Consider the following 54838-nt stretch of genomic DNA (forward strand, 5'->3'; position numbering starts at 1 on the left):
GTGACCGTCCTTCTCGAGCTGCTTGGCGAGCTTGCCGGCGAACGTTGTCTTTCCCGAGCCCTGGAGACCCGCGAGCATGATCACGGTCGGCGGGTTCTTCGCGAACTGCAGGCGGCGCTGCTCGCCGCCGAGGATGCCCACGAGCTCCTCGTTGACGATCTGGACGACCTGCTGCGCCGGGTTCAGCGCGCGATTGACCTCGTCGCCGAGCGCGCGCTCGCGCACCTTGGCGGTGAACTCCTTGACCACCGCCAGAGCGACGTCGGCGTCGAGAAGCGCACGGCGGATCTCACGGACGGTCTGGTCGACGTCAGCCGCCGAGAGCTTTCCCTTGGTGCGGAGATTCCGGAAGGTCTCGGTAAGACGGTCGGAGAGCGTGCCGAAAGTTGCCATGATCCCTCGATTCTATGCGAGAGGGCGACCCGGTCAGCGCCCCCGGACGATGGCGATAGCTCGCCCCATCTCCTGAGCCAGGTCGGCGCGCCCCGCTCCCCCGCGGGCCCACGAGCGGACGGCGCCGAGCACCGCACCGCCCCAGGCCGCGCCGAGGATGTCGGCTTCGAGTGCCGCCATCCCCGAGCGGTGAAGGGCCGCGGCGACGGCACGCGCGACGCGGGCGGCCCGCAACGCGGCATCCCGCGCGAGCTCGTCCGACAGTCCCATCGCGACGTCGTTGACGATCGCCAGCGCCAGGGCGTCGGGGGCGAAGCCTCGGGCGAGGTCGCCGATCGCAGACGCGACCTCGTCGGCACCGCCGGCGCCCCGCAGAGCGAGCTCGAGCGCCCCGATGCGCTCGTCGAGCCCCGACCACAGGACCGCCGACTTCGATGAGAAGTAGTTGAAGAAGCTCGACCGGCTGACACCGGCACGCCGGGTGATGTCGGCGACCGTCGTCGCCTCGTAGCCGCGCTCGAGGAACAGCTCGCAGGCGGCCTCCGCAAGGGTTTCGCGGGACGACACGCGAGGCCGGCCCGCGCGGGTGGATGACGTCACCATCACAGCCTAGGCGTGTCGTATTGTTGGACGCAGTCCAGTATCTGGAGGAGGATCCGTGCTCGATGTCCGCGTCGTGGGGCTCGCCCCCGCCGTCGTCCCCTATGCAGAAGGCTGGGAGCTGCAGCGCCGCGTCCACGACGCCGTGGTCGCCGGCAGCCCGGACACGCTGCTCCTCCTCGAGCACGAAGCGGTGTTCACCGCGGGCGCGCGTACCGAGCCCGCGGAGCGACCGACCGACGGGACCGCCGTCGTCGATGTCGATCGCGGCGGAAAGATCACCTGGCACGGCCCGGGACAGCTGGTGGGGTACCCGATCCTGCGCCTGCCCGAGCCCGTCGACGTCGTCTCGCACGTGCGGAGGCTCGAGCGGGTCCTCATCTCAGCCGTCGCGGACCTGGGCGTCTCAGCCCGGCAGGTGGCGGGCCGAAGCGGCGTGTGGGTGAGCCAGGACGGCCGCGACGCCAAGATCGCGGCGATCGGCGTCCGGGTTCAGCGCGGCGTGACGATGCACGGCTTCGCGCTCAACTGCGACAACGATCTCGCGCCGTTCGAGCAGATCATCCCGTGCGGCATCACCGATGCCGGCGTCGCCTCACTCTCCACGGTCCTGGCCCGGAGGGTCTCGCCCGCCGACGTGGTGGACACCGTCACGAGTCGCTTCCGCGCCGAGTTCGAGACGGCGGTCGCGGCATGAGCGGCGGCTGCGCCGTGCCCGCCGCTCCCGCCGCGGGCGGGCCGGAGGGACGCAAACTCCTTCGCCTGGAGGTCCGCAACGCGCAGACGCCGATCGAGCGCAAGCCGGAGTGGATCAAGACGAAGGCCCGGATGGGCGAGGAGTATCGCGCGCTCCACGACCTCGTGCGCGAGGAAGGCCTGCACACCGTCTGCCAGGAGGCGGGATGTCCCAACATCTACGAATGCTGGGAAGACCGAGAGGCGACCTTCCTCATCGGCGGCTCGCAGTGCACACGACGGTGCGACTTCTGTCAGATCGACACGGGTAAACCGGCCGAGTACGACACCGACGAGCCGCGGCGCGTCGCCGAAAGCGTCAGCCGGATGCAGCTGCGCTACGCCACGGTCACCGGGGTGGCGCGCGACGACCTCGCCGATGGCGGAGCCTGGCTGCACGCGGAGACGGTGCGACGGATCCACGCGGAGAACCCGGGCACGGGCGTCGAGATCCTCGCGACCGACTTCAACGGCGACCCGGCGCAGCTCGACGAGGTCTTCGCGTCGCGACCGGAGGTCTTCGCGCACAACGTGGAGACGGTCCCCCGCATCTTCAAGCGGATCCGACCCGCGTTCCGTTACGAGCGCTCGCTCGGCGTGATCACGCGCGCCCGTGACGCCGGACTCATCACCAAGTCGAACCTCATCCTCGGAATGGGCGAGACCCCCGAGGAGGTCGTGCAGGCGCTCCAGGACCTCCACGACGCCGGCACCGACATCATCACGATCACGCAGTATCTGCGGCCGACGCCTCGTCATCTGCCGGTCGACCGGTGGGTCAAGCCAGAGGAGTTCGTCGGCTTCCGCGAAGAGGCGGAGCGCATCGGCTTCCTCGGGGTTCTCGCCGGACCACTCGTGCGGTCCTCCTACCGGGCCGGGCGGCTGTGGGCGCAATCGATGACCGCCAAGGGCCGGGAGATCCCCCCGCACCTCGCGCACCTCGCCGACTCCGCGCAGTCCGGGTTCGCGCAGGCCGTCTGACGAGTCGCCGACCCGTCCGCGTGCGACTCAGGCCGCGGTCGGGTCCGGCGGCCAGATGTACGGGAGGTCGTCGGGGACATCGCCGAAACGCGGGCGGTAGAACGCGGCATCCTTGCGCACGAGGTTGGAGCGGTGAGACAGGTGGAACGCCTCATCGCCCAGCCACGGCGGCATCTCGAGCTCGCTCTCGGGCATCCCGTCGACATCGGGAGCGAACTGCAGCAGTTGCGGCCGGACCGTGTCCGGGCGACCGGCGGCGATCCACGCGTCCGTCATCGCGAGGCCGTACGCCGTGAGGGCCGGCAGATAGCCGCGCCACATCTTGGCGGCCGGGTGGTTGCGCCATCCGTATCCCGGGACGGTGTTGGCCCGCAGCAGCTGCAGCGTCTCGACGCGCTGCTTGCCCAGTCGAGCCGTGTCGAGCGCAGCCGCCGACTCGGCGAACGACGGGTACGGCAGGAAGGTCTGCACGTCAGTCGGCGCTGGTGACCGACTGGATGCTGCCGTCGCTCGTGAGGTTGACCAGGAGCACCTCTTCGGTCGAGTCGGGGTCGAGCGCGTACTCCAGCACCGCGAACGGGTCCGATCCCCCGTGCTCGTCGGCCAGGATCGTCATGCTGATCAGCTGCAGCGACCGGATGACGTCCATATGGACGTCGCCGGAGATATCCACCAGGTACGACTCGATGTCCTCTCCGAGCTCCTCCTGCTGCTGGAGGATGAACTCGGTCACCTCGCTCGTGCGGTCGTTGAGCTCCGACACCATCGCGTTTCGGGCGGAGAGGTCGATCGACTCGATCGCCGAGATCATCGCGGCAGCGACGTCGAGCGCGGCGGCGGACACGTCGTCCTGATCCGGGGCCGTGAGATCGACGGTGACCGTCTGGTCGCCGATCTCGACGTGATCCGACCAGAAGATCGATCCGTCCGGACCCGACTCGAGGAGTCCGAAGTAGTCGTGCTCGATCGCCATGTGTTTATGAAACCAGCCGTGAGGGTGCGGGGGAAGTGGAGATGCGGCGCGGCGCTCAGTCGACGAGAGCGGATGCGAACACGTGCGGGGTGAAACCGGTGAGGTCGTTGATGCCCTCACCCTGACCGAGCAGCTTGACCGGGATGCCGGTGCGCTCCTGGACCGCGAGCACGAAACCGCCACGCGCGGACCCGTCGAGCTTGGTCAGGACGAGACCCGTCACGCCGGCGTGTTCGAGGAACGCCTCGGCTTGCATCACGCCGTTCTGGCCCGTCGTCGCATCCAGCACCAGCAGCACTTCGCTGATGGGCGCCTGCTTCTCGATGACGCGCCGGATCTTGGTGAGCTCGTCCATCAGGCCGCCCTTGGTGTGCAGGCGGCCCGCGGTGTCGACGAGCACGATCTCCGTGCCCGTCCGCTTGGCGTAATCGATCGTCTGGAACGCGACGGAAGCCGGGTCCTGGCCCTCCTGCTGCGGCCGGACGATCTGTGCACCGCCGCGTTCGGCCCACGTCGCGAGCTGGTCGACGGCCGCGGCACGGAACGTATCGGCGGCACCGACGACGACCGACCGGCCGTATCGCTGCAGGAACTTCGCGAACTTCCCGATCGTCGTGGTCTTCCCCACGCCGTTCACACCGACGACGAGGACGACGGCGGGACGCTCGGTCAGGCGCAGGGTCGAGTCGAAGGCCGCGAACCGCTCCTCGAGCGTCTCCTTCAGCATGCGCTGGAGATCACGGGGGTCGGTGGTGCGGTACCGCTCGACCTTGTCCCGCAGGTCGTCGACGAGACGCTCGGTGATGTCGGGCCCGAAGTCGGCGGTCAGCAGCGCCGTCTCGAGGTCGTCCCACGTGTTCTCGTCGATGGTCGGCTTGACGAAGAGCCCGCGCAGCGCGCGCGAGAGCGACCAGGGATTGTCGGCCATGCCCTCAGCCTACGGCGCCTGCGCGCTCGCGTACGCGCTGACCGACGACCGCCGACACGCCGTCCTGCCGCATCGAGACGCCGTAGAGGGCGTCGGCGATCTCCATCGTGCGCTTCTGGTGCGTGATCACGATGAGCTGGCTCGACTCGCGGAGCTGTTCGAACACGCCGAGCAGGCGACCGAGGTTCGCGTCGTCGAGCGCCGCCTCGACCTCGTCGAGGATGTAGAACGGGCTCGGGCGAGCCTTGAAGATCGCCGTCAGGAGCGCGACGGCGGCGAGGGACCGCTCGCCGCCGGACAGCAGCGACAACCTCTCGATCTTCTTGCCCACGGGTCGCACCGCGACCTCGATGCCGGTCGTCAGCGGATTGTCGGGGTCGGTGAGCGAGATGCTGCCCGTGCCGCCCGGGAACAGGATCGGGAAGACCTCGCCGAACGCGATCTTGGTGTCTTCGAACGCGGCCAGGAAGATCGACTGCATCCGTTCGTCCAGCTCCCCAATGATGGTCAGCAGATCGGCCCGTGTCTGCGTCAGATCCGCAAGCTGTTCGGTGAGGAATGCGTGGCGCTGCTCGAGCGCGGCGTACTCCTCGAGCGCCAGAGGATTGACCCGCCCGAGCTGCGCGAGCTTTCGCTCCGCTTCGGCGAGGCGACGCCGCTGCGCGTTCCGATCGAAAGGCACCGGCTCGCCCGAATCATCGAGGACGGGCTGGTCCGGCCCATATTCCGAAACAAGAATGTCCTCGTCGAACCCGAGTTCCGAGGCGACACGCTCGAGCAGGCTCGTCACGTGCAGCTTCTTCTCGTGCATCTGCATCTCGAGTCCGTGGACCGACTCGGTGAGGGCTGCGAGCCGGCTGCGCGCCGATTGATCCTGACGGCGCAGCTCTGCGAGCTCGCTCGTGATCTCGCTCCGCGCCTGCTCGGCGCGACCCAGCTCCACGCGGGCGGCCGCGACCGACCGGTCGATCGACTCGAGCAGCGGGGGCAGCTGTGCGGCGACGGCGTCCGCGATCGCACGCTGCCGCCTCCGGATGACGGCGCGCCGGGCGGCTTCGGCGGCGGCTGCCCGCTCGCGCTCGCGCTGGCGTTCGAGCTGGACCACACGTGCCTCTCCGGCTCGCACGCGCTCCCGCAGGGTCTCGACGTCGAGCCGGGCGCGCATCTCGCGTTCGCGTGCCTGTTCGAGGGCTTCGAGGAGCCCCTCGCGCGCCGATGCGTCGAGGATCGGCCTCGGTGCCGCAGCCGCTGCCGCGAGCGCTTCCTCAGCCTCGCGAGCCGCCGATTCGGCCTCGGTCACGGCGGACACAGCGGGGGCGATACCCGCTTCGAGCCGATCGCACTCCGCGACGGCCGCCTCGTACCGCACGGTAGCCCGGTTGAACTTCTCCGCGTCGGCCGCGAGCGCCGCATCGTGCGCCCGGAGGGTCTCGAGCGCCGTCCTCGTGCGGGCGCGCGCCTCGGACCACGCCGCCTGCGCTTCGGCCAGCGACTCGCGCAGCGCGTCGGCGACCACCCTCATCTCGCTGAGCCGCTCGGCCGCCGCATCGCGCTCGGCCGCGAGTTCGAGACGCGATCGCCCTTCGCCGGAGCCGGCCCGGACGGTGCGCCACGAGACGAGCTCACCCTGCTTCGTCACGACCACGGCACGCTCGCGCTCGTTCGCGACCCAGCCGTCACGGATGCGCACAGCGGCGTCGAGGTCATCCGCGACGAGCACATTGTCGAGTTGCCCGACGACACCGTCGGGACCGCTGACGATGTCGGTGGCGCGAACAGCACCCGGTGGAGCGGCGACAGCCTCTCCCCGCGCGGCGTCCGCCAGGACGATGTCGACCACGCCGAGGTCATCCGCGAAGGCGGTTGCCGCCGCCCGCAGCGCTGCCGCCACATCGACCGCGAGCACGCCTTCAGCGAGAGCCCCCAGAGCGGCGGCCACCGGGGCCTCGTAGCCCGGCTCGACCTTCAGGGCGTCGGCGACGAGGGATCGCAGCCCCTCGTCACCGCGCGAGAGGAGATCGGCAGCGGCATTGCGGACCTCGAGCGCGCGCCCGAGTGCCGCGGTCTGCGCCGTGAGCGACTCGACCTCGCGCTCGGCCGCGTGCAGCCTCTCGCGGATCCCCGCCAGCTCGGTCTCGGCGTCCGTGGCATCGCGCTGAGCCCGCTCGTAGGCGGCAGTGTGCTCGGCGGAGCTGATCTCGGGAGCCGCATCCGCCTGGACCTGCTCGAGGGCTGCCTCCGCCTCGGCGCGGCGCGCGCGAGCGGCATCGAGGCCCCGCTGCTGCCGTTCCACCGTCGCTCGAAGGGCCTCCAGCCGGGATGCTGCGGCCTCGGCCCGGCCGCGAAGCTTGGTCAGGCGCATGTCGTGCTCGGAGACGAGAGCGCTTTGGGCGGCGATGTCGGCGTCGAGCGCATCGAGTTCGGCGCGTGCCCGGATGACGTCGCGGGATGCCGCAGCAGCCGCATCCTGCGCATCACCGACGCCCGACGCGATGTCGTCGACCTCCTGCCGAGCCTCGTCGATGGCCGACTGCCCGACCGTGGCGACCTCTATCGAGAGCTGGCCGTCGTCTTCGAGGAGCGCTCGGCGCTGCGCTGCGAGCGTGTGCAACCCGCGTACCCGTTCCTGGACCTGTTCGAGCGCGAAAGCGGTGGCGCGTGCACGGTCGACGGCTTCGGACCGCTGCTCGGCCTCGAGCTCGTCGATGCGTCGTTTCACACCGTCGAGCCGGTCCTGCAGCACCAGCCGCTCGGCGTGCCGCTCATGCTCGTCCCGGGCGTGGTCGGCGAGCTGGGCACGCAGGGCGACGAGGTCATCGGCGAACAGCCTCGCCTTCGCGTCGCGGACGACGGCGGCGATCGTCGCCGCTTCGCGGGCGATCTCGGCCTGCTTGCCGAGCGGCTTCAGCTGCCGTCGCAGCTCGCCCGCGAGGTCGCTCAGCCGGGTGAGGTTCGTCTCCATCGCCTCGAGCTTGCGAACCGTCTTCTCCTTGCGGCGCCGGTGCTTGAGGATGCCCGCCGCCTCTTCGATGAAGCCGCGGCGGTCCTCCGCGCTCGCCTGGAGCACGGTGTCGAGACGGCCCTGCCCGACGATGACGTGCATCTCGCGGCCCAGACCGGAGTCGCTCAGCAGCTCCTGCACGTCGAGCAACCGGCACGTCTCGCCGTTGATCGCGTACTCGCTCGACCCGTTCCGGAACAGCGTTCGGCTGATCGTGACCTCGGCGTACTCGATCGGAAGCACGCCGTCGTGGTTGTCGATCGTCAGCTGCACCTCGGCACGACCGAGCGGACCGCGCGTCGCGGTGCCCGCGAAGATGACGTCCTCCATCTTGCCGCCGCGCAGGGTCTTGGCTCCCTGTTCTCCCATGACCCAGGCGAGGGCGTCGACGACGTTCGACTTGCCGGAGCCGTTCGGTCCGACGATGCAGGTGACCCCCGGTTCGAGCACGAACGTGGTCGGTTGGGCGAACGACTTGAAGCCCTTGAGCGTGACGCTCTTCAGGTGCATGTCGAACCCTCCCGGCGCTCGGTCAACGTCCACACGCTACCGGAGGATGACGCGCCGGACTTGACGCCGCACCGGACGGACCGCTAGCGTCACTTCCCGCATCCCTGACGAAAGGAGGTTCCCCGATGTTGATTTCTGTCACCGCGTTTAACGCTGTTGCTGTTCGTTCCGAGCACCGCGACCGTTTCGTCTGCGTTATCGGTGGAGCCGCCGTCGTCGGTGCTCCGCTGAACGTCTGAGTCTGCGAGTCCCTCGCCCCGTTCCGCCTTTCCGCCCCGCGTGATCTCCGCGCGCCGGGCAGCAGCCCCTGGCTGCCCCCGCGACGCACGTCGTCGTCATCGCACATCCGCCCTCTTCGAACGAGGACACCATGAACACCGTCGTACAACGACGTCCCGAGGTCGCGCCTGCGCGGCCTGTCATCCCCGAGCAGACTCTCGTCGGCCGTCCGACCCTCGCCCAGCGCGTTGCGCTGCGGATCGCACTGCGCCTCATCGTGTGGAGCGCGAACCGCGGCGCTAGCTCTGCGCCAGAGGTCGCGTACCGCCGCGAGCAGCTCGCCGCTCGAGAGGCACGCGAGCGCCACTGGGAGCGCGCGTACCTGCTCACTCCCTACCGTTGATCCGCGTGGGGTCTCGGCGACGAGACCCCACGCCATCGAAAGAGAACCATGAACGACATCACCGCGCAGCTCGAGCTGCGCTCTCTCCACGTTCCCGACCGCATCGATGCGCCGGACGCCGCGGACTTCTGCGAGATGGTCCGCGTGCGCAATCTCGTGTACCGCGAGATCACCGGCAGCGATGACGACGCCGCCCGCCCCGACGAGCTGCTCCCCCACTATCGCCCGAGTCCGGACGAGACGCGGTTCAGCTGGCTCGCGGTCTGGGACGGCACAGTCGTCGGGCGCGTGGGGCTCGACGTCCCCCACGAGGCCGGATCCGATACGGCGTACTGGCTCATCGAACTGTTGCGTGACGTCCACGGCCGCGGGATCGGGTCGCACGCGCACGCTCTGATCGAGCGCACGGCCCGCGAGCACGGACGGCACGTTCTGCAGACGTACGCCGAGCATCCCGACCAGCCGGGCGACAGGATGGCCGCACCGACGGGGTACGGCGACATCCCGCGCGACCATGCCGCGCGGTTCCTCCTGCGGCACGGCTACACGCTCGAGCAGATCAACCGGAAGAGCGTGCTGGATCTGCCCGGCTCCGCCGCCGTCGTCGATGAGCACCTGGCGCGAGCCGCAGTCGCGGCCGCCGGGTATCGCGTGGTGCGATGGACTGTGCCGACGCCGCCGGAGTTCGTCGAAGGGTACGCCTGGCTCAAATCGCGCATGTCGACCGACGCCCCCGCCGCCGGCCTCGAGGTGGACGAGGAAGAGTGGGATGCCGCGCGCCTGGCCCGCCACGATGCGCGCTACGTCGAAGCGGACCAGACACTGCTCGTGACCGCTGCCCAGCACATCGAGACCGGTGAGCTCGCAGCCTTCAACGAGCTCATGATCAGCTCGGACCGCACCGGAGCGACCCACCAGCACGACACCCTCGTGGCGGCGACGCACCGCGGCCACCGGCTCGGGATGCTCGTGAAGTGCGCAGGGCTCGTGGCGTGGCGCGAGATCGCCCCCGGCTCGCCCCGCGTCATCACCTACAACGCCGAGGAGAATCGGCCGATGCTCGACATCAACGAGGCCCTCGGCTTCCGGCCGCTCTCGTACGAGGGGGCCTGGAAGAAGCGGCTCAGTAGCGGCGACGCTGGCAGCGCGGACAGTAGTGCGATGACCGATTGGTGAACGCGACCCGGACGATGGCCGAGCCGCATCGCGAGCACTCCGCTCCGGTGCGGCCGTAGGCCTCCAGAGAGTGGGCGAAGTAGCCGGCCTGGCCGTTGACGTTCACATACTGCGCGTCGAAGCTCGTGCCGCCCTCGGCGAGAGCCTTCGTCATGACCGCGACGACCGCTTCCAGGAGGCGTTCGCGCGCGGGGCGCGAGAGGAGAGATGCCGCGGTCTCCGGGTGGATGCGGGCCGCCCACAGCGCCTCGTCGGCGTAGATGTTGCCGATACCGCTGACCACGCCCTGATCGAGCAGAACGCGCTTGATGCCCGACGAACGCCGCGCCAGCTCTCGATGGAAGCGCGCGGCGTCGAACGCGGGGTCGAGGGGATCACGGGCGATGTGCCGCACCTGTCCCGGGATCAGGGCAGCATCCGTTCCGCGCCCACCCGCGGCGCCATCCGCGGTCGGCTCGAGGTCGTCGACGGCTAGCGATCCGAAAGTCCGCTGATCGACGAAGAGCACGGACAGCTCGCCGTGCGCGGGGTGCACGATGTCCCAGCGGATCCGTTCATGACGCTCGGTGGGGGCGCCCGGCTCGCGCAGGAGCATCTGCCCGCTCATCCCCAGGTGGGCGACCACCGCGCGATCCGAGTCGGCCACGGGGAACCACAGGAACTTGCCGCGGCGCGCGGCCGCGGCAAGCGAGCGGCCGATCAGCTCCCGCTCGAAAGACTCCGGCGTCCCGGCGTGGCGCGTGAGCGCGCGCGCATCGAGGACCGTGCAGGCCTCGATGCGCGCGCCGACGACGGCCGGCTCGAGACCGGCACGGACGACCTCGACTTCGGGAAGCTCAGGCACGGGCCGACAGCACGTGCCACACAGCGAGGGCGGCGGCCATCTCGGCCTGCTTCTTGCTGCTTCCCACTCCCTCGCGTGACACGTCGCCGACGGTGACGGTCGCGGTGAAGACGCGGTGGTGGTCCGGCCCCGAGGCCTCGATGCCGTAGACGGGCGGCGCGACGCCCAGATGCGCGGCGAGCTCTTGCAGCGAGGTCTTCGGGTCCATCGCCGCCCCGTACCGAGCGGGGTCGGCCAGAAGCGGCGCCACCAGCCGAAGGACGAGTTCCTGCGCACGGTCCGGGCCCGCCGAGAGGAACGCCGCACCGATCACGGCCTCCATGGCGTCGGCGAGGATCGAGTCTTTGTCGCGACCGCCGGTCTGCGTCTCGCCGCGCCCCAGCATGATGTGGTCGCCCAGCCCGATCGTCCGCGCGACCTCGGCCAGGGCGACGGTCGAGACCACACTCGCCCGCCGCTTCGCCAGGGCGCCCTCGTCGAGATCCGGATGCGTGCGGAAGAGGTGCACGGTGACGGCCTGACCCAGGATCGAGTCGCCGAGGAACTCCAGGCGCTCGTTGTGAGGTGTCCCGCCGTTCTCGTACGCGTACGAGCGATGGGTGAGGGCGAGCGACAGAAGCTCGGGGTCGATATCGACCCCGAGCTTCTCGGTGAGCGCCGAGCGCTCGGTGATGTTCTCAGTCACGCCGCTCGTCGTCAGACGTCAGCGACCTTGCGACCCTTGTACTCGAGGAACAGCTCGGTGCCCTGCGAGTCGGTGACGACCTTCGCCTGGTGGGGACGGCTGTAGACGACCTTGCCGTTCTCGATGGTCTTGACGAGGGCGGGAGCCTCGGCCTTCCACTGCGCGCGACGCGAACGCGTGTTGGAGCGGGAGACCTTCCGCTTCGGGGGGTTACCTGCCATGGCTAGCTCTTCTCTGTGTCGGGCGCGACGCGATGGTCTGCGTCGTCGTGGTCTGGGGTGTAGGCCGTCAGCGCGGCCCAGCGCGGGTCGATCTGCACCTGCTCCGCAGGCTCCGCTCCGGGCGTCAGCTTCTCACCCGTGACCGGGTCGAGCCCGGGGCAATCCGGCTGACACACCGGCTGGAACGGAAGCGCCAGGACGATCGAATCCCTGACCGGAGTTTCAAGATCCACGTGGTCGTCTTGAACCTCGAAGTCGGACGCTTCGTCCCCAGAATACCCGAAGAGCTCCTGAAACTCGATTCGGAGGGGGCGTGTCAGCTCCATGAGGCACCGACCGCAGACCCCTTCGTAGACAGTGTCCGCCTCCGCGGTCGCCAGGATGCCCTCGTGGACCGACTCGAGGCGCACCTCGAGTTCGATAGGCTGACCCGACGGGACGAACACGAGGCCCTCACCCCATTTGTCGGGCGCGGGCACGCTGAACGCGAACTCCCGCATCTCCCCCGGCTGGCGCACGATGTCGTGCACGGGGATGACGAATGGTCCGGTGACGTGCTTTCTACCCACGATCGACCATGGTAGTCGCCGTGGCGACGAGCGGACTCAGATGCCGCGGGATCCGGTGTCGAGGAAGCGCGCGACGGGCCCCGGGACGAACGGCGACACGTCGCCACCGAGCGAGGCGACCTGCCGCACGAGCGAGCTCGAGACGAGCGCGTGCGCGGGGTCGGGAAGGAGGAACACGGTCTCGATCTGTGCGAGGTGCCGGTTGACGATCGCCATCGGCGTCTCGTAGGCGACGTCGACCTGCGAACGGATCCCCTTGACGAGAATTCCGGCGCCGACGTCGGTCGCGTAATCGACGAGCAGCCCCATGCTCCACGCGGCGACCACGATCTCGCCCTCGATCCCGGCGTCGTCGATCGACTGCTCGAGCAGCGCCTGCCGCTGCGCGATGGGGAGCATCGCTTCTTTGCCCGGGTTGTGCACGACCAGGACGTGAAGCTGGTCGTAGAGGGCCGCGGCACGACGGATGACGTCGAGATGGCCGAGGGTCGGCGGATCGAAGGAGCCGGGCACGACCGCGATCCGGTTGCTCATGCTCCGAGCCTAGTTCCTATGGAGCGCGCCGCGCTCGTCCTCGCCGAGCCGCCGCGCGATCGCAGCAGCCAGTCCCGGATGGCGGGAGAGGTCGGGGTCGTCGCCCAGCACCTCGGCTGCTTCCTCGCGCGCCTGCGCGATCAAGTCGGCATCGGCGACGACGCGGAGCAGGCGGAGCGAAGACCGGGCGCCCGACTGCGCATCGCCGAGAACGTCTCCCTCGCCGCGGAGCTCGAGGTCGACCTCGGCGAGGGAGAAGCCGTCGGTCGTCGCCGCGACGGCCTCGACCCGCGAACGCGCCGCCGTGTCGGGATCGGCCTCGGTGACCAGGAGGCAGAGACCGGGAACGCTTCCGCGACCGACCCGGCCGCGAAGCTGGTGCAGCTGCGAGACGCCGAACCGCTCGGCTTCGAGGATCACCATCGTCGAGGCGTTGGGCACATCGACGCCGACCTCGACGACCGTCGTGGCCACCAGCACGTCGATCTCACCACGGGCGAAGGCCTGCATCACGGCATCCTTCTCGTCCGCAGGCATCTTGCCGTGCAGCGTGGCCACCGTCAGATCGGCGAAGGAGGGATGCTGGGCGAGCATCGCGCTCGCCTGCACGACACCCCACCGCGTGCGCGCGCGCGTACCGTCTTCGAGCATGCCCGCGTCGTCGGTGTCGTCGACGACGGCCTTCTCGGCGTCGATCGCCGCACAGACGACGAAGGCCTGGCGCCCGGCGGCCACCTCTTCGGCCACACGCTCCCACACACGACCGAACCACCCGGGCTTCTCGGCCAGGGGCGCGACGAAGGTCGAGATGCCCGCACGCCCCGTCGGCATCGTGCGGATGGTCGACACGTCGAGGTCTCCGAAGACGGTCATCGCCACGGTGCGCGGAATCGGCGTCGCCGTGAGCACGAGCACGTGGGGCGAGGTTCCCTTGGCGCGCAGGGCCTCGCGCTGCTCGACCCCGAATCGGTGCTGCTCGTCGACGACGACGAGGCCGAGGTCGGCGAACGTCGTCGAGGCGCTCAGCAGGGCGTGGGTGCCGACGACGATCCGTGCCTGGCCGGATGCCGCGCGCAGCGCTGCCTTGCGCCGCTCGGCGGCCGGCTGCGCCCCCGTGAGCAGAGTGGGCATCAGCTCGGGTGCCAGCCGCGGCCCGAGCATCTTCGCGATGGATCGCACGTGCTGCGCAGCGAGCACCTCGGTCGGCGCGATCAGCGCGGCCTGCCCGCCCGATTGCGCGACCTGCAGCATCGCGCGCAGGGCGACGAGGGTCTTGCCCGACCCCACTTCCCCCTGCACGAGACGATTCATCGGCCATTCGTTCACGAGGTCTGCGGCGATCGCGTCGCCTACCGTGATCTGGTCCGGCGTGCGCTCGAAGGGCAGGGAAGCGTCGAACTGCTCGAGCAGGTCGCCCGCGGGCCGGGAGGTCGCGGCGAGCTGGCGGACCTGGATGCGGTGCTGGAGGAGTGCTGCTTGCAGTACGAATGCTTCGTGCATCCGCAGGGCCGCGAACCCCGGCCGCACCTGTTCGGGAACCGTGGGCGTGTGGACCTGGACGAGCGCGGTGCGAGCGTCGAGGAGCTGATGACGTGCGCGCACCTCATCGGGGAGCGGATCGGGTACCTCGCCGAGCCGGGCGATGACGTCGGCGATGATCTTGCGCAGCTGCCAGCTGGTGATCGTACTCGTGGCGGAGTAGATGGGGATCGGTTCGAGGCTGCGCGCGACCGCCGTCACGCGCGCCTCGACCTCGTCGTCGAAAAGCTCGTAGTCGGGATGCGCGAACTGCTGCTTCCCCTTGAACACGCCGACCTTGCCCGAGAAGATGCCCTGCCGCCCGACCCGGAGCTCTTGGAGACGCCACTTCTGCCCGAAGAAGGTCAGCGTCGCCTCGCCGACGCCGTCGCTGATCACGACTTCGAGGAGCGAGCCGCGACGCTGACGCATCGGGCGCTCGGAGACCGACTTCACCTCGGCGACGATCGTCGCCATCTCGCCGACGGGCAGTGAGGAGATGGGCGTCAGCTCGCCACGACGGGCATAACGACGCGGATAGTGTGCGAGGAGGTCGCCGACGGTGGACATCCCGAAAGCACGCGAGAGGGTCGCCGCGACCTTCTCGCCCACGGCCTGCGGCAGCGGTGTATCGAGGTCGACCTGCGGCATGGACACGAGTCTAGGCAGGAGGTCGGACACGGTGCCGCCAGGCTCTACGGTAAGAGGATGCTCCGACGCGCGATCGCCCGCCTCTTCTGGACGTTCAGCCGCTGGCGCCTCGTCAGCACACCCGCCCCGACGAGGCCCACGATCCTCATCGGGGCGCCCCACACCTCCAACTGGGACTTCGTGCTCATGCTCGCCATCGCGTGGCGCCTGCAGATCCCCATCCGCTGGCTCGGGAAGAAGAGCCTCTTCCACGGGTGGCGGAGCGGTCCGATGCGGCGGCTGGGCGGCATCCCCGTCGACCGGGACGACCCGTCGCGCGTCGTGGACGACGTCCTCGCGCAGATCGCGGCGGGCGACGTCTTCGGGCTCGTCATCACCCCCGACGGAACCCGGACCTCGCGCACCGGATGGAAGTCGGGCTTCTACCGCATCGCACGCGCGTCGGGTCTGCCCGTCACGCTGGGCTACGTCGACCGCACCACGATGACCACGGGCCTGGGACCGACCATCGAGCTCACCGGCGACGTCGCCGCCGACATGTCGGTCATCCGCGCCTTCTACGCCGACAAGGCCGGCTTCCGCCCCGAGCTCCGCAGCGAGCCACGGCTGCGTGACGAAGAGGGCGGCGGCTTCCCGAAGGGTGATGCCGGAAAGGCGGGACCCGCATGACACGCATCATCGCCGGCGCCGCAGGATCTCTCGCGCTGCGTGTACCCGATCGCGGCACGCGTCCGACGAGCGATCGCGTCCGCGAGTCCCTCTTCGGCGGACTCGACGCATCGGGCATCCTCGACGGCGCGCGTGTGCTCGACCTGTACGCGGGCTCGGGCGCGCTCGGCCTGGAGGCGCTCAGCCGAGGGGCCGCATCCGTCGACCTCGTGGAGAAGTCGGCCCCGGCCGCCGCCGTGACCGAACAGAACGCACGGACAGTCGCGCGAGCAGTCGCCTCGTCGCCGGTCAGGGTCCACCGCAGCAGCGCCGACACGTTCCTCGGGTCGGCGACCGGTCCGTTCGACCTCGTCTTCCTGGATCCGCCCTACGACCTCGACGACGACGCGCTCGCCGTCACGCTCGCGTTGCTCGCAGACCTCTGCGCGCCCGGAGCGGTCGTCATCGTCGAACGCGCCAGCCGCTCCCCCGAGCCGCGTGTTCCGGCGCGACTCGAGCCGTTGCGCACCAAGCGCTACGGCGACACGACCCTGTGGTGGTTCGAACGCGCGGTCGACGCGGATCAGCCCCCGGCACCGTCCCAGTCGCGGTAGGGGTCCCACCCGCCGGCCGAACGCTCCGGCAGCCCGTCGACGGTGAGCGGGTCGGGGCCCGCCGCGCCGACCGAGCCGATCGCACGGAAGCCCGCCGGGAGGATGGTGTTGGCCGGGAAGGTCGCGAGGAGCGCATGATCCTCCCCGCCGCGGAGCGCACGATCGCTGTCCGGGCCCAGCGCGAGACGTGCGATGTCGAGCGTGACCCCCGAGGCGCGCGCGAGCCGACGGGCATCGCGCACCAGGCCGTCCGAGACGTCCATCATCGCTGTCGCGCCCGCTCTCGCCGCCGCCGCGCCGGAGCCGATCGGCGGGCGGGGACGCAGCTGCCCCGCCACAGCAGTGCGCTCGGGCGCGGTGAGGATTTCGGCGTCCACCGCGACCGCCTGACCGTCCTCGTCGCGGAACCGCTCGAACAGGATGTCGAGCCCGGCCGCCGCAAGCCCGACCTCGCCGCAGATCGCCAGGATGTCGCCGGGCCGGGCGCCTGAGCGGAGCACCGGAGAGTGCCCCGGCTCCATCTCGCCGATCGCGGTCACCGCGATCGTCAGAGTGTCCGAGCTCGTGAGGTCGCCGCCCGCGACACGGCAGCCCGGTGCGAGCTCGTCGCAGGCCTCGCGCAGACCGGTCGCCAGCTCCCGGACGAACCCGATGGTCGTCTCGGGAGGCATCGCGAGAGCGACGAACAGGGCCACGGGCCGGGCGCCCATCGCGGCGACGTCCGCCAGGTTGACCGCCGCGGCCTTCGCGCCGAGGTCCCTGCCGGACGACCATGCGAGACGGAAGTCGGGCCCGTGGATGAGGGTGTCGGTCGTCACGACGACGCGCGCATCGGCGAGCTGGAGCACCGCCGCGTCATCACCGGGTCCGACGAGCGAATCGGAAGGACCGAGGCGCTCGAGGATCGCGGCGAGCACCGCCTCCTCCGAGAGCGAGCCGACGGGGGTGGCGGGGGCGGCGTCGGGCATGGCTCCACGCTACCGCCGCGGTCGACCGGCTCGCGGCGCAGTACCCTGGAGAGGTGCTCCGCCGCCGATCCATCCCCGCTCTCGTCCTGGCCTCGGCGACCCTCGTTCTCGCCGGCTGCGCGGGAACCGTGAACGTTCCGGCGGCGCCGCAGGCGAACGCTCCCGAGTGCGCGGACGTGATGGTCCGCCTCCCGCAGACGGTCGCCGGAGCGGAGCGTCGCTGGACCGACAGTCAGGCCACCGCTGCCTGGGGCGACCCCGCCACCATCATCTTCTCGTGCGGCGTAGCCTCGCCCGGCCCGACGACGCTGCGCTGCGAGTCCGTCGCGGGAGTCGACTGGGTGATCGACGAATCCGAGGCTCCCCGGTTCCGCGTCGTCACCTTCGGGCGCACTCCCGCCGTCGAGCTCTTCTTCGACACCGAGAGCTCCGAGGACGTCCAGGGCGTGTCGAGCCGAGAGGTTCTCGACGAGCTCTCGCGAGTCGTCTCTCGGCTTCCCCGCGACGGCGGCGAATGCGTCGAACGCTCGGAGGCTACCCCGGTCCCGTCGCCCGTCGAACCCTGAGCGCGGGTCGCATCTCCGCCGTCGGAACCCGTCAGACGCGGTCGGCGACGCGGGAGAGCGCGATCTCGATCAGCTCGGAGATCAGATCGCCGTAGCTGAGGCCGGAGGCGATCCAGCACTTGGGGAACATCGAGATGGGCGTGAACCCCGGCATGGTGTTCAGCTCGTTGACGTACAGCCCGTCGGGCGTCCGGAAGAAGTCGACGCGCGCGAGACCGCGGCCGTCGACAGCGGCGAAGGCCGCCACCGCCATCCGCTTGAGCGCGTCGATCTCATCCTCGGTGACGTCGGCGGGGCAGACGACCTCCGCGCCGTCACCGCCGAGGTACTTCCCCTCGAAGTCGTAGAACTCACGCGTCGTCAGCACGATCTCCCCCGGCAGCGACGCACGGGCGGGCCCGCCGCCGCGTCCCTCCAGGACCGCGACTTCGACCTCACGGCCGACGATCGCGGGCTCGATCAGCACCTTGCCGTCTTCCGCGAAAGCGAGTTCGAGGGCGGCGTCGAGCTCACCGGGTTCGTGGACCTTCGACACGCCGACGCTCGAGCCGGCGCGCGCCGGCTTGACGAAGCTCGGGATGCCGAGAGCCGCGGCATCGGAGCGGACGCCTTCGGGATCCCGACGCCACCGGGCCTCGTCGACGGTGACCCAGGGCGCGACGGGGATACCGGCCGCCTGCAGCACGATCTTCATGAAGTGCTTGTCCATGCACAGCGCCGAGTCGAGGACGCCACCACCGGCGTAGGGCAGCTGCAGGGTGTCGAAGAAGCCCTGTATCGTGCCGTCCTCACCGTGCGGGCCGTGCAGGATCGGCAGCACGACGTCGACCTCGCCGAGGACATCGATGTCGCCGTCGACGCGGCGGACACGCAGCTCGCGCGGTCCGCCCGGCTCCGGCCACAGCACGCGAGTGCCGTTGTCGACGACCTCCGGCATCCGCTCCGGGTTCAGCGCGAACTTATCGGCGTCGTCGTCCTCGAGGACGAAGGCCCCCTCGCGCGTGATCCCGACGGGGATCACGCGGTAACGCTCACGATCGATCGCGCGCAGGACCCCGGCCGCCGTTGCGGAACTGATCGAATGCTCGCTGGAACGCCCGCCGAAGAGCACCGCTACTGTTGTCGTCGCCATGGGGGGTCCTCTCGCCGGTCGGCTTATCGTCGTCGGTGGTCAGGTGGGGCGCGATGTCGCGCGGGTTCATGGTGCCGTCCAGGACCATCTTGACCTGTTCGACGATGGGCATCTGCACTCCCGCGGCGCGCGCCAGCGTCAGGACGGGCGCCACGGACGCCAGGCCTTCGGCGGTCTGGTCCATCTGCTTCACGACGTCCTGGAACGAGAAGCCCTGTCCGAGCAGGCGCCCGGCCGTGTTGTTCCGGCTCAGGGGCGACTGGCAGGTCGCGATGAGGTCGCCGAGGCCCGCAAGGCCCTGGAGCGTCTCGGGGTGAGCTCCCTGTGCCACGGCGAAGTCCGTCATCTCGACCAGACCGCGCGTGATGATCGAGGCCTTCGTGTTCTCGCCGTACCCGACACCGTCCACGATGCCGATCGCGACGGCGATCAGGTTCTTCAGCACACCGCCGAACTCGGTCCCGATGACGTCGGTGTTGACGAACGAGCGGAAGTACCCGTTGCGGGCACGCAGAGCGACCGCCTCGGCGGTGTCCTGACTCGCCGAGGCGATGACGGCGGCGGTCGGCTGCTCTCGCGCGATCTCGAGCGCGAGGTTGGGGCCCGATGCCACCGCGATGCGGTTGGGGTCGCAGTCCAGTCCCTGCTCGATCACCTGGCTCATCCGCAGGCCGGTGCGCTTCTCGACGCCTTTCATGAGCGACACCACCGGCATGGTTCCGCCGGCGATGAGCGGGCGGATGGCGGTGAGGTTCTCGCGCAGCGCCTGGCTCGAGACCGCGAGGTACACCTGCTCAGCACCGTCGAGCGCCTCGGAGAGATGATGGGTGGCCGTCATCGAGCGCGGGAGGTTGATGCCCGGCAGATAGCGGCTGTTGCGCTTGCCTTCGCGGATCTCGTGCGCAAGCTCGGTGCGGCGCGCCCACATCGTGACCTGGGCCCCGCCGTCGGCGAGAACCTTTCCGAACGTCGTTCCCCAGCTGCCCGAACCGATGACGGTGACGCGGGGTCCGGTGGTCTCGGTCCTACGGCTCAAGGCGACCCGTCTCCTTCTGGCCGTGCTGTCCCGGATTCCAGCGCTCGGCGGGCGGCTCCTCGCCGCGGAGCTGCCCCAGCAGGCCCGCGATACGCGCCATGACGGTATCCGTGGCCGCCACCAGCTGGGCCGGCGACGGCGTGACGCCCGGCTCCAGCGCGAGATCCACCCGCGGCCCGAACCGCACGCGGATGCGCTTGCGGAGCGGCCAGGCGCTGAACTTGCCGTAGCGGGGCAGGATCGAGTGCACGCCCCACGTCGCGACCGGGATGATCGGGATGTCGCCGGCCGTTGCGACACGCACCGCGCCCGACTTGCCGCGCATCGGCCACAGATCGGGCTCGCGGGTCAGCGATCCCTCGGGATACACGATGACGCCGCGGCCGTCGGCCACGAGCTCGGCGGCCTGGGCGATCGCCTGGCCGGCGGCGGAGGCCGACGTCGTCCGGGAGACCGGGATCATGCCGAGGCCCTTCAGGACCGCGCCCACGACCGGTACCCGGAAGAGGCTCTCCTTCGCCATGAAGCGCGGTGCCCGCCCGAGCCGCCAGGTCGCGACCGCGATCACGATCGGGTCGAACTCGCTGTAGTGGTTCGGGGCGAGGACGTACGGCCCCTCCTCGGGGAGATGCTCACCGCCCTCGATCTCGATCCGGGCGAGCAGTCCGACGGCGGGCACGACCACGGCTGCCGCCAGCCAGAACGGTGTCGGCTTGGTCTTCTCCGCTGACGCGCGACGGCGGTTCTCGGACATCGGTCAGCCGATGACGTCGAAGTCGGCGCCGAGCGCCTCGAGCTTGTCGAAGAACTTCTCGTAACCGCGACGGATGATCCCGACGTTGCGAACGACCGAGACGCCCTCGGCCGCCAGCGCCGCGATGACGTAGCTGTAGCCCCCGCGGAGGTCGGGCACGACGACATCCGCCCCGTGCAACGGGGTCGGACCGGTGATGACCGCGGCCTGCTCGAGCGCACGACGGGGAACGCGGCGATCCGGGCTCGCGATGCCCTCGGGGTGCACCACGATCTGAGCACCCATCTTGTTGAGGGCCTGCGTGAAGCCCAGACGGTTCTCGTACACCGTCTCGTGCACCGTCGAGACGCCTTCAGCCTGAGTGAGCGCGACGATGAGCGGCTGCTGCCAGTCGGTCATGAACCCCGGGTGGACGTCGGTCTCGACCGAGACGGGACGCAGTGCGCCGTCGCGACGGAACCGGATGCCGTCCTCCTGGATGTCGAAGTCGCCGCCGGCCTTGCGGAAGACGTTGAGGAACGTCAGCATCTCCTGCTGCTTGGCGCCGCCGACGAAGATGTCGCCGTCGGTCGCCAGCGCAGCGCATGCCCACGACGCGGCCTCGTTGCGGTCGAAGATCGACCGGTGGTCGTATCCCCGGAGCCGGTCGACGCCCTCGATGAAGATGACGCGGTTCGGCTCGTAGGAGATGATCGCGCCCATCTTCTGCAGGACCGCGATCAGATCCATGATCTCGGGCTCGATGGCGGCGTTGCGCAGTTCCGTCGTGCCCTTGGCCCGTACCGCGGTCAGCAGGACCTGCTCGGTGGCCCCGACACTCGGGTAGGGCAGTTCGATGTCGGCCCCGTGGAGGCCCTCGGGCGCCGAGAGACGGATGCCGCTGGGCTGCTTGTCCACGATCGCGCCGAACTTGCGCAGCGCGTCGAGGTGGAAGTCGATCGGGCGGTCGCCGATACGGCAGCCGCCGAGGTCGGGGATGAACGCCTGGCCGAGCAGGTGCAGCAGCGGTCCGCAGAAGAGGATCGGGATTCGCGAAGCACCGGCGTGCGCGTCGATCTCCTCGAACCCGGCCGACTCGGCGCCGCTCGGGTCGAGCCGGTACGTGCCCTCGCCGTCGTCGGCGACCGTCACCCCGTGCACCTCGAGAAGCGAGCGCACCACGGCGACGTCGCTGATGTCGGGGACGTCGCGCAAGACGCTCTCGCTCTCACCGAGCAGCGAGGCGACCATGGCCTTGGTCGCGAAGTTCTTCGCTCCCTTGACGTCGACACGTCCGACGAGGGGCCGTCCGCCCCGGATCTCGAGGATCTCGCCGTCTTCGCGACGGCTGCCGTTCTCCGATGCGATCGGCTCACTCGGCGGAGTGCTCATGCAGGACTTCCTCACTTGGTGATCGAGGGCGGGGCGGATCTTCGCCCCACGGGTCAGGGGCGTGATCCGGGGCTACGCGACGGGGAGTGTCCGAGGTCGCCACGCCTCACGGCGCGCCTCGAACTGCGCGATCGCCTCTTCATTGCGCAGCGTGAGCCCGATGTCGTCGAGTCCCTCGAGGAGCCTCCAACGAGTGTAATCGTCGATCTCGAAGGGGACTCGGAGGTCACCCAGAGCGGCGACGCGCGCCTCGAGGTCGACCGTCATCCGCATTCCGGGCTGCGCATCCACGGCAGCCCAGATCGCCTCACGGTCCGACTCGGAGATGACGCCCGCGAGGAGTCCCTGCTTACCGGCGTTGCCGCGGAAGATGTCGGCGAACTTGGGGGCCAGCACCACGCGGAATCCGAAGTCGCGCAACGCCCAGACGGCATGCTCACGGCTCGAGCCGGTACCGAAATCCGGACCCGCGACGAGGATCGACGCCCCCGCGAAGGCCGGCTGGTTGAGGACGAACTCGGGATCCTGACGCCAGTTGGCGAAGAGGGCGTCTTCGAAGCCGGTCTTGGTGACGCGCTTGAGGTAGACGGCGGGGATGATCTGGTCGGTGTCGACGGCGGAGCGCTTGAGCGGGGCGACGACACCGGTGTGGGTCTCGAACTTCTCCATGGTCAGGCCTCGACCTTCTCGCGTGCGGGCAGATCGCTCGGTGACGCGAGGCGCCCGAGCACGGCGGTGGCGGCGGCGACGAGCGGCGAGACCAGGTGCGTACGGCCGCCCTTGCCCTGGCGTCCCTCGAAGTTGCGGTTGCTGGTCGACGCGCATCGCTCACCGGGAGCGAGCTGATCGGGGTTCATCCCCAGGCACATCGAGCAGCCGGCGAAGCGCCACTCGGCGCCGAACTCGGTGAAGACGCGGTCCAGGCCCTCGGCCTCCGCCTCGAGCCGCACGCGGGCCGAGCCCGGAACGACCATGACGCGGACGCCGTCCGCCTTCGTGCGTCCCTCGATGATCGACGCGAACGCGCGGAGGTCCTCGATGCGGCTGTTCGTGCACGAGCCCATGAACACGGCGTCGACCGGGATCTTCTTGAGCGGCGTGCCCGGCTGCAGGTCCATGTACTCGAGCGCACGCTCGGCCGCGGCCTTCTCGTTCGGATCGCTGAAGTCGTCGGGCGAGGGAACCGTCGCACTGAGCGACACACCCTGGCCGGGGTTGGTGCCCCATGTGACGAACGGCTCGAGCTCGCCCGCGTCGATGAAGATCTCGGCGTCGTAGACGGCGCCCTCGTCGCTGGGGAGCGTGCGCCAGTAGGCGACGGCGTCTTCCCAGTCCTGCCCGGTCGGCGCGTGCGGACGGCCCTTGACGTACTCGAAGGTGATCTCGTCGGGGGCCACCATGCCGGCGCGGGCGCCGGCCTCGATCGACATGTTGCACATGGTCATGCGCCCCTCCATCGAGAGGGAGCGGATGGCGCTGCCGCGGTACTCGAGCACGTAGCCCTGACCGCCGTTGGTGCCGATCTTGGCGATCACGGCGAGGATGATGTCCTTCGCCGTCACACCTTCCTTCAGCTCGCCCTCGACGGTGATCGCCATCGTCTTGAAGGGCTTCAGCGGCAGCGTCTGGGTCGCCATGACGTGCTCGACCTCGCTCGTGCCGATCCCGAACGCCATCGCGCCGAACGCGCCGTGCGTCGAGGTGTGGCTGTCACCGCACACGACCGTGATGCCGGGCATCGTGAGGCCCAGCTGGGGCCCGACGACGTGGACGATCCCCTGCTCAGCGTCGCCGAGGGAGTGGAGGCGGACGCCGAACTCCTCGGCGTTGCGCCGCAGCGTCTCGATCTGCGTCCGGCTCGTCAGGTCTGCGATCGGCTTGTCGATGTCGAGCGTCGGGGTGTTGTGGTCCTCGGTCGCGATCGTGAGGTCGAGGCGCCGCAGCGGACGGCCTTCGGCGCGCAGACCGTCGAAGGCCTGCGGACTGGTGACCTCGTGGACGAGGTGCAGGTCGATGTAGATGAGGTCGGGCTGACCGTCTTCACCCTTGACGACGAGGTGGTCGTCCCAGACCTTCTCGACCAGGGTGCGCGGGCGCTCGGGAGGGGTGGGAATGCTCATGGGGTTTCGTTCTCCTTGCGAACCGGGATCAAGCCCACGACGGACTCCGCGGCGAGGAGGGGCTCAGAACGAGACCTCGCCGCGGCCGCTAAGGAGAAGGCGAGCGATCCGCATGCGGTCAGAATACCACCGGGCGCGGCGGGGGCGTCCGGTCACGAGCGCTCGTCGTCGCGCACGGACGGCTGCTCGACCGTCGGAGGCGTGCCCTGCTCGTCGGCGACCGCGGCAGCAGCCTGAGTCGGGTCGGCAGCGTCGCGGTCGTGACGCGCGGCGATCAGGCTCGCGACGGTCGCGACGAGCATCGCGCCGACGATGACCCCGAGGGAGACCCACGTCGAGATCTCGGGCGCCCAGGCGATACCGTCGCCGCCGTTGATGAACGCGAGCTCGTTCTCGTGCATGGCGTGGAGGATCAGCTTCACGCCGATGAACGCGAGGATGAATGCGATGCCGTAATGCAGGTACTTGAGCCGGTCGAGCAGGTCGCCCAGCAGGAAGTAGAGCTGCCGCAGGCCCATCAGGGCGAAGATGTTGGCGGTGAACACCAGGAACGGATCCTGCGTGATGCCGAAGATCGCCGGGATCGAGTCGAGGGCGAACAGCAGATCGGTGACGCCGATCGCGACGAAGACGATGATCATCGGGGTGAACATCCGCTTGCCGTCCACGACGGTCCGCACCTTGGGGCCGTCGTACTCGTCAGAGATGTCGACGGTTCGACGGATGATGCGGACGAGGAAGTTCTCCTTCTTCACGTCGTCGTCGTGGTCGCCCTCGGGAAGCGCCTGCTTGATCGCCGTGTAGATGAGGAAGGCCCCGAAGATGTAGAACACCCAGCTGAACTGCTCGATGATCGCCGCCCCCGCGAGGATGAAGAGACCTCGAAGCACCAGCGCGATGATGATGCCCACCATCAGCACCTTCTGCTGATATCGCCGAGGAACCGAGAACTGGCTCATGATCAGGACGAACACGAACAGGTTGTCGATCGACAGGCTGTACTCCGTCAGCCATCCCGCGACGAACTGGCCGGCATGCTCGACGTCGGCGACGGCCCACAGGATGCCGGCGAACACGAGCGCCAGCGACACGTAGAACAGCACCCACAGCGTCGATTCCTTCGGGGACGGGATGTGGGGTCGCTTGACGATGATGAGCAGGTCGGCGACGAGCACGAGCACCAGGACGACGAGCGCGACGATCTGGAACGGCACGGGGAGGTCCATGCGAGCCTTTCGGGGAGGAAGCCTCCCGAGACTACACCCCGGCTCCCCCGCGGCCCGGGTGTGAGACGGTTCGCGACGACGCGACACTGATGGGGTGAGGGAAGGAACTCGGACGCATGGTCGACACGATCGCACGCGGTGATGCCGAACTCGTCGAAGCGGCGGCATCCGGAAGCGAACACGCCTTCCGCACGCTCTACCGGGCTTACGTCCGGCCGGTGTACTGGCTCGCGCACGGCCTTCTCGGCGATTCCGCCGAGGCCGAGGACGTGGCCCAGGAGACGTTTCTCGTCGCCTGGCGCAAGCTCCCGGACCTTCAGCTGGCAGGCGAGTCGCTTCTGCCGTGGCTGATCACGATCTGCCGATTCCAGAGCGCGAACCGCATCCGAAGACGCCAACGCGAACGCCGGCACACGACCGAGGCGGACACCGCCGACGTCGCCGACACCGTCGATGTCGAGCGACAGGTCGTGGAAAGCGACCTGGTCGAGCGCATTCTCGCCGCCGTCGGCTCCTTGAGCCCGCTCGACCAGGACATCTTCCGACTCTGCGCCGCGGAGGGGTTCGCGTACCAAGCGGCAGCCGATCGCCTCGGCGTCAGCCATGGGACCGTCCGGAACCGGCTTTCCCGCATCCGCACTTTCGTCCGCTCGAGCGTTGAACCGGAGCAGTCATGAACGATCTACCCACCCTCGACGACCGCCGCATCGACGCGATCGAGGAGGCGTTGTTCGCGGACATCGCCCGCGAACGGGCGGAGGCACGGGCCCGCGACGACCTTTCCGTGTCGCAGCGACGGCGTCGGCGCCGCACCTGGTGGGGCGCGACAGGAGCGGCCGCAGCCGTCATCGTCGTCGCCGCTGCCATCGCTCCGCAGCTGACCAGCAGCAGCGGCGGCGCGTCATCGGCCTCCCCCGCCGGCGAACCGGGCTGGACGATCGGCTCGCTCGAGGACGGTGGCGTCTCGTCGGACGGCGGCAGCTCTGAGGCTGCTCCTGAGCCTTTCGTCCTCGACGACTCCGGCGCCGCGATCTCCGGGAGCCGCGCCGAGACCGATGCCGCGGTAAACGGGCGCGAGGTCGTCGCGACGGCATCGGCCTCGGTGGTCGTCAGCGATCCCCGCGCCGCAGCGGAGTCGATCGCCGATGCAGCGGTCGCAGCCGGCGGGTACGTCGAATCGATGAGTCTCGGTGACGGCGCTCCGGCGCCCCTCGACGGGGTGGCGACGTGGCCCCGTCCCTCGGGAACGGCATGGGTGAGCGTGCGCGTCCCCGCGACGAGTCTGGAGGATGCGATCGCGGGCCTCTCGGACGTCGGCGAGGTCGAGAGCTCCCAGGTCTCGCGCGACGACGTGACGACTCAGACCACAGACCTGCGTGCGCGGGTAGCCGCCGGTCAGGCCTCGGTCGAGCGGCTGACGGAGCTCATGGGGCAAGCGGGCTCGGTCGCGGATCTCATCGCAGCCGAGTCCGCGCTCGCTGAGCGACAGGCCGACCTCGACTCGCTGCAGCAGCAGCTCACCGCGCTCGAGTCGCAGGTCGCCCTGTCGTCGCTCACGGTTCAGCTGCAGGTTCCGGCCGAGAAGGTGGACGCCGATCCCGCGGGCTTCGGCGACGGACTCGCGACGGGATGGAACGGGCTCATCGCCACGTTCAACGGGATCGTCGTGGGGCTCGGATTCCTGCTCCCCTGGCTCGCCGTGATCGGGCTCACGGCTGCGCTGATCTGGCTCGTCGTCTCGACGACTCGCCGGCGTCGGGCGCGTCGGGAATCGCCCGAGTCCTGAACGCGCAGCGGGGAGATCCCGGGCGGGAATGCGAAACGCCCATCCGAGAGGATGGGCGTTTCGCGGTGGTGACCCCAGCGGGATTCGAACCCGCGTTACCGCCGTGAGAGGGCGGCGTACTAGGCCGCTATACGATGGGGCCGTACTTTTCTGTTTTCCCCGGGGCTCCGGAGGCAACCGTTAAAGTATGCCACGGCCTCGCGCATCCGGCAAAATCGAGGCCCCCATTGCCGTCTCGGGCGTGTCGGGCGTTGACTGAGGACATGCATGTCACCAAGCACGAACACGCCTGCCTGCGCCTCGAGCGCGAGGGCAAGACCCTGATCATCGATCCCGGCACGTTCACCTCACCTCTCGAGGATCTGCACGACGTCGTGGCTGTCGTCGTCACCCACGAGCATCCCGATCACTGGACGTCCCAGCACCTCTCGTCGATCCTCGAGCAGTTCCCGAACATCCCCGTGTACGGCCCCGAGGGTGTCGTGCGGGCGGCCGCGGGGTTCGACATCCGCGAGGTCTCCCCCGGTGACAAGCTGGAGGCGGGCCCGTTCAGCCTCGAGTTCTTCGGCGGACGCCACGCGGTGATCCACGAGTCGATCCCCGTGATCGACAACGTCGGCGTCCTCGTCGACGACGAGTTCTACTACCCCGGCGACTCCTACGCCGTGCCCGAGGGAGCGCATGTGAAGCTCCTCGCGGCGCCCGTCGGCGCCCCCTGGCTGAAGATCGGCGACGCGATGGACTTCGTGCTCGAGGTCAAGCCGCAACGGGTCTTCGCGACCCACGACATGACGCTGTCTGCGGCGGGCCTGTCGATGGGCCGCGAGCGGCTCTCGTGGGCGGCCCAGCAGAATGGCGGCGACTTCGTGGCGCTGGACCCGGGCGACTCCACCGACATCTGACCCCCGGAAACGACGGATGCCGTGGACCCGAAGGTCCACGGCATCCGTGCTTCGCGGGCGGATCAGGCCGCGTCGTGGTCGATCTCGAGGAAGGCGACGAGCTCGTCGAGCGCCTTCTCGGCACCCTCACCCTCGGCCTTGAGCGTCACGACCGAGCCCTGCGAGGCGCCCAGGCCCATGATGCTCAGGATGCTGCCGGCGTTCAGGTCGGGGCCGCCCTCGACGGCGATCGTGACGGGGACGCCCTTCGACTGCACCTCCTGCACGAAGAGCTTCGCGGGGCGGGCGTGCAGTCCGGAGCTGCTCGCGATGGTGGCGGTGCGTTCTGCCATGGTGGTGTCTCCTCAGACTGTCGCGGTCGCCGCGGCCGGGGCCGGGGCGGTGGAGCTCTTGCGGACGTACTTCTTGAGCACGACGAGCAACAGCGCAGAAACGACGGTACCTGTCAGAAGCGCGACGAAGAAACCCCACACCGGCGAGATGGCGAACAGCACGAACACGCCGCCGTGCGGAGCGAAGCTCTGGACCCCGAACCACATGCTCAGCGCACCGGTGATCGCCCCGCCGACGAGGGATGCCGGGATGACGCGCAGCGGGTCCGCCGCCGCGAACGGGATCGCACCCTCACTGATGAACGATGCGCCCAGCAGCCATGCCGCCTTGCCGTTCTCGCGCTCGACCGGCGTGAAGAGCGGACGGGCGAGCACCGTCGACGCGAGCGCAAGAGCCAGCGGCGGCACCATTCCCGCCGTCATGACCGCAGCCATGATGAGGTACGGGGCTGTGTTCTCCGTCGACGCGGCCGCGAGGCCGGTGGTGGCGAAGACGTAGGCGACCTTGTTGATCGGACCGCCGAGGTCGAAGCACATCATGAGGCCCAGGATCACGCCGACGACGATGAGGCCCGCACCGCTCTGGGTGAGGTTCGTGAGTCCGTCGGTCAGGAGCGCCATGAGCGCGGCGATGGGGCGGCCCAGGAACAGGATCATGAGACCCGAGGCGACGATCGAACCGAGCAGCGGGATGATGACGACAGGCATCAGACCGCGCAGCCAGCGCGGAGCGGGGAGGCGTCCGAGCCACCAGGCCACGAAGCCGGCGAGGAAACCTCCGATGATGCCGCCGATGAAGCCGGCGCTCATCGTGACGGCGATCGCACCGGCGACGAATCCGGGAGCGATGCCCGGGCGGTCCGCGATCGCGTAGGCGATGTAGCCCGCGAGGGCGGCCACCAGGAAGCCCATGGATGTCGAGCCGATCATGAACGCCACCGACCCGAGGTACTGGCCGAGCGGGCCGAACGGCGACGTGATGTCGGTGGTCGGCAGGTTCCACAGCGCGTTGTCGATGATGACCTTCGACGCATTCGCCGTGACCTCGTAGCCGCCGAGGGCGAAACCGAGGGCGATCAGGAGACCGCCGCCGGCGACGAAGGGGATCATGTAGCTGACGCCCGTGAGCAGGATGCGCTGGATCTTCGCGCCCCACGACAGGTTCTGCGACGCGGTTCCCGCACCGGAACCGGCATCCGCTGCGGCACCGCTGACGCGGGCGGCGTTCGGGTTGGACGCGGCGGCGACGGCTTCGCGGATCATCTGCGCGGGCTGCTCGATGCCGCGCTTGACGCCCGAGCGGATGACCGGCTTGCCGGCGAACCGCGACATCTCGCGGACGTCGACGTCGGTGGCGAAGATCACGGCGTCGGCGTTGTCGATGACGGATGCCGGCAGCGCCTGGTATCCGCTCGAGCCCTGGGGTTCGACGACGAGGTCGACCCCCGCTTCCTTACCCGCGGCCGTCAGGGCGTCGGCGGCCATGAAGGTGTGGGCGATGCCCGTCGCGCACGAGGTCACGGCGACGATGCGCGCGGGCCGACCGTCGATCGTCAGGTCACCGGAGGCTGCTGCAGCCGGGGCAGCGGAGGTGGCCGGCGGCGCGGCGGTTGCGGAAGCCGGAGCGACCTCGCCCTCGCCGATCGCCGCGCGAACCGTACGCACGACGTCGTCGGCAGTCGCCGCCGCGCGGAGGTCGCTCGTGAACGTGTCCTGCATCAGGCTGCGGGCGAGACGCGACAGCACGGCGAGGTGCTCTTCGGCGGCGTTCTCGGGCGCGGCGATGAGGAAGACGAGGTCGGCCGGTCCGTCGGGCGCCCCGAAGGCCACGCCCGGCTTCAGCCGTGCGAAGGCGAGGGAGGCCTGCGTCACCGCAGCGCTCTTCGCGTGCGGGATCGCGATGCCACCGGGAAGCCCGGTCTCATCCTTCTCCTCGCGAGCGATCGCGTCATTCGCGAGGGCGTCGGCGTCCGTGGCGCGGCCCTGCGCTGCGACGAGGCGAGCGAGAGCGCGGATGACGTCCTTCTTGTCGGTCCCGAGGGGCGCGTCGAGGCTGACGAGCTCCGGGGTGATGGTGTCGGACACGGTGTCCTCCTGGTTCGAGTGTTGCGGGTCGTTCGGATCAGTGATGGAGCTCGCGGACGGGGACGTCCGCGGTGGGGAGATCGGTCGGAGTCGGGGCTTGTGTGCCGTCGAGCGCCGCGGCCGCCGAACCGTAACGGATGGCGGAGACGAGGGATGCAGCTGGGTCTGCGCCGCGCGAGTCGGCGAGCAGGAAGCCCGCGAGCGAGCTGTCACCTGCGCCGACCGTGCTGCGAACGCGGGTGGGAGGCGGAGTAGCCGCCCACGCGCCTCGGTCGGAGACGAAGACGGCGCCGTCGCCACCGAGAGTCACGAGCGCGGCCCCCACCGTCGCGGGGACGAGCCCGCGAGCGGCGAGGTGTACCGCCTCGGCGAGGGTGTCGGCTGCGGGCAGCGCTGCGCCGAGGAGATCGGCGAGCTCTTCATCGTTCGGCTTGATGAGGTCGGGACGTCCATCCGCGACGACGGCGCGCAGTGCGGCGCCCGACGTGTCGACAGCGATCCGGGGCGCCTCATGGCCCAGCCGCTCGCGAACCGCTCGGATGATGCAGACGTAGGCGTCATCCGGCAGGCCGGGCGCGAGCGATCCGGCGAGCACGAGCCACTGGGCGTCGCGAGCACATTCCGCGACCACGTCGATCACGTCGTCGAGGTCGGCGGAGCTCAGGGCCACGCCGGGGAGATTGATCTTCGTCGTCTCTCCCGCGGGGTCCGTGACCGCGATGTTCGCGCGGGTTCGACCGCGCACCGGTACCGCCCGAACGTCGAGGTCTTCCGCCGCGAGCGCGGCCGCGAAGGGGTCGGCGGGATCCAGCGGCAGCACCGCGAGGCTGTCGCTTCCCGACGCATGCAGTACGCGCGCCACATTGATGCCCTTGCCTCCGGCATCCTCGCGAACAGCGGACGCCGTCTGAACCTCGCCGACACGCAGCGGCGCGTCGATCGAGATGGTCCGGTCGAGCGACGGGTGCACCGTCAGGGTCACGATCATGCGATCCATACCTCCACGTCGGCCTCGCGCAAGGCGCGGGCGAGCTCCTCATCCGGCTCCCGGTCGGTCACGACGACATCGAGGTCCGAGAGGTCGGCGAACGAGACGAGCAATTCGGAGTCGAACTTGTCGGCGTCGACCAGCAGAATGACTCGCCGGGCGCCCGCGACGACGGCGCGCTTAACGGCGGCTTCGTCGGGGTCGGGCGTGGTCAGCCCCGCGTCGCGGGCGATGCCGTTCGTGCCGAGGAAGGCCACGTCGGGGCGCAGCCGTGAGATGGCCGCAACGGTGTCGGATCCGACCGCGGCCGCGGTCAGTCCTCGGACACGCCCGCCGATCGCCGTCAGGCCGATGCCGCTCGCGCCGGCGAGCGAGTGAGCGATCGTCATCGAATGCGTGACGACCTCGAGGCCGCTGGGCGCGCTGCGTGCGATCAGCGCCTCGGCGAAGGCGGCGGTCGTCGTGCCCGCATCCACATAGATCGATCCGGCGCCGCCCGGAAGCGCAGCCAACGCGCGACGGGCGATTCGCTCCTTGGCCGCGGAGTGGCGCTGGGAGCGTTCGGCGACGGAGGGCTCGGCCGTGCTGACGCGCTCTGCCGAGACGGCGCCTCCGTGGACCCGGCGCAGGACGCCGGTCTCCTCGAGGACGGCGAGATCGCGGCGGACCGTCTCGGTCGTGACGTCGAACCGCGACGCGAGGTCGACCACGGCGACGCGGCCGTGGGCGGCGAGCATTCGTTCGATGAGCTGCTGGCGCTCCATTGCGTACACGACATCCTCCTTCGGATGCCCACACGATACAACGCGATCAAACGCAAAGCAACAGAATGCAACACGACTTTCGGTCCCGAGGCCGGAAACGACGGAGGGAGGCGCCGGCCGCAGCCGACACCTCCCTCCGGGGCGATCCGAGGCTCAGGCCTCGCTCATCGCGATGACCTCCTGCTGGCCACGCGCTGCGAGCGCGGCCGCACGAGCTGCAATTCGGCGCTCCTGCTCGATCTGACCGGCGTCGAGGGTCTCCTGGTCGACCGGGTAGCTCTCCACCTTGTTCACGCCGTTGTACTTGGCGATGTAGGCGTCGAGCTCGGGGCCCGACTCCCACGACGTGATGAGGCAGTAGCGCGGCTCGTCGCCGTAATGGGCGGCCGCGTGCCACAGGCGCTGGGTGTCGACGATGAGCTGCGCACCGGCGGGCAGCGCGATACGCGTCTCCTCGCTGGGGTCGGTGCGGTTCTCGCGGAGCACGAAGTAGCTCGTCTTGTCGTCCGTCAGGTTGAAGAAGCCTCGGACGACCCAGCCCGTGCCGTCGGGGTTGAGGCGGTTGTTGTCGTCCTGGTGCAGGTTGTAGAGGCAGTCGGCGTACGTGTTCGGCTGCAGCTCGATGATGCGGCAGCGGCCGACGTTCGCGCCGGGCTCCTGCGCACGCGCGGTCAGCGTCGGCGCGATCGCGGTCTGCGAGTCGATCCACACGCCGTCCTTGTCGGTACGCGGCGGCTTGTGGTTCCAGAAACCGTTGCACTCGATCTCGCCCTTGGCCGAGGCCAGCGGGGCGAAACGGGTGTCACCCGAGGACTTCCAGTCGACGTACTCGACGTCGAGCCATTCCTTCGGATCGATCTCCTTGTTGTAGCGGTCGAGGACGACGTAACCGGTCTCCTCGAGGGCAGCGGACTTGATGTAACCCATGACGGATCATGACCTTTCTGTCGGACAAGCGAAGTTTTTACAGGCCCGACTTAGGTCAGCCTACCTAGGGCTCCTGAACGCGCCGGTAGACTCGGCCGGGGTTTTCGAGGAGCGATTTCGGAGAACATGAGCACTGCCACGAATGTCGAAGCGACCGCCGTCAACACGATCGGCTGGCTCTCGGCATCCGACACCACCATCGTCGTCCCGGTGTACCAACGGCAGTACCGCTGGGACATCGGCGGCTGCGAGCAGCTGCTCGGCGACATCCGGTCGGTGTCCGCGTCCGACGACACGCACACCCACTTCATCGGATCGATCCTCTCCACCGCGAGCACCTCGTCCGACGACGACGCACAACTCGTGCTCATCGACGGGCAGCAGCGCATCACCACCCTGATGCTGCTCGTCGCGGCCCTGCACCACACGTTGCGCGATGACGATCCGGAGCTCGCGCGCGAGCTGGAGGCGGTCCTCGTCCGGGCCGACGACCCCACGCGCACGAAGCTGCGTCCGCACCGGGCCTGGGCCGACGTCTTCGAGAGCGTCGTCCTCGATCGGCGCACCCCCGAGGACGAGCTTCGCGTCTCGCGCTTCGACGACAATTACGCGTTCTTCCGCAGTCAGATCCGGCCCGGCGAGGCGGCGGCGCTGTGGCGCGGCCTGCAGAAGCTCGAGCACGTGGCGATCACCCTGGGGCCGCAGGCCAACGCGCAGCAGATCTTCGAGAGCCTCAACTCCACCGGCGAGCCGCTGCGCGACCACGAACTCATCCACAACTACGTGCTGATGGGACTCACGCACGCCGAGCAGAACGAGATCGAGCAGGAGTACTGGCTCGCGATCGAGCAGAACACCGGCGATGCCATCGGATCGTTCTGGAACCACTACCTCGTCATGCTCACGGGGCGCGAGGTGCTCATCACCGGTGGACGCGGCGTCTACGACGTCTTCCGGCAGCAGTTCCCCCGACTCGACATCGACAGCCTGCGGGAGCACGCGACGAGCTGGCGGACATTCTCGGAGATCTATCGCGAGTTGCTCGACCCGGCCACGAGCGACGACCCCGAGGTCGGCCGGCAGCTCGGCTTCCTCGCGGTGCTCGGACGTCAGATGTTCCCGCTCGCGATGCGACTCGTGCATGACCAGCGCGCCGGCATCCTGCCCCGCGAGGAGCTCATCGCGCGTCTGGAGGACATCCAGTCGCTCCTGCTGCGCCGCGTCGTCGTCGGCACCGCGACCGAGCGGCTCGTCGCACGCCTCTGCCGCGCGTACGCCGAAGGCCCCGACGCGCTGACCCGCGCGATCGCGCGCATCACCCCCTCGGACGAGCGGGTGCGCGTCGGTCTCAAGTACAGCGACCTCCCCCATCCGCGTTATGTCCTGGGACGTCTCGCCGACGTCGACCCCGCCGACCTCCTCGACGTCTCGCCGGTCTTCCCTGCCGGCGCCGGCGACGACTGGTCGGGAGACGGCACGCGACGCTTCGCCGATTACAGCGAGGACGAGCAGAACAGCCACCGTGCCCTGGCGCACACGATCGGCAACCTCACGCTGCTCGAGCAGGACCGCGCGGAGCGCGCGCTCGACGCGACCTTCCCGCAGCTGCGTCCGCTCCTCGCGGGCAGCGCGGTGACGATGTCGCGAGAGATCGCAGAGATCGCCAGCTGGGACACCGCGGCGATCAGCGCCCGCACGGAGACGCTGGCCGCGCGATTCGTCGACCTGTGGCGGCGGCCGTCCCTGACGGGCATCGATGACGACAACCTCACCCCGATCCTGGATGCGAAGCTGCGCCGCGGCTGGCCCCGCGGCTGGCAGCGGGAGTTCGACTACGTCGAGTTCCGCGGCGAGCACTGGGAAGTCCCCGACGTCCGCTACCTGTTCAACCGGGTCTTCAAGCGCCTCTGGGTCGACTCCCGCCAGAGCGTCGTCGATTTCAGCGCGCGCCGTGGCGGCCCCGTGTACCCGGCGATGGCGTGGAACGGCCAGTGGGACGAGCTCGGTGAGGGCAGCTACCTCTACATGGGCTGGGACTCCCGTTACATGCTCACGGCGGTCCAGGGCGTTCTCGAAGAGGCCGGCTGGGCGTCGGAGGTCTTCCTGAAGTACTCCTACATCGGCGAGGCGATGCGCTGATCGCCTAGCAGAGTCGAGAGCACGGCGTCAACGACCCCGCGATCCCGTTCTCGACCGCGTAGCTTCACTGTTGTACGTGAGCGGCTCGGTAGAGACGGTGTTCGGGTCACTTTCTCCCAGGGCTCACTGACGGCCCCGCCGTGAGATCTCATCTCCGGCGGGGCCGTCCCCTTCTCCGGGGTCGCCCAGGTGTCGTGACGTAGAATTCCGTGTGCTTCCCGACACGATCTCCCCCTCTTCCCTCGCGCCCAGCGGCATCGATCCGGCCGACCTCGCCGCGACGCTCCGCGTTCTGGACCAGCTCGCCGACATCGACCACGCCCACCCGGACTACGTCACGGTGCGACGCGCGACGGCGGCGATGTTCAAGGCTGCGAAGAAGGTTCGGCGCCGCGAGATCCGGGATGCCGTCGCCTCCGCCGACCGCGCCGTGGTGCACGCCACCGCGACCGGCGCCCCCGACCGCATCGACGACGAGACCCGCGGCATCCCGATCTCGTCGTCGACGACCGCTCCGATCGCCGGCACCCTCATCAAGGCGCGCGCCTGCTACATCTGCAAGCAGCCCTACACGATCGTGGATGCCTTCTACCACCAGCTGTGCCCCGACTGCGCGGCGCTGAGCCACGCCAAGCGCGACGCCCGCACCGATCTGACGGGTCGCCGGGCTCTGCTCACCGGCGGGCGGGCCAAGATCGGGATGTACATCGCCCTGCGGCTGCTGCGCGACGGCGCACACACCACCATCACCACGCGCTTCCCTCGCGATGCGGTGCGCCGGTTCACGAGCCTTCCCGACTCCGCGGAATGGATCGACCGGCTCAAGGTCGTCGGCATCGACCTGCGTGATCCCGCCCAGGTCGTCGGGCTCGCGGATGACGTCGCCGCGGCCGGTCCGCTCGACATCCTGATCAACAACGCGACGCAGACGGTGCGGCGCTCCGCCGGCGCCTACCAGCCCCTCGTCGACGCCGAGCTCTCACCGCTGCCGGACGGACCGCTGCCCGAGCTGGTCACCTTCGGCCACACCAACGACATGCACCCGCAAGCGCTCGAGCGCTCGGTGAACGCGCACCCGATCCTCGCCGCCGCGGCCTCGCGCGCCGACGAACTCACCGAGCAGGCGATGGCCGCGGGCTCGAGCTCGCTCGAACGACTCGCTGCCGGGACGGCGATCGACGCCGGCGGGCTCATTCCCGATCTCGACAGCGTCAACTCGTGGACGCAGCGCGTCGGCGACGTCGACCCGCTCGAGATGCTCGAGGTGCAGCTCGCCAACACCACGGCCCCCTTCCTCCTGGTCTCGAAGCTGCGCGCCTCGCTGGCTGCGAGCCCGGCTCGCCGCACCTACGTCGTCAACGTCAGCGCCATGGAGGGCGTGTTCAACCGCGGTTACAAGGGGCCCGGCCACCCGCACACGAACATGGCCAAGGCCGCCGTCAACATGCTCACGCGCACGAGCGCCCGCGAGATGTTCGAGACCGACGGCATCCTGATGACGAGCGTCGACACCGGATGGATCACCGACGAACGTCCCCACCCGACCAAGGTGCGTCTCGCCGAGGAAGGCTTCCACGCCCCGCTCGACCTCGTCGACGGCGCGGCACGCGTCTACGACCCGATCGTCCGCGGCGAGGCCGGCGAGGATCTGTTCGGAGTCTTCCTCAAGGACTACTCCCCCGGCGCATGGTGAGGCTCCCTGCCCCCGGCAACCGCGTGGTCGTCCGCTACCTGCTACCGACGGGACAGGCCACGGATGCGCTCGGCGAGCTGCTGAGCGCGGACGACGAGCTGGTCGTGGTCGACGGCAAGCGCGGTGTGGAGCGCATCCGCCGCTCGGACATCATCGCGGCGAAGCCCGTGCCTCCGCCGCCCGCGCCGCGGCCACGCCGCGCCTGACGCTCGCTCCTGCGGCGCGCGAACGCAAGAGCCCGCGAGCCGATGACTCGGACTCGCGGGCTCTCGGTTGCGGGAGTCGTCCGCACTCAGGCGTCCGCGCGCACCAGGATCTTCGCCCCGGCCCCACCGCGGAGCTTCTCGATGGCGCCGACCACACCGTCGATCGGGACCTCCTCGACCCATCCCGTCGTGTCGTAGACGCCGCGCGACATCGCGTCGATGACGGCGTCGAAGTCGGCCGGAAGGTACGCCAGCGCACCGGCGATCTCGGTCTCGGCCATGACCAGTTGCGTCGGCGAGAACTCCATCGCGCGCTCGTGGATCGCCACGACGACGAGGCGCCCGCCGGGCACGAGGCTCGCGAGTCCCGACGTGATGGCCGGTCCGGCGCCGGCGGCATCGAACGCGACGTCGGCACCGCGTCCGTCGGTCAGCTCGGCCACAGCGGCGGCGAGGTCACCCGACACGGGGTCGACGACCGTCGCACCGAGCGCGGCGATGGTCTCACGCCGCGATGCGCTGGGCTCCGACACGAGGACCCTCTCGACGCCGTGCGCCTTGAGAGCGAACCAGACGCCGATGCCGATGGGGCCGGCGCCCGCGACGATCGCGGTCTGTCCCGCTTTCACGAAGGAGCGCTCGACCGCGTGCCACGCGACGGCCATGGGCTCGACGAGGGCGCCCATGCGCAGGTCGACGTTCTCGGGGAGCTTGTGCAGCATCGAGGCCGGAACCGTCGTGTACTCCGCCATCCCGCCGCCGTGCGAGCTGAGTCCGTGGAAGCCGATCTTCTGGCAGGCGTTGAACATGCCCTTCTCGCACGCGGGGCACTCGCCGCAGTAGTAGACGGGCCAGACTGCGGCACGATCGCCCACAGAGACTCCCTCGACGCCCTCGCCGACCTCGACGACGGTTCCCGCGAACTCGTGGCCGAGGATCTGCGGAAGCTGCGCACCGGTCACCGGGTGCGGCTCGTCGAGCGTGAGGCCCGCGGCTTCCGGAGCGTAGTAGACGTGCAGATCCGACCCGCAGATGCCCGCGAAAGCGTTCTTCAGCTTCACCTGGCCTGCGCTCACCGTGGGTTCGTCGACGTTCTCCACACGGAGGTCTTCCTTCGCGTGGAACACTGCTGCCTTCATCGTGATCTCCTCTCGTTCGGCTGCATCACCGCAGCCACCATTCCGGTGAGGCGGCGAGGATCGCCCTCGTCGCCCACGCCACGTCGTCCGCGCCCGAGCGCAACCAGACTTCGATCGCCGCCACCGTCCCGCCGGCCGCGTAGGCGACGGCGATCTCTCGCATCGACTGGTCGTCGATCGCGGGCGGCTCGATCTCGGGATGCCGCTCCAGCCATTCCTCCAGCCCCCGGGCGATGACGCGCTCGAGCACGTCACGGATGGGCGCGGCGAGAGACGGATGCAGCGCACCGCGGTACACGTCGGCTCGCGCTCTGACGTGTGCGAGCAGGCGATCCTCGGCGGTGGTCAGCGAGTCGAGCTCGCCGACATCGGCCAGCACATCGGCGAGCTCGACGCTCAGCGCGTCGGCGACGAGCGACACGGGCGCGTCGGCATGCCGGTAGAACGTGTCACGCGTCACGCCGGCCGCGCGGCAGATCTCCGAGACCGACAGATCCGTGAGCGGACGGACAGCAGCCAGATCGAGGGCCGCCCGGCGCAGTGCCTCTCGGCTGCGCAGCGACCGCGGGTCCATGACCCCAGCCTATCCGACACCTGTCAGACAGTGGGCGGCTCGCTGCCTGATTCCGCCTCACCCGCAGCGCCCATGCCGGAGTCCTCCGCCTCCGCCGCGATCGGGACCGCGAGGGGAATCGAGATCGACGCGATACCGCCCCCGCCGAGCAGGTCGCCCGCAGGGTCGGCGGGCGGTGGTTCGTCGGGCAGCAGCTCGGCGTTCGACTTGCGGCGCGCGGGCTCGGAGGGCAGCCCCGCCCACTCGCTCGGTTCCTCGGGTCGCTGCATGAAGAGTCCCATGTGCCCATTCTCGCTCGCTGAGCGCGGCTCGACCCCTCTCACGGCGAACGCAGATCAAACGGAAAAGCCCCGCCGAAGCGGGGCTTTTCTCGAAGCTGGGGTACCTGGACTCGAACCAAGAACAACTGAACCAGAATCAGCCGTGTTGCCAATTACACCATACCCCATGGTCGGTTTGACCTCAGTCGCACCGAGGATCAACTATACCCGACGGATGCGATGGGGCCTAACCGAGCGCCGCCCGGGCGCGTCAGCCGACGCGCTGGACGAGCGCGTCGAGCCTGCGGATGGTCTCGGCCTTGCCGAGCAGCTCCATCGACTCGAACAGCGGCGGCGACACGCGACGTCCGCTGAGGGCGACACGCAGCGGGCCGTAGGCGACACGCGGCTTGAGCCCGAGCCCCTCGATGAGCGCGGGGGCGAGGGCATCCTGCACCGCGGCGGCGGTGAAGCCCTGCTCGGGGACGAGCTCGAGGGCGCCGACCGACGCGACGAGCACCTCCCCCGCGTTCGCCGGCAGCCCCGAGAGGGCATCGTCGTCGTACGCGACCTCGGAGCGGAACAGGAAGCCGAGCAGATCCGGTGCGTCACCGAGCAGCTGCATGCGCTCCTGGACGAGGGGCGCCGCGGCCTCGAGGATCTCGCGCTGTGCCGCCGTGGGAGGGTTCTCGATCAGGCCGGCGCCGGAGAGGTAGGGCACGAGGCGCTCGGCGAAGTCGTCGGGCGCGAGCATCCGCACGTGGTCGCCGTTGATCGACTCGGCCTTCTTCTGGTCGAAGCGCGCCGGGTTCGGGTTCACGTCGGCGATGTCGAACGCGGCGATCAGCTCGTCGCGCGTGAAGACGTCGCGGTCGGGCGCGATCGACCAGCCGAGGAGCGACAGGTAGTTCAGCAGCCCCTCGTGGATGAAGCCCTTCTCGCGCTGCAGGAAGAGATCGGCCTTCGGGTCGCGCTTCGACAGCTTCTTGTTGCCGGTCTCGCCGAGGACGAGGGGCATGTGGCCGAACCGCGGGACGAAGTCGGTGACGCCCGCCTCGATGAGCGCTGCGTACAGCGCGAGCTGACGGGCCGTCGACGGCATGAGGTCCTCGCCGCGCAGGACGTGCGTGATTCCCATGAGCGCGTCGTCGACGGGGTTCACGAACGTGTAGAGCGGGACGCCGCCGGCGCGAACGATGACGAAGTCGGGGAACGATCCCGCGGGGAAGGTCACCTCGCCGCGGATGAGGTCGACGAAGGTGAGGTCGTGGTCAGGCACGCGCAGGCGCCACGCGGGCTCGCGGCCCTCGGCGCGGAAGGCGGCCTTCTGCTCGTCGGTGAGGTCACGGTCGAAGTTGTCGTAGCCGAGCTGCTTCGCGCGGCCGTTCGCCTTGTTGCGGGCGTCGATCTCCTCGGCGGTCGAGTACGACTCGTAGACGACCCCGGCGGCGATGAGCTTGTCGAGCACCTCGCGGTAGATCTCGTGGCGCTGCGACTGGCGGTACGGCGCGTGAGGGCCGCCCTTCTCGACGCCCTCGTCCCAGTCGATCTCGAGCCACCGCAGCGCTTCGAGCAGCTGCTGGTAGCTCTCCTCGCTGTCGCGCGCGGCGTCGGTGTCTTCGATGCGGAAGACCATCTTGCCGCCGTTGTGGCGCGCGTAGGCCCAGTTGAACAGGGCCGTGCGGATGAGGCCGACGTGCGGCAGACCGGTCGGCGACGGGCAGAACCGCACGCGGACATCGGTTCCGGTGGCGGTCGTGGTGGCGGGGTGAGGTGCGGTGGACATCCCCTCCAGCTTAGTTCTCGTGAGAGTCGCCGCCGGTGAGCTCGGCGACGACGGCCCGCAGGTGCCCCAGGACCGATGCCACCGCGGGAACCCGGCCCGCACCGCCCGCAGACACCGCGTGTATGGCGCGGCGTTCGCTCGCGGGAAGCGGTCGCGTCACCACACCGGGGAGGAGGGGGAACGACGCGACCGCGAGTCCGGGAAGCGTCGCGACGCCGATTCCCTGTGCCACGAGCTGCTCGACCGCGACGAAATTGTCGGTCTCGAAACGGATCTCGGGGTCGAACCCGGCTCGGCCGCACACCTCGAGCAGATGGCCGCGGCAGCGGGGGCATCCGGCGATCCAGGCCTCGAGCGCAAGAGGGGCGATCTCCATCGCACCCACGCCGTGGGCGGCGGGGTGGCCAGCAGGCAGAACCGCCAGCAGGTCGTCGTACCCGATGACCTCCGCGTCGAGTCCCCGAGCGTTCTCGCCATGCGGGTCGCTCCGATCGCCCGGGTAGCCGAAGGTCAACGCGATGTCGGCTCGATCCGCGCGAACATCGGCGATCGCCTCGGGCGGCTCCGCCTCGACGTACGTCAGGGTCAGCCCTGGTTCCGCGTGAGCCAGCCGATCCATGAGGCGCGGCAGCACCGTCGGCGAGGCGGAAGGGAAGCCGACCATGCGCACCGTGCCCGACCGCAATCCGGCGAGCTCGGCCAGTTCGCCCGAGGCCGCCTCGATGACCGTCGCGACCGCCGCGGCATGCCGGGCGATCACGCGACCGGCTTCGGTGAGCCGCATCCGCCGCCCGACCCGCTCGACGACCGGCACGCCGAGACGCTGTTCGAGTCGCTTGATCTGCTGGCTCACGGCCGGCTGGCTGTAGCCCAGAGCCGACGCCGCCGCAGTGATCGACCCGCCGTCGGCGATGGCTCGCACGACGCGCAACTCGGTGACGTCGAGACGATAGTCCGGGGTGTCCATGCAAAAAGATAACTAGCTGTGATGGTTTGCATGCAAATCCTGCCGTAGACCAATAGATCGCGATCGCCCAGCCTGGATGCATGGAGAAGATGACCCTCGCACCCGAAGCGCTCCACGCCGCGTTCACCGGGTCGCGCGGATATCTCGCCGCGTGCAGCACGGGTCTGCCGACCACCGCGACACGGGCGGCGGTCATCGCCGACCTCGACGCCCGACCCGACCTGGTTCACTACGCTGACGTGGCCGAGCGCTGCCGCGCACATTTCGCCCGATTGGTGTCGACGGTGCCCGACCGCGTGGCCATCGGGTCGCAGACGTCGGTCCTGGTCGGACTGATCGCGGCTTCCCTCCCCGATGGTGCGACCGTGCTGTGCCCCGAGGGCGAGTTCTCCTCGCTCGTTCTCCCATTCGCCCACGCCGGGCGCGGCATCCGGGTTCGCGCCGTCGCGCTCGCCGACCTCGCCGGCGCCATCACTCCCGACGTCGACCTCGTCGCATTCTCGATCGTGCAATCGGCCACGGGAGAGGTCGCCGACGCGGCGGCGATCGTCGCGGCCGCGCGGCGGCACAACACCCGCACGCTCTGCGACGCGACACAGGCGGCCGGTTGGCTCCCCCTCGACGCCGAGCAGTTCGACGCCCTCGTCTGTCACACGTACAAGTGGCTGTGCGCGCCCCGCGGCGTCGCCTTCCTCGCGCTCTCCGACGGTTTCGCAGCGACGCTCATGCCCCTCCACGCCGGGTGGTACGCCGGCGAAGACCCCTGGGCTGCGTGCTACGGGACCGACGCGACCCTCGCCCGCTCCGCCCGACGCTTCGACGTGTCACCCGCCTGGCAGGCGATGGTGGGCGCGGAACCGGCCCTGGCGATGTTCGCGGATGCCGACCCTGCGGCCCTGCACGCACGGGTGACCGGTCTCGCCGCGGCGTTCCGCACGCGACTCGGACTGCCCGAGCCGCTGCACGCGAGCCCCATTGTCACGTGGCCCGACCCCGCCGGCGCGGATCTCGCACGGCTCACAGCCGCCGGCGTGGCGGCATCCGGTCGTCGCGGCAATGCGCGCGTCGCCTTCCACGTCTTCAACGACGAGGCCGACGTCGAACTGGCTGCGAACGCTCTCCTCGCCTGATCAGCCGAGGAGAGCGATGGGCGGCCTCGTCAGGCGGTCAGCACCCATGCGGTGGTGCCAATCGCGTCGGCGATGTGGGGATCGCCCGCGAAGTCGATGCCGTCGGTGAAGAAGCTGATGATCACCAGCGCGAACATCAGCGCGATGGAGAGGAAGAGGATCGCGCTCGAGACGAGGGCGATGATCAACTGTGCGCGGTGACTCATGACTCCACGGTGCCAGCCTTCCGCCCCGGAGCAAAATGCTTGCCGTCAACAGGCGCGACGGCTAGGCCCGCTTCTTCCGACACGCGCACCCAGGTGGGAATGGCGTGTGGGTGACGCCGTTTCGGTAGGTGATCGCGAGCTTGTTGGAGAGAGCGAGGAACCGCTCGATCGCGTTCCGGCCACGGTAGGCACCCGCGTCGAACCCGAAGCGTCGACCGGGCCACAACTGCCGCGACGCTTACGTGCGGCGATTCAGCCGGCCTTTCCGATACGAGGCTCTGTGACCGCGCCAGCCCTCGCTGTTCCGCCTCGGGGTGTGGCGTTCGGCGCCTGCTTCTTCCACTCCGCCCGCCACAAACCGAACTACCCGGAGGCGATTTCGCCGCGGATCCCGGCGCCGCGAGCATTTCATGCTATAGAGAGGACACGCTCTCACGACTTCAGGACGAATTCGGGACCGCATGAGTTTTCTCTCATCTTGTCGAATGGCGATCAAGGTACACGCTGGAGCAGTTGCTTACGACCCGGGAATCTTTGATGAGCCGGGTTGACTCTCACTGAGCACCGCACATAGGTTGGGGGCATGATTACTGACGACCATGCCGCCAGGAAGTCTCAACCTAACGCGTTGCCACGATACTCAAAGCGAAAATTCTTCTCCGTGAAACGTTCGGCACTCATCCTTGCCGTCGCGGCGGGGACATCGCTCGTCGTAGCGCCAGTGGCGCACGCAGCTTCTATCACCTACGCACACAATGCTGCTCTGAGCCAGGGCGAATATCGCTACAGCGGACTCCGGAACGCGATGACCGGCGGGCAGACACAGCTAGAACTCTTCAGTGGAGACGGCGCTCACCCGATAGCCAGCGTCGAAACCTACCGCCCCGCTCCGGGATATCAAACGATCGGTTACAGCGAGGGCGGTCTCACTGCACGGCTGAGTCATGGTCGTGCTGAGAGCGTGCATCAGAAGTGCTCCTGGGTTTGGCCATGGACATCGCATGACATTGGCAAGCTGCGCACTACCTGCACCTTTTATTACTGAAGCCACACTCACAATTGACAGCTGGGCCTTCACAAACAGGTCCGGTCAAACAACGGAAACTGTATCGAGACGAGAGGTATCTCAATTGAAGAAGATTTCTTATAGCGTTGTAGGAGTTGTGACTCTCCTCGCAGCAGCCGTAGTTGCCCCCAGCGCTTCGGCGACTGATGGCCAGCAGATCGCGACGCTGATCCCAGCATTCGAGCGCACGCAGACGCCTGATGACCGCGTGCCGTCCACCGTCGATCTTTTCGCTCTCGGCATCTATGACGACTCCTCAGTGCGGGCCTTGGGCTCCGATGAGGATGCCGACTACTGGGTCGCCCGATCCGGTAGCTCTGACATCTGCCTGATCACATACATCGCGGGCGGGAACGAGATCGCGGCCTCAACCTGCGTTAGCGCCTCGAGCTTTTATGAGTCCGGATTGGGCATCGCCGCGGGAGACGCGCTCCCCGGCTTCGAAAAGACAGCAGAAGGGTATCTTTTCCCTGCAGATGTCAAGCTGAGTGAAGCAACAGATCGGTCGTCTACGATGCGAGCATCAGCCACCGAGCCCACCTTCTTGCTTGCCGATGAAGCCGCGGAGCCGGCAACGTTCGAGCGCGAAGATGGCTCGTTGTTCGAGTTCGCTCCGATCCCGTCGCGCGCATGACTCGACGCAAGCGGACCTCCCTCGGTGTGGCTGGAGCGGCAATCGCTCTCTGCGTCGGGGTCGCCATCGCAGCTCCGACCGCGCAGGCGGCTAGCGTCACTTACGCGAACGACCAGCTGACGGCGCACGGCGTGGCACGAACATCCCATGTGCTGTCATCGGTCGTCGGCGGCACCGCGCGCGTCTCCATCGGGTTTGGATCGACATCGGTCGAGACATTCTCACCGGCACCCGGGTACACGACGCACGGCTATGCCTCTGGGGATTCCCCCGCGACTGTCCGCCTAAGTCACCAGCGCGTTTCGAACGCGTATAGCAAGTGCCTGTGGTGGTTCTCCAATTCCATCGGTGGCGAAGCCTCCCTCACATGCACCGCCACAACCTAGGAGCTGACGTGAAACAGTTCGTAACCTTTGCTCTGTCCTTCGTCCTGGGCGCGGCTTTTGTACTCATCACTGGGATGCTTGCCATCCAAGCCTCAGGAACAACCACAGGCGCCGTCTTCAACCTCGACAATCAGGTCGTGGCAGTGACGAGACCGCACGTTCCCTACCTCCAGCTGGTCGCGAGCGCTGTTCTCGGTGCAGTGGTAATAGGCGTGAGTGTGTGGTCGGTGCTCTCAGGAACTGCCACGCGAGCGGTGACCCTCAACATCGGGTTGATACTCGGTGTTATTCCACTCATCGTGTGGTCGGCGTTCCTCACTACCGGAAGGCTTGCCGCTGAAGCGAGGCCAGAGGCACTGCCATCTGGCCTGCCCGGCTGGGTGCTGTATGGCGGTGGGAGCGGAATCGTGCACGTGGCCGCGCTCGTGGGCGTTGCGGCACTCGTGTTCCGTGTCGCTTCCGCTCGAGCCGGCAGGCGACCGCTCCCCAGCGCCACTACTGCCCAGATGGAGACTTCGTAGGATCGACCTGGTATTGACTGCGGCAAGCAGCCAGACCCAATTCAAGGGGAGCCGTTCGACTTCGTCGGCGGCTCCCCTTCTGACAACAGGGGGTCGTTTCCTCGACAATCATGCTGACGTCCATGCGAGCTATCACGGGGGGCATTCTCCGCGAAATGATCGTCTGAGACGCCGGCCGAGTCGCTCGCGCTGTCCGTCGGACGCATCGCCTGCCCCACGATGACCCCGCCGGTCACGACCAGTGCGACGACGACCAGAGCCCCTGTCGCCAGCCCCGCGTAACCGATCAGCCCGAGCACTCCCCCGGCGACGGCAGCCCCCGCGGCGCCGACGACGTTCATGATCGCGTCGCTGCGTCCCTGACGCGTCGTCCGTCGCTCCGGCGACGACGCCTCGGTGAGCAGCGCCGATCCCGCCACAGTGGCGCCGCTCCAGCCGAGGCCGAGCAGGATCAGCGAGAGGGTGACGGCCAACGTCGAGTCGGCTCCCATCGCGGCGACGACGAGCGAGGCGGCGAGCAGAGCCTGACCGATCAGGATCGTCGCCACACGCCCGAGGTGGTCGGCGAGGATGCCGAAGACGGGTGACAGCGCGTACATGCCGGCGATGTGCAGGCTGATGGTGAGCCCGACGACCGTCAGCTCCGCGCCGTGGTGGACCAGATGCAGGGGCGTCATCGCCATGACCGACACCATGACCCCGTGCGATCCGGCGATCGCGAGCACGGCGTAACGGGCGGCACCGGGCCGGTCGGCGTGCGTCCGACGCGTCGCTGACGCCTGGGGTGCGCCGGCGCTCGACGTACGCGCGAGCAGCAGCGGGTCGGGCCGCAGAGCGACGAGATACAGGGCGATGGCCAGCAGCTGCGCGACCGCCGTGAAGAGGTACGGCCCGGTGAGAGGAGGCATCCCCACCGCCTCACCGATCGCCTCGCCGGCACCGATCAGGTTCGGCCCCAGCACAGCACCGATGGTGGTCGCCCACACGACGATCGAGAGGTCACGCCCGCGCGTGCGATCGGTCGCGAGATCGGTGGCAGCGAACCGGGATTGCAGATTGGCGGCCTGACCGGCGCCGATCAGCGCGAAGGCGATCAGGAGCACGGGGAACAGCCCGGAGGCGGTGCCGACGACGACGAGCACCACCCCGACGAGAGCCAGCAGCATTCCGAGGGCCAGCGCCGGCCGGCGCCCCGCCCGCGACGCGAGCGAGGCCAGCGGCATCGCGAGCAGAGCGGCGCCGAGGAGGGTCACCGCCGCGGTCGGAAGACCCGCGAGTGCGTCGTCACCCATGAGCCGTTCGGTGATGACCGCTCCCAGCGAGATGGTCGAGCCGAAACCGATGCCGCCGAGCACCTGACCGAGCGAGAGCACGACCAGGGCACGCCGACGGACCGCGTCGCGCGCGTCGACCGAGGCGGCCGCGGTCGGAACCGGGAGACTCTCCCTGTCAGGCATCCCGGACGATGTTGCGCAGGATGCCGAGACCGTCGATCTCGACTTCCACGACATCGCCCGCGACAAGCGGCCCGACGCCCGCAGGAGTCCCCGTCAGGATGACGTCGCCCGGCAGCAGCGTGAACGCGGCGGACGCATAGGCGATGAGATCGGCGATGCCGTGGACCATGTCGGTCAGCGGTGCACGCTGCTTCTCGTCGCCGTTCACCCGGGCGACGAGCTCGGCCTGCGACGGGTCGAACTCGGTCTCGATGGCCGGTCCGAGCGGGCAGAACGTGTCGAAGCCCTTCGCGCGGGTCCATTGCCCGTCGCTGCGCTGCAGGTCGCGCGCGGTGACGTCGTTGGCGATCGAGTAGCCGAACACGTGGCTCAGCGCGTCGGCGGCTGAGACGTTGCGCGTGACCTTGCCGATGACGACGGCCAGCTCTCCCTCGAAATCGACCTGCTGCGACTGCGTCGGCCGGACGATGGCGTCACCGGGACCGATCACCGAGGTGTTCGGCTTGAAGAACAGCAGCGGCTCGGCGGGGACCTCGTTGCCGAACTCGGCGGCGTGCTCGCGGTAGTTGCGGCCGACGGCGATGATCTTCGATCGCGGGATGACCGGAGCGAGCAGCACGGCGTCGCTGAGCGCCACGCGCTCGCCCGTCGTGTCATAGCCCGCGTACATCGGGTCGCCCGCGAGCGTCACCAGATCAGTGCCGTCGAGGATGCCGTAGCGGATGGCCTCGTTGTGCGAGAAACGTACGATCTTCATCTCAGGCGTCCAGCCGCACGAGCCAGCCGTGCTTGTCTTCGCGACGTCCGTACTGGATGTCGGTGAGCTCCTCGCGCAGCGACAGGGCGAGCTCGCCGACCGGCTGCTCGTCGAAGAAGTCGCGGCCCTTGAGAACGCCGATGGGGGTCACGACGGCAGCTGTACCGCAGGCGAAGACCTCGACGATGTCTCCGGATGCCACGCCCTGGCGCCATTCGTCCAGCGAGACGGCACGGCCCTCGACCTTGTGCCCGCGGTCGCGCGCGAGCTGCAGGATCGAGTCGCGGGTGATCCCCTCGAGGATCGAGTCGGACTGCGGCGTGACGATCGTGCCGTCCTTGTAGACGAACACGACGTTCATGCCGCCGAGCTCCTCGACGTTGCGGTCCTGGTCGAGGAAGACGACCTGGTCGCACTCGTTCTCGTACGCCTCGGCCTGCGGGAGCAGGCTCGACGCGTAGTTGCCGCCGGTCTTGGCAGCACCCGTGCCGCCCTTGCCTGCGCGGGCGTAGTCCTCGCTGAGCCAGATCGACACGGGCTTCACGCCGCCGGTGAAGTACGCGCCCGCCGGGCTCGCGATGAGGTAATACGCGACCTTGTTCGCGGGGCGCACGCCGAGGAACGCCTCCTTGGCGAACATGAACGGACGCAGGTAGAGCGACTGATCGGCACCCGAGGGGACCCAGCCGCCGTCGACGGCGATGAGCTCGCGGAGCGACTGGATGAACCATTCGACCGGCAGCTCGGGCAGTGCGAGGCGGCGCGCAGAGCGCTGCAGCCGTCGGCCGTTCTGATCGGGTCGGAAGGTGTGCACCGACCCGTCCGCGTGACGATAGGCCTTGATGCCCTCGAAGATCTCCTGGCCGTAGTGCAGCACCGCCGCAGCCGGATCGAGGGTGATCGGCCCGTAGGGCTGGACGCGCGGGCGGTGCCAGCCGCCGCGCACCGACCAGCAGATGTCGACCATGTGGTCGGTGAAATGGGTGCCGAACCCGGGGTTCGCGAGAATCTCGTCGCGTCGGGCGGCCGGGGCCGCAGCGAGGTTTCGGGTAACGGTGAACTCGAGGGGTTCGAGTCCGGCGTCGGGATCGTTTTCGAGGAGGGTCATCTGTCTTCCAAGCGGATGTCGGGCGGCGGGCGGATTCCAGGCTACGCCTGGAGGCGAGCCGCGATCGCGTCGCCGATCTGCGTCGTGGTGCGTGGCTCCGAGCTGCGGTCGGCGATGTCGGCCTCGACGGCGTGGGTGACGCGTCGGGCGGCTTCCGTGAGCCCGAGATGATCGAGCAGCAGCGAGACGGAGAGGATCGCGGCCGTGGGGTCGGCCTTCTGCTGGCCCGCGATGTCGGGCGCCGATCCGTGGACGGGCTCGAACATCGAGGGGAACGCGCCGTCGGGGTTGATGTTCCCCGAAGCGGCGAGGCCGATGCCTCCGGTGACGGCGCCGGCCAAGTCGGTCAGGATGTCGCCGAAGAGGTTGTCGGTGACGATCACGTCGAAGCGGCCCGGGTTCGTGACCAGGAAGATCGTCGCCGCGTCGACGTGGAGATAGTCTACGGCGACGTCGGGGTGCTCGGCGGCCACCTCGTCCACGATGCGCTTCCAGATGCCGCCCGCGTGCACGAGCACGTTCGTCTTGTGCACGAGCGTCAGCTTCTGCCGCCGGCGCTCGGCCAGATCGAACGCATAGCGCACGACGCGCTCCACACCGAAGGCGGTGTTGACCGAGGTCTCGTTGGCCACCTCGTGCGGGGTGCCGCGGCGGATGCTGCCGCCGTTGCCGACGTACGGCCCCTCCGTGCCTTCGCGCACCACGACGAAGTCGATCTCGCCGGGCTCGGCGAGGGGGCCGGGCACGCTCGGGTACAGCTTCGACGGCCGGAGGTTGACGTAGTGGTCGAGCTCGAAGCGAAGCTTCAGCAGGAGCCCGCGCTCGATGTTGGCGTCACGCAGCCGCGGATCGCCCGGCACTCCCCCGACGGCGCCGAGGAGGATCGCGTCATGGTCCGCGATCGCCCGCAGGTCTTCGTCGGTGAGGGTGTCGCCGGTCTCGAGGTACCGGGCCGCGCCGAGCGAGAAGCGCGTCTTGTCGATGACGACATCGGTTCCCGCTACCGCCGCGTCGAGCACCTTCTCGGCCTCGGCGACGACCTCGGGGCCGATTCCGTCGCCCGGAATCACGGCAAGTTTCACGACGCGCGACATCGCTCTCCTCGTTCTCGGCGGCGCGGCACGCCGATCGCTCAGTGCTCGGCGGGCCGCGAGTGGGCTCCCTTCAGCGTAGTGGCCGCGATGATCCCCGCGCAGACGACCAGCACGGCGCCGATCGTCGCCGTCACGCCGACACCGGAATCGAAGGCGTGCGCCGCGGCATCCAGCAGCTGACGGCCAACGGAATCGGGCAGATCCTGTGCGACGTTGACAGCGCCCGCGAGCGTCTCCCGCGCCGCGTCGGCCGCCTCGGCGGGCACACCCTCGGGCACGGCCATGCCGAGCCGGTACATCGCCGTCAGGATGCCGCCGAGCACGGCCGTTCCGAGGACTGCGCCCACTTCGTAGGCGGTCTCCGAGACCGCGCTCGCCGCACCGGCCTTGGCGGGAGGAGCGCTCGCGAGCACGAGCTCGTTCGAGACCGTCTCCGCCGCCCCGATGCCCATGCCCAGCAGGGCGAAGGCGAGCACGAGCTCGATCATGCTGTCGGGCTCGGTGAGAAGAGCGATCATGACGTAACCGGCGGCCGAAAGGGTCAGTGCCGCAGGGACGACGATGCGAGGCGACACCCGGCGCGAGATCGGCACGACGCCCAGGCCCGCGACGATCATCATGGTCAGACCGGGGACGAGGGCGAGCCCCGCCTGCAACGGCGACAGGCCGACGATGAGCTGCAGATGCTGCGTGACGAAGTACAGGAAGCCCACGAGCGCGACGACGCTGAGCAGGTTGACCAGGAGCGCGCCGCTGAAGGTGCCGCGCGAGAACAGCCGCATGTCGAGCATCGGCTCGTGCACGCGGAGCTGGCGCCGCACGAAGAGCCAGCCGAACACCAGGCCGAGCGCGAACAGCACCGGCGGCGTGATGCCCCAGCCCTTCACCGCGAAGTCCTTGATCGCGTAGACGATCGGCACCATCGTCAGCATCGACAGAGCGATGCTGATCGGATCGATGCGCCCCGGGCGGGGATCGCGGCTCTCGGGAACGAGGAAGGGCGCGAGCACGAGCAGCGGCACGAGAACCGGTACCGCCATGAGGAACACCGATCCCCAGCTGAAGTGCTCGAGCAGCACACCACCGACGATCGGACCGAGCGCGGCGCCCGCCGAGAACATCGAGGCCCAGACCGCGATGGCGAGGCGGCGCTGGTCCCGGTCGGTGAAGATGCTGCGCAGCAATGAGAGGGTCGAGGGCATCAGCATGGCGCCGAACACGCCCATCGCGGCCCGAGCGGCGATCAGGAGTTCGGCGCTCGGGGCGAAGGCCGCCAGCGCGGAGACCGTCGCGAACCCGGTCGCACCGATCAGCAGCATCCGACGACGACCGAACCGGTCTCCGAGCGATCCCATCGTCACGAGGAGACCCGCGAGGATGAGCGGGTACACGTCGATGATCCAGAGCTGCTGGGCACTCGTCGGGCTCAGCGCGCGAGCGATCTCGGGCAGCGCGAAGCTGAGCACCGTGTTGTCCACCGACACGAGCAGGACCGGAAGCATGAGCACGCCGAGTGCGGCCCACCCCCGCCAGCCGACGCGCCGGCCCTGTCCGTCTGCGATTGCGATCTCTTCTGTCAACGTCATTAGTTCACCGTCCAGCCGGTATAGTAACAGGATCGAACGCCGAAACGCGAGAGGATCGAAGACATGAGTCGTCCCCCACGTGCGCGCGAGAGCGTGCTCGACGCGTACGAGAACCTCCTGATATCCGACGGGGCGCGCGGCGCCACGATGGATGCCGTCGCCGCGGCAGCCGGTGTCTCCAAGGGCGGCTTGCTCTACCACTACGCCTCGAAGGAGGCGCTCGAGACGGCCCTTCTGGATCGGATGATGGAGCTCGCCCGCCTCGATGTCGATGACATGGCGCGGCACCCCGAAGGCATCGTCGCCGCCTACCTGCGCACCTCCGTCATGGAGGACAGCGCGCTCGATCGCGCACTCCTCGCCGGATCGCGACTCGCGCAGAGCGGACACCCCGCCGCGAGCGCCGCGCTGCGCGACGTCCGGACGCTCTGGGAGGAAGCACTGCGCGGTCACACCCGTGACGAGACGGCGCTGCAGCTCGTCCTACTCGTGGGCGACGGCCTCTACTTCAACAACGCCCTCGGCGCGGGGGCGGTCGTCGGCCCCGTCCCCCAGGGCGAAGACTTCGACGCGCTCATCCGGCTCGTCCTCGGCGTCACCCAGCGATGACGATGCCCGGGGCGGAAGCACCCCGGGCATCGTTCCGCTTCGTCAGACCTCGGTCAGCTCGATCTGGCGGAACAGGTCGGCGGCGACCGCCTCACGCATCTCGTCGAGAAGGTGGTCGGGCACCGGCGAGTCGACCGTCAGCACCGAGAGAGCGCGGCCGGACGCGTCGGGCCGGGCGACCTGCAGGCCCGCGATGTTGATGCCCGCCTCGCCCAGCTTCTGTCCGTAGATCGCGACGATCCCGGGACGGTCGGCGTAGCGCATCACGACGTGGTGCCGCTCGATCGGCACCTCCACCTCGTAACCGTTGATCCCGACGACCTTGGGCACCATGCGCGTACCCGCCAGCGTGCCCTCGACGGTCAGAACCGACCCGTCGGAGAGCGTTCCGCGCAGGATCGTGATGTTGCGATAGAGCGGGCTCTCGGACTCCACGATGAGGCGCGTCTCGATGCCGCGCTGCTCCGCGAAGAGCGGGGCGTTCACGTACGAGACGTTCTCGCTGACGATGTTGGTGAAGATCCCCTTCAGCGCCGCGAGCCGGTAGACGCTGACGTCGTAGTCCGCCAGTTCACCGCGGACCTCGATATCGAGGCTCGTGAGCGCGCTCGGCGCAAGCCCGGTGAAGATCTGACCGAGCTGCTCGACCAGGGCGATACCGGGCCGGACGAACGGGTCGATGACACCACCGGCGACGTTGACGGCATCCGGCACGAGATCCCCCTCGAGAGCCAGCTTGACCGACTTCGCCACCGAGACGCCGGCCTTCTCCTGCGCTTCGTCGGTCGAGGCGCCGAGGTGGGGCGTGACGACGACGTTGGGCAGCGACAGGAGGGGGAAGGCGGTGCCGTCCTCCTTCGGCGGCTCGGTCGTGAACACGTCGAGACCGGCGCCCGCGATCTCGCCGGTGGTGAGAGCGGTGTAGAGCGCTTCCTCATCGATGAGGCCGCCGCGAGCGACGTTGACCACGTAGGCCGACTTCTTCATGCGTGCGAACTGCTCCGCACCGATCATGCCGGTCGTCTCGGGGGTCTTCGGCATGTGGATCGTGACGAAGTCGCTCTGTGCGAGCAGCTCGTCGAGGCTCAGCAGCGTCACACCGAGCTGCTGAGCCCGGGTGGGCGTGACGTACGGGTCGTACGCCACGACACTCACGCCGAACGCCTGCAGCCGCGCGGCGATCAGCGCGCCGATGCGGCCCAGACCGATGATGCCCACCGTCTTCTCGAACAGCTCCGTGCCGGTGAACGACGAGCGCTTCCAGGCGCCGGCAGCGAGGGAGGCGTGAGCTGCGGGGATGTGACGCGCGAGGCTCAGGATGTGTCCGACCGTCAGCTCGGCCGCCGAGATGATGTTGGAGGTCGGGGCGTTGACGACCATGACGCCAGCGGCCGTCGCGGCCTTGATGTCGACGTTGTCGAGTCCGACGCCGGCACGCGCGATGACCTTGAGCGACGGCGCGGCGGCGATCGCTTCGGCATCCATCTTCGTCGCCGACCGGATCAGGACGGCATGCGCGTCGGCGAGGGCCGGGAGCAGCGCGGCGCGGTCGGCGCCGTCAACCGACCGGATCTCGAAATCAGGACCGAGGGCATCGATCGTTGCGGGCGAGAGTTCTTCGGCGATGAGCACGACGGGCTGGGGCACGGACGATCCTCTGGAGCATGCGCAGAAGCGCGGAACGGGTGGTCGCCACGACAGCCGACGGCGGTGCGGCGGGTCGTCTCAGCCTAGCGCGGTGCCGACAGCGCCCACGACCGTGTGACGTTCTGCCGACTCAGACAGCGCCCGAGGTCAGGGCGAAGGACAGGACGTTGAGGAAGAACACCGCTGCGAGCCCGAGCCCCGCGAGGAGAATCATCGCGAAGGCGCCCGAACGTCGGCGCCACCCCAGCGCGAATGCTCCCGCGAAGATGAGGATCGGCAGCGCCACGGCAGCGATCACCGCGACCCACCCGACTGCGGTCCGCGCCGGCGACGGGGTGATCAGCAGCGGGACCGCGGCCCAGACCGCGTATGCGTAGAAGAGACCGAAGGCACCGGCGACGGTGGCCACCTTCCAGACCGCGGGCGTCCGCCGGGCTTCTTGCGTGTCGCTCATCGCGTTCAACTCCCGGCTCCGAGGGTGGCGAACGGCCACGGCACGAGCAGCAGCGCCCCCGCGACGAGCCAGGCGAACCGGATCCAGGCGCGCGACCCACGCGTGAGCACGTACGTCGCGATGAACCAGATCGCCGGGGCGGCGACGGCCAGCACGAGGACGGGAACCGAGACGGCCGTATCGATGCCGAGCAGACCGCTCAGGTTGTGGACGCGGATACCTCCGACGAACCAGCCGATCGAATACAGCAGATAGATGC

General features: G+C 69.2%; 57 protein-coding genes and 2 tRNA genes (2 of these 59 cut by a window edge). 18 read left to right on the forward strand and 41 right to left on the reverse strand.

Annotated elements, in window-relative coordinates; genetic code table 11:
• Together ffh and C3481_RS02105 are read right to left on the reverse strand one after the other, a co-directional pair.
• On the reverse strand, positions 1-393 hold the 5' end (the start) of the coding sequence (gene ffh, locus C3481_RS02100; RefSeq protein ID WP_023950980.1) for a signal recognition particle protein. The gene continues 1161 nt to the left of window position 1, outside the view; only the first 393 of its 1554 coding nucleotides appear in the window; it begins with the start codon at positions 391-393; the stop codon falls past the left edge of the window.
• A gap of 33 nt (positions 394-426) precedes the next feature.
• Positions 427-993, reverse strand: a complete 567-nt coding sequence (locus tag C3481_RS02105) for a TetR/AcrR family transcriptional regulator (RefSeq protein WP_172407781.1) — start codon at positions 991-993, stop codon at positions 427-429.
• 58 nt (positions 994-1051) lie between these two features.
• Between C3481_RS02105 and lipB the strand changes: the two genes are divergently transcribed.
• Together lipB and lipA are read left to right on the forward strand one after the other, a co-directional pair.
• Complete coding sequence (gene lipB, locus C3481_RS02110) at positions 1052-1690, forward strand: lipoyl(octanoyl) transferase LipB (RefSeq protein WP_023950982.1); 639 nt, start codon at positions 1052-1054, stop codon at positions 1688-1690.
• Positions 1687-2709, forward strand: coding sequence for a lipoyl synthase (gene lipA, locus C3481_RS02115; protein ID WP_023950984.1), 1023 nt, complete (start codon positions 1687-1689; stop codon positions 2707-2709). Before lipB ends, lipA begins: the two co-directional genes overlap by 4 nt.
• Positions 2710-2736: 27 nt before the next feature.
• Here lipA and C3481_RS02120 read toward each other — a convergent pair whose 3' ends face one another.
• The 4 genes from C3481_RS02120 to smc are packed head-to-tail and all read right to left on the reverse strand — an operon-like array spanning position 2737 to position 8121.
• Positions 2737-3180: an MSMEG_6728 family protein gene (locus C3481_RS02120; RefSeq protein WP_103840595.1), complete on the reverse strand. Its 444-nt coding sequence runs from the start codon at positions 3178-3180 to the stop codon at positions 2737-2739.
• Position 3181: 1 nt separating this feature from the next.
• Entirely contained in the window at positions 3182-3682 is a 501-nt protein-coding gene (locus C3481_RS02125; protein ID WP_023950989.1) for a DUF2004 domain-containing protein, read from the reverse strand.
• Between the two features lie 55 nt (positions 3683-3737).
• Positions 3738-4610, reverse strand: a complete 873-nt coding sequence (gene ftsY / locus C3481_RS02130; protein WP_103840597.1) for a signal recognition particle-docking protein FtsY — start codon at positions 4608-4610, stop codon at positions 3738-3740.
• A 4-nt stretch (positions 4611-4614) separates the two neighbouring features.
• Entirely contained in the window at positions 4615-8121 is a 3507-nt protein-coding gene (gene smc, locus C3481_RS02135) for a chromosome segregation protein SMC (RefSeq protein WP_103840599.1), read from the reverse strand.
• Between the two features lie 370 nt (positions 8122-8491).
• Here smc and C3481_RS02140 point away from each other — a divergent pair, with 370 nt between their 5' ends.
• Both C3481_RS02140 and C3481_RS02145 read left to right on the forward strand, forming a co-directional pair.
• Positions 8492-8743: a hypothetical protein gene (locus C3481_RS02140; RefSeq protein ID WP_023950993.1), complete on the forward strand. Its 252-nt coding sequence runs from the start codon at positions 8492-8494 to the stop codon at positions 8741-8743.
• Positions 8744-8791: 48 nt separating this feature from the next.
• On the forward strand, positions 8792-9919 hold the full coding sequence (locus C3481_RS02145; protein ID WP_103840601.1) for a GNAT family N-acetyltransferase: 1128 nt from the start codon (positions 8792-8794) through the stop codon (positions 9917-9919).
• Here the strand turns inward: C3481_RS02145 and mutM are convergent.
• The 6 genes from mutM to C3481_RS02175 all read right to left on the reverse strand — a co-directional run bounded on the left by mutM (position 9867) and on the right by C3481_RS02175 (position 14941).
• On the reverse strand, positions 9867-10763 hold the full coding sequence (gene mutM / locus C3481_RS02150; protein WP_103840603.1) for a bifunctional DNA-formamidopyrimidine glycosylase/DNA-(apurinic or apyrimidinic site) lyase: 897 nt from the start codon (positions 10761-10763) through the stop codon (positions 9867-9869). The two genes, C3481_RS02145 and mutM, sit on opposite strands and share 53 nt — an antisense overlap.
• Positions 10756-11448 (reverse strand): ribonuclease III, encoded by a 693-nt coding sequence (rnc, locus tag C3481_RS02155; RefSeq protein ID WP_103840605.1) that lies wholly within the window; start codon positions 11446-11448, stop codon positions 10756-10758. The genes mutM and rnc overlap by 8 nt, the downstream gene beginning before the upstream one ends.
• A gap of 11 nt (positions 11449-11459) precedes the next feature.
• Positions 11460-11669, reverse strand: coding sequence for a 50S ribosomal protein L32 (gene rpmF / locus C3481_RS02160; RefSeq protein ID WP_013586329.1), 210 nt, complete (start codon positions 11667-11669; stop codon positions 11460-11462).
• 2 nt (positions 11670-11671) lie between these two features.
• Positions 11672-12169, reverse strand: coding sequence for a DUF177 domain-containing protein (locus tag C3481_RS02165; RefSeq protein ID WP_052007726.1), 498 nt, complete (start codon positions 12167-12169; stop codon positions 11672-11674).
• Positions 12170-12274: 105 nt separating this feature from the next.
• Positions 12275-12772 (reverse strand): pantetheine-phosphate adenylyltransferase, encoded by a 498-nt coding sequence (gene coaD / locus C3481_RS02170; protein WP_023951000.1) that lies wholly within the window; start codon positions 12770-12772, stop codon positions 12275-12277.
• Positions 12773-12781: 9 nt separating this feature from the next.
• Positions 12782-14941 (reverse strand): ATP-dependent DNA helicase RecG, encoded by a 2160-nt coding sequence (locus C3481_RS02175; protein WP_103840607.1) that lies wholly within the window; start codon positions 14939-14941, stop codon positions 12782-12784.
• A 57-nt stretch (positions 14942-14998) separates the two neighbouring features.
• Between C3481_RS02175 and C3481_RS02180 the strand changes: the two genes are divergently transcribed.
• Positions 14999-15610: a 1-acyl-sn-glycerol-3-phosphate acyltransferase gene (locus C3481_RS02180; RefSeq protein WP_023951004.1), complete on the forward strand. Its 612-nt coding sequence runs from the start codon at positions 14999-15001 to the stop codon at positions 15608-15610.
• Entirely contained in the window at positions 15607-16203 is a 597-nt protein-coding gene (rsmD, locus tag C3481_RS02185) for a 16S rRNA (guanine(966)-N(2))-methyltransferase RsmD (RefSeq protein WP_023951006.1), read from the forward strand. The genes C3481_RS02180 and rsmD overlap by 4 nt, the downstream gene beginning before the upstream one ends.
• Here the strand turns inward: rsmD and thiL are convergent.
• Entirely contained in the window at positions 16173-17171 is a 999-nt protein-coding gene (gene thiL / locus C3481_RS02190; RefSeq protein ID WP_023951008.1) for a thiamine-phosphate kinase, read from the reverse strand. The genes rsmD and thiL overlap by 31 nt on opposite strands.
• Positions 17172-17224: 53 nt before the next feature.
• Between thiL and C3481_RS02195 the strand changes: the two genes are divergently transcribed.
• Positions 17225-17737 carry a DUF3515 family protein gene (locus C3481_RS02195; RefSeq protein WP_023951010.1) on the forward strand — a complete coding sequence of 171 codons (513 nt, stop codon included), beginning with the start codon at positions 17225-17227 and terminating at the stop codon, positions 17735-17737.
• 31 nt (positions 17738-17768) lie between these two features.
• Here C3481_RS02195 and C3481_RS02200 read toward each other — a convergent pair whose 3' ends face one another.
• The 7 genes from C3481_RS02200 to C3481_RS02230 form a co-directional block, all read right to left on the reverse strand.
• Positions 17769-18869: a D-alanine--D-alanine ligase family protein gene (locus tag C3481_RS02200; RefSeq protein WP_023951012.1), complete on the reverse strand. Its 1101-nt coding sequence runs from the start codon at positions 18867-18869 to the stop codon at positions 17769-17771.
• Entirely contained in the window at positions 18769-19905 is a 1137-nt protein-coding gene (locus tag C3481_RS02205) for an NAD(P)H-dependent glycerol-3-phosphate dehydrogenase (protein WP_023951014.1), read from the reverse strand. The genes C3481_RS02200 and C3481_RS02205 overlap by 101 nt, the downstream gene beginning before the upstream one ends.
• On the reverse strand, positions 19895-20659 hold the full coding sequence (locus C3481_RS02210; RefSeq protein ID WP_103840609.1) for a 1-acyl-sn-glycerol-3-phosphate acyltransferase: 765 nt from the start codon (positions 20657-20659) through the stop codon (positions 19895-19897). The genes C3481_RS02205 and C3481_RS02210 overlap by 11 nt, the downstream gene beginning before the upstream one ends.
• A 3-nt stretch (positions 20660-20662) precedes the next feature.
• Entirely contained in the window at positions 20663-22030 is a 1368-nt protein-coding gene (murA, locus tag C3481_RS02215; protein ID WP_023951018.1) for a UDP-N-acetylglucosamine 1-carboxyvinyltransferase, read from the reverse strand.
• A 72-nt stretch (positions 22031-22102) separates the two neighbouring features.
• A complete protein-coding gene (gene leuD / locus C3481_RS02220; RefSeq protein ID WP_103840611.1) occupies positions 22103-22699 on the reverse strand; it encodes a 3-isopropylmalate dehydratase small subunit in 597 nt (198 codons plus the stop codon).
• Between the two features lie 2 nt (positions 22700-22701).
• Entirely contained in the window at positions 22702-24150 is a 1449-nt protein-coding gene (gene leuC / locus C3481_RS02225; RefSeq protein WP_103840613.1) for a 3-isopropylmalate dehydratase large subunit, read from the reverse strand.
• A gap of 152 nt (positions 24151-24302) precedes the next feature.
• On the reverse strand, positions 24303-25376 hold the full coding sequence (locus tag C3481_RS02230; protein ID WP_023951024.1) for a TerC family protein: 1074 nt from the start codon (positions 25374-25376) through the stop codon (positions 24303-24305).
• A gap of 116 nt (positions 25377-25492) precedes the next feature.
• On the opposite strand from C3481_RS02230, the gene C3481_RS02235 reads away from it, so the two are divergent.
• On the forward strand, positions 25493-26053 hold the full coding sequence (locus C3481_RS02235) for an RNA polymerase sigma factor (RefSeq protein ID WP_023951025.1): 561 nt from the start codon (positions 25493-25495) through the stop codon (positions 26051-26053).
• Entirely contained in the window at positions 26050-27162 is a 1113-nt protein-coding gene (locus C3481_RS02240; protein ID WP_103840615.1) for a DUF4349 domain-containing protein, read from the forward strand. Before C3481_RS02235 ends, C3481_RS02240 begins: the two co-directional genes overlap by 4 nt.
• Positions 27163-27228: 66 nt before the next feature.
• Here the strand turns inward: C3481_RS02240 and C3481_RS02245 are convergent.
• Positions 27229-27304, reverse strand: a tRNA-Glu gene (locus tag C3481_RS02245).
• Positions 27305-27425: 121 nt separating this feature from the next.
• On the opposite strand from C3481_RS02245, the gene C3481_RS02250 reads away from it, so the two are divergent.
• Complete coding sequence (locus C3481_RS02250) at positions 27426-28064, forward strand: MBL fold metallo-hydrolase (RefSeq protein ID WP_103840617.1); 639 nt, start codon at positions 27426-27428, stop codon at positions 28062-28064.
• 62 nt (positions 28065-28126) lie between these two features.
• Here the strand turns inward: C3481_RS02250 and C3481_RS02255 are convergent, their stop codons facing one another.
• The 5 genes from C3481_RS02255 to C3481_RS02275 all read right to left on the reverse strand — a co-directional run bounded on the left by C3481_RS02255 (position 28127) and on the right by C3481_RS02275 (position 33160).
• Positions 28127-28396: an HPr family phosphocarrier protein gene (locus C3481_RS02255; protein ID WP_023951028.1), complete on the reverse strand. Its 270-nt coding sequence runs from the start codon at positions 28394-28396 to the stop codon at positions 28127-28129.
• A 12-nt stretch (positions 28397-28408) separates the two neighbouring features.
• A complete protein-coding gene (locus tag C3481_RS02260; protein WP_103840619.1) occupies positions 28409-30481 on the reverse strand; it encodes a fructose-specific PTS transporter subunit EIIC in 2073 nt (690 codons plus the stop codon).
• Positions 30482-30518: 37 nt separating this feature from the next.
• A complete protein-coding gene (locus C3481_RS02265; protein ID WP_071919376.1) occupies positions 30519-31469 on the reverse strand; it encodes a 1-phosphofructokinase family hexose kinase in 951 nt (316 codons plus the stop codon).
• Positions 31466-32242 carry a DeoR/GlpR family DNA-binding transcription regulator gene (locus tag C3481_RS02270; protein WP_103840621.1) on the reverse strand — a complete coding sequence of 259 codons (777 nt, stop codon included), beginning with the start codon at positions 32240-32242 and terminating at the stop codon, positions 31466-31468. Before C3481_RS02270 ends, C3481_RS02265 begins: the two co-directional genes overlap by 4 nt.
• 144 nt (positions 32243-32386) lie before the next feature.
• Positions 32387-33160 carry a hypothetical protein gene (locus C3481_RS02275; protein WP_023951035.1) on the reverse strand — a complete coding sequence of 258 codons (774 nt, stop codon included), beginning with the start codon at positions 33158-33160 and terminating at the stop codon, positions 32387-32389.
• Between the two features lie 126 nt (positions 33161-33286).
• Here C3481_RS02275 and C3481_RS02280 point away from each other — a divergent pair, with 126 nt between their 5' ends.
• The 3 genes from C3481_RS02280 (at position 33287) to C3481_RS02290 (ending at position 37198) form a co-directional block, all read left to right on the forward strand.
• Positions 33287-35299, forward strand: a complete 2013-nt coding sequence (locus C3481_RS02280) for a DUF262 domain-containing protein (protein WP_103840623.1) — start codon at positions 33287-33289, stop codon at positions 35297-35299.
• 211 nt (positions 35300-35510) lie between these two features.
• Positions 35511-36992: an SDR family NAD(P)-dependent oxidoreductase gene (locus C3481_RS02285; protein WP_064956654.1), complete on the forward strand. Its 1482-nt coding sequence runs from the start codon at positions 35511-35513 to the stop codon at positions 36990-36992.
• Positions 36986-37198 carry a hypothetical protein gene (locus C3481_RS02290; RefSeq protein ID WP_023951041.1) on the forward strand — a complete coding sequence of 71 codons (213 nt, stop codon included), beginning with the start codon at positions 36986-36988 and terminating at the stop codon, positions 37196-37198. Before C3481_RS02285 ends, C3481_RS02290 begins: the two co-directional genes overlap by 7 nt.
• An 86-nt stretch (positions 37199-37284) precedes the next feature.
• Here C3481_RS02290 and C3481_RS02295 read toward each other — a convergent pair whose 3' ends face one another.
• From C3481_RS02295 to C3481_RS02320, 6 genes are all read right to left on the reverse strand, one after another.
• On the reverse strand, positions 37285-38337 hold the full coding sequence (locus tag C3481_RS02295) for a 2,3-butanediol dehydrogenase (RefSeq protein ID WP_103840626.1): 1053 nt from the start codon (positions 38335-38337) through the stop codon (positions 37285-37287).
• A 25-nt stretch (positions 38338-38362) separates the two neighbouring features.
• Positions 38363-38911 (reverse strand): TetR/AcrR family transcriptional regulator, encoded by a 549-nt coding sequence (locus C3481_RS02300; RefSeq protein ID WP_023951045.1) that lies wholly within the window; start codon positions 38909-38911, stop codon positions 38363-38365.
• Positions 38912-38934: 23 nt separating this feature from the next.
• A complete protein-coding gene (locus tag C3481_RS02305; protein WP_064956657.1) occupies positions 38935-39192 on the reverse strand; it encodes a hypothetical protein in 258 nt (85 codons plus the stop codon).
• 95 nt (positions 39193-39287) lie between these two features.
• A tRNA-Gln gene (locus tag C3481_RS02310) sits at positions 39288-39359 on the reverse strand.
• Positions 39360-39442: 83 nt separating this feature from the next.
• Positions 39443-40957 (reverse strand): glutamate--tRNA ligase, encoded by a 1515-nt coding sequence (gene gltX / locus C3481_RS02315; protein ID WP_103840628.1) that lies wholly within the window; start codon positions 40955-40957, stop codon positions 39443-39445.
• 10 nt (positions 40958-40967) lie between these two features.
• A complete protein-coding gene (locus C3481_RS02320) occupies positions 40968-41924 on the reverse strand; it encodes a LysR family transcriptional regulator (protein ID WP_023951051.1) in 957 nt (318 codons plus the stop codon).
• A gap of 89 nt (positions 41925-42013) precedes the next feature.
• On the opposite strand from C3481_RS02320, the gene C3481_RS02325 reads away from it, so the two are divergent.
• Positions 42014-43054, forward strand: a complete 1041-nt coding sequence (locus C3481_RS02325; protein WP_103841968.1) for an aminotransferase class V-fold PLP-dependent enzyme — start codon at positions 42014-42016, stop codon at positions 43052-43054.
• Between the two features lie 29 nt (positions 43055-43083).
• Here C3481_RS02325 and C3481_RS16480 read toward each other — a convergent pair whose 3' ends face one another.
• Positions 43084-43260, reverse strand: coding sequence for a hypothetical protein (locus C3481_RS16480; protein WP_023951053.1), 177 nt, complete (start codon positions 43258-43260; stop codon positions 43084-43086).
• A 583-nt stretch (positions 43261-43843) separates the two neighbouring features.
• On the opposite strand from C3481_RS16480, the gene C3481_RS16395 reads away from it, so the two are divergent.
• From C3481_RS16395 to C3481_RS16400, 3 genes are all read left to right on the forward strand, one after another.
• Positions 43844-44305, forward strand: a complete 462-nt coding sequence (locus C3481_RS16395) for a hypothetical protein (RefSeq protein ID WP_146053611.1) — start codon at positions 43844-43846, stop codon at positions 44303-44305.
• 118 nt (positions 44306-44423) lie between these two features.
• Positions 44424-44960, forward strand: coding sequence for a hypothetical protein (locus tag C3481_RS02330; protein ID WP_103840630.1), 537 nt, complete (start codon positions 44424-44426; stop codon positions 44958-44960).
• A gap of 367 nt (positions 44961-45327) precedes the next feature.
• A complete protein-coding gene (locus tag C3481_RS16400) occupies positions 45328-45867 on the forward strand; it encodes a hypothetical protein (RefSeq protein ID WP_181021866.1) in 540 nt (179 codons plus the stop codon).
• Positions 45868-45908: 41 nt separating this feature from the next.
• On the opposite strand, the gene C3481_RS02335 is transcribed toward C3481_RS16400, so the two are convergent.
• Genes C3481_RS02335 through C3481_RS02355 form a run of 5 tightly spaced genes read right to left on the reverse strand, consistent with a single transcriptional unit; the run spans position 45909 to position 51869 of the window.
• A complete protein-coding gene (locus C3481_RS02335) occupies positions 45909-47324 on the reverse strand; it encodes an MFS transporter (protein WP_103840632.1) in 1416 nt (471 codons plus the stop codon).
• Positions 47317-48081, reverse strand: coding sequence for a fumarylacetoacetate hydrolase family protein (locus C3481_RS02340; RefSeq protein ID WP_103840634.1), 765 nt, complete (start codon positions 48079-48081; stop codon positions 47317-47319). Before C3481_RS02340 ends, C3481_RS02335 begins: the two co-directional genes overlap by 8 nt.
• A gap of 1 nt (position 48082) precedes the next feature.
• Complete coding sequence (locus tag C3481_RS02345; RefSeq protein WP_103840636.1) at positions 48083-49189, reverse strand: branched-chain amino acid aminotransferase; 1107 nt, start codon at positions 49187-49189, stop codon at positions 48083-48085.
• Positions 49190-49230: 41 nt separating this feature from the next.
• A complete protein-coding gene (locus C3481_RS02350; RefSeq protein WP_023951059.1) occupies positions 49231-50283 on the reverse strand; it encodes a 3-isopropylmalate dehydrogenase in 1053 nt (350 codons plus the stop codon).
• A gap of 38 nt (positions 50284-50321) precedes the next feature.
• Positions 50322-51869 (reverse strand): MFS transporter, encoded by a 1548-nt coding sequence (locus C3481_RS02355; protein WP_103840638.1) that lies wholly within the window; start codon positions 51867-51869, stop codon positions 50322-50324.
• Between the two features lie 63 nt (positions 51870-51932).
• Between C3481_RS02355 and C3481_RS02360 the strand changes: the two genes are divergently transcribed.
• A complete protein-coding gene (locus tag C3481_RS02360; RefSeq protein ID WP_064956663.1) occupies positions 51933-52478 on the forward strand; it encodes a TetR/AcrR family transcriptional regulator in 546 nt (181 codons plus the stop codon).
• A gap of 42 nt (positions 52479-52520) precedes the next feature.
• Here C3481_RS02360 and serA read toward each other — a convergent pair whose 3' ends face one another.
• The 3 genes from serA to C3481_RS02375 all read right to left on the reverse strand — a co-directional run.
• Complete coding sequence (gene serA / locus C3481_RS02365) at positions 52521-54125, reverse strand: phosphoglycerate dehydrogenase (RefSeq protein WP_103840640.1); 1605 nt, start codon at positions 54123-54125, stop codon at positions 52521-52523.
• A 130-nt stretch (positions 54126-54255) separates the two neighbouring features.
• A complete protein-coding gene (locus C3481_RS02370; RefSeq protein WP_064956665.1) occupies positions 54256-54579 on the reverse strand; it encodes a hypothetical protein in 324 nt (107 codons plus the stop codon).
• A gap of 5 nt (positions 54580-54584) precedes the next feature.
• Positions 54585-54838 carry the 3' portion of a hypothetical protein gene (locus C3481_RS02375; RefSeq protein ID WP_023951068.1) on the reverse strand. It continues 220 nt past the right edge of the window, so 254 of the gene's 474 nt are visible here — the last part of the coding sequence; its start codon lies beyond the right edge, outside the window — the gene reads right to left on this strand; its stop codon occupies positions 54585-54587.

Origin of the sequence: Microbacterium sp. Ru50, assembly GCF_002920555.1 — a bacterium.
GTDB classification, from domain to species: Bacteria; Actinomycetota; Actinomycetes; order Actinomycetales; family Microbacteriaceae; genus Microbacterium; species Microbacterium arborescens.

Excerpts from the sequence above, each read along its gene's own strand:
- C3481_RS02360 (WP_064956663.1), top strand. The coding sequence starts at position 51,933 with ATGAGTCGTCCCCCACGTGCGCGCGAGAGCGTGCTCGACGCGTACGAG.
- C3481_RS02320 (WP_023951051.1), bottom strand. The coding sequence starts at position 41,924 with ATGGACACCCCGGACTATCGTCTCGACGTCACCGAGTTGCGCGTCGTG.
- C3481_RS02275 (WP_023951035.1), bottom strand. The coding sequence starts at position 33,160 with ATGGGTTACATCAAGTCCGCTGCCCTCGAGGAGACCGGTTACGTCGTC.
- C3481_RS02345 (WP_103840636.1), bottom strand. The coding sequence starts at position 49,189 with ATGACCCTCCTCGAAAACGATCCCGACGCCGGACTCGAACCCCTCGAG.
- C3481_RS02210 (WP_103840609.1), bottom strand. The coding sequence starts at position 20,659 with ATGTCCGAGAACCGCCGTCGCGCGTCAGCGGAGAAGACCAAGCCGACA.
- gltX (WP_103840628.1), bottom strand. The coding sequence starts at position 40,957 with ATGTCCACCGCACCTCACCCCGCCACCACGACCGCCACCGGAACCGAT.
- C3481_RS02335 (WP_103840632.1), bottom strand. The coding sequence starts at position 47,324 with ATGCCTGACAGGGAGAGTCTCCCGGTTCCGACCGCGGCCGCCTCGGTC.
- C3481_RS02230 (WP_023951024.1), bottom strand. The coding sequence starts at position 25,376 with ATGGACCTCCCCGTGCCGTTCCAGATCGTCGCGCTCGTCGTCCTGGTG.
- C3481_RS02300 (WP_023951045.1), bottom strand. The coding sequence starts at position 38,911 with ATGGACCCGCGGTCGCTGCGCAGCCGAGAGGCACTGCGCCGGGCGGCC.
- C3481_RS02325 (WP_103841968.1), top strand. The coding sequence starts at position 42,014 with ATGACCCTCGCACCCGAAGCGCTCCACGCCGCGTTCACCGGGTCGCGC.
- rpmF (WP_013586329.1), bottom strand. The coding sequence starts at position 11,669 with ATGGCAGGTAACCCCCCGAAGCGGAAGGTCTCCCGCTCCAACACGCGT.
- C3481_RS02250 (WP_103840617.1), top strand. The coding sequence starts at position 27,426 with ATGCATGTCACCAAGCACGAACACGCCTGCCTGCGCCTCGAGCGCGAG.
- C3481_RS02290 (WP_023951041.1), top strand. The coding sequence starts at position 36,986 with ATGGTGAGGCTCCCTGCCCCCGGCAACCGCGTGGTCGTCCGCTACCTG.
- C3481_RS02240 (WP_103840615.1), top strand. The coding sequence starts at position 26,050 with ATGAACGATCTACCCACCCTCGACGACCGCCGCATCGACGCGATCGAG.
- C3481_RS02350 (WP_023951059.1), bottom strand. The coding sequence starts at position 50,283 with ATGTCGCGCGTCGTGAAACTTGCCGTGATTCCGGGCGACGGAATCGGC.
- C3481_RS02235 (WP_023951025.1), top strand. The coding sequence starts at position 25,493 with ATGGTCGACACGATCGCACGCGGTGATGCCGAACTCGTCGAAGCGGCG.
- lipA (WP_023950984.1), top strand. The coding sequence starts at position 1,687 with ATGAGCGGCGGCTGCGCCGTGCCCGCCGCTCCCGCCGCGGGCGGGCCG.
- C3481_RS16400 (WP_181021866.1), top strand. The coding sequence starts at position 45,328 with ATGCACCGCCACAACCTAGGAGCTGACGTGAAACAGTTCGTAACCTTT.
- ftsY (WP_103840597.1), bottom strand. The coding sequence starts at position 4,610 with ATGGCCGACAATCCCTGGTCGCTCTCGCGCGCGCTGCGCGGGCTCTTC.
- C3481_RS02175 (WP_103840607.1), bottom strand. The coding sequence starts at position 14,941 with ATGCCGCAGGTCGACCTCGATACACCGCTGCCGCAGGCCGTGGGCGAG.
- leuD (WP_103840611.1), bottom strand. The coding sequence starts at position 22,699 with ATGGAGAAGTTCGAGACCCACACCGGTGTCGTCGCCCCGCTCAAGCGC.
- C3481_RS02355 (WP_103840638.1), bottom strand. The coding sequence starts at position 51,869 with ATGACGTTGACAGAAGAGATCGCAATCGCAGACGGACAGGGCCGGCGC.
- C3481_RS16395 (WP_146053611.1), top strand. The coding sequence starts at position 43,844 with ATGATTACTGACGACCATGCCGCCAGGAAGTCTCAACCTAACGCGTTG.
- leuC (WP_103840613.1), bottom strand. The coding sequence starts at position 24,150 with ATGAGCATTCCCACCCCTCCCGAGCGCCCGCGCACCCTGGTCGAGAAG.
- rsmD (WP_023951006.1), top strand. The coding sequence starts at position 15,607 with ATGACACGCATCATCGCCGGCGCCGCAGGATCTCTCGCGCTGCGTGTA.
- thiL (WP_023951008.1), bottom strand. The coding sequence starts at position 17,171 with ATGCCCGACGCCGCCCCCGCCACCCCCGTCGGCTCGCTCTCGGAGGAG.
- murA (WP_023951018.1), bottom strand. The coding sequence starts at position 22,030 with ATGAGCACTCCGCCGAGTGAGCCGATCGCATCGGAGAACGGCAGCCGT.
- C3481_RS02125 (WP_023950989.1), bottom strand. The coding sequence starts at position 3,682 with ATGGCGATCGAGCACGACTACTTCGGACTCCTCGAGTCGGGTCCGGAC.
- C3481_RS16480 (WP_023951053.1), bottom strand. The coding sequence starts at position 43,260 with ATGAGTCACCGCGCACAGTTGATCATCGCCCTCGTCTCGAGCGCGATC.
- C3481_RS02165 (WP_052007726.1), bottom strand. The coding sequence starts at position 12,169 with ATGCGGGAGTTCGCGTTCAGCGTGCCCGCGCCCGACAAATGGGGTGAG.
- C3481_RS02180 (WP_023951004.1), top strand. The coding sequence starts at position 14,999 with ATGCTCCGACGCGCGATCGCCCGCCTCTTCTGGACGTTCAGCCGCTGG.
- C3481_RS02370 (WP_064956665.1), bottom strand. The coding sequence starts at position 54,579 with ATGAGCGACACGCAAGAAGCCCGGCGGACGCCCGCGGTCTGGAAGGTG.
- smc (WP_103840599.1), bottom strand. The coding sequence starts at position 8,121 with ATGCACCTGAAGAGCGTCACGCTCAAGGGCTTCAAGTCGTTCGCCCAA.
- C3481_RS02305 (WP_064956657.1), bottom strand. The coding sequence starts at position 39,192 with ATGGGACTCTTCATGCAGCGACCCGAGGAACCGAGCGAGTGGGCGGGG.
- C3481_RS02295 (WP_103840626.1), bottom strand. The coding sequence starts at position 38,337 with ATGAAGGCAGCAGTGTTCCACGCGAAGGAAGACCTCCGTGTGGAGAAC.
- C3481_RS02200 (WP_023951012.1), bottom strand. The coding sequence starts at position 18,869 with ATGGCGACGACAACAGTAGCGGTGCTCTTCGGCGGGCGTTCCAGCGAG.
- C3481_RS02280 (WP_103840623.1), top strand. The coding sequence starts at position 33,287 with ATGAGCACTGCCACGAATGTCGAAGCGACCGCCGTCAACACGATCGGC.
- coaD (WP_023951000.1), bottom strand. The coding sequence starts at position 12,772 with ATGAGCAACCGGATCGCGGTCGTGCCCGGCTCCTTCGATCCGCCGACC.
- C3481_RS02340 (WP_103840634.1), bottom strand. The coding sequence starts at position 48,081 with ATGAAGATCGTACGTTTCTCGCACAACGAGGCCATCCGCTACGGCATC.
- C3481_RS02255 (WP_023951028.1), bottom strand. The coding sequence starts at position 28,396 with ATGGCAGAACGCACCGCCACCATCGCGAGCAGCTCCGGACTGCACGCC.
- C3481_RS02265 (WP_071919376.1), bottom strand. The coding sequence starts at position 31,469 with ATGATCGTGACCCTGACGGTGCACCCGTCGCTCGACCGGACCATCTCG.
- C3481_RS02140 (WP_023950993.1), top strand. The coding sequence starts at position 8,492 with ATGAACACCGTCGTACAACGACGTCCCGAGGTCGCGCCTGCGCGGCCT.
- C3481_RS02145 (WP_103840601.1), top strand. The coding sequence starts at position 8,792 with ATGAACGACATCACCGCGCAGCTCGAGCTGCGCTCTCTCCACGTTCCC.